Below are 57,671 nucleotides of genomic sequence, written 5' to 3'. Positions count from 1 at the left end.
AAGCGTCAGTTCCGTCAACTGTGGATTGCCCGTATCAACGCGGCTTCCCGTCAGAACGGTTTGTCTTACAGCCGTTTCATTGCAGGCCTGAAAAAAGCCTCTGTGGAAATCGACCGTAAGATCCTGGCGGACATCGCTGTGTATGACAAGGCGGCATTCACCGCTTTGGTCAACAAAGCAAAAGAAGGCCTGGCTGCGTAAGTTGCCAACCTCCTTTAAAAAAGCACCTTCGGGTGCTTTTTTTGTGCTTCTGAGCCTCGTCAAAGCACCGACATAACAAAAGGGCAGCTGAAGCTGCCCTTTGATGCATGAACCGGGTTTTGACCAGCCGGAAACGATGTTTCAGGATGGTCACTTGTTACTTACGCGCTGCGGCGCTGGCATCCCGAATAGCCCGGAATTCATTGCCCTGGTACCAGTTTGGCCATTGGCGGCTGTTGGCCAGCTCGTTGCCAACGCGGAAGTACAGGAACATGTCTTGCTGCGCGCCGCGCAGGTCAAAGTCATCGCTCCATTCATCTTGTACCTTGTGGTAGCAGCAGCGGTTGTATTCAGCGCGCTGGGCCGCACCCCATTCAGCACCATGCTGGTAGTGATCATTGCCGCCTTTGGCATACAAAATAGGCACGCCTTTCTTCGACAGACTGAAATGATCGGAGCGGTAGGCAATACCTGCTTCCGGGTTCGGCTCCGGCACGGCATAACGCCCTTGTTGCTCGGTGTGCTTCACCAGAATTTCTTCCAGATCGGTATTGCCCAAACCAACAATCACCATGTCTTTCATCGGGCCATACACATTCATCACATCCATATTGATGGCGGCAACGGTGGTTTCCAGTGGGAACACCGGGTGCTCGGCATACCAGGCAGAACCCAGCAAACCGCGCTCTTCTGCGGTGACCAGTACAAAAGCAATGCTGCGCTCTGGTTGTGGCTGCTGCACAAAGTACTCAGCCAGCGCCATTACAGCGCCGGTACCACTGGCGTTATCCTGGGCGCCATTAAACACTGGGTTACTAGGGTTGGAGAAATCCATGCCCAGGTGATCCCAGTGCGCCATGTAAATAATGGTCTCATCCGGGTAGGTGCTGCCTTCGATGTAACCAACCACATTACTTGAGGTCAGCTCACGGAAGTTATTTTTCACCGAAATGGACGCTGTGATATTCAGGGGTACCGGCGTAAATTCACCAGATAAAGCCTGAGCCCGCAAGGTCTCGATATCGGTGTCATTGGCAGCAAACAAACGGCCAGCTGTTTCCGCGGTGATCCAGCCTTCGATTTTGGAGCGGTCCATATTTTTATTTTCGCTGATCAAGTCAAATTTGATCGGGGAGCCATGTGCTACCACCCCCCAGCCGTAACTCGCAGGCTCAGTTTCATGGATGATCAAAGCAGCAGCTGCGCCCTGACGGGCCGCTTCTTCGAATTTGTAGGTCCAGCGGCCATAGTAAGTCATGGCATTGCCGTTAAACAGCTCCGGGTTCTGAGTGGCGTAGCCTGGATCATTGACAAACATCACTACGGTTTTGCCTTCGACATCCAGCCCTTCGTAGTCGTTCCAATTGTATTCCGGAGCGACAATGCCGTAACCGACAAACACCATCTCGCTGTCTTTAAGTTCGACACCATCCACCACCCGGGTGGTCCAGGCCATCACTTCATCACGGTAAGTGAGAGTAGTATCCAGGGCACCGCTTAAAGTCATACCGCTTACTTGCACCGGATCAATCTGTACCAGCGAGACTGGTTGCTTGTAACTGTCACCATCAATCGGCTTTAAGCCAATGCGGCGAAAATGTTCTTCCAGATAGGCAACGGTCCTGGTTTCGCCAGCCGTTGCCGGGGCCCGTCCCTGGAACTCATTGGACGATAATGTCTTAATGTATTCGGCCAGGCGTGGATTCATCTCAGTATCTTGCTGATACCAAGGGGTGGCAGCAGCGGTTGCTGCGACCTCTGATTGCTGTGCCGGTTGGCCACAGCCGCTCAGTGCAAGGCAGCAGCTGGCTGCCAGGGTTCCTGAAAACCAATGCAAAGGTTTCATAAATGGACTCCAGTGAAGTGCGTTGTAATTATAATGTTTAGTGCAAAGCTATACTAACCTGAACAGGCTAGGGGAGCCAACAACTCGGATTGAGTTGCTGGCTATGGGCATTGTGCTTACTGGTAGCCCCATGGGGTTGGTGGCAGATCGACCGGCTTGGTCAAATCAAAGTCGACCCGGAATTCACGACCTTCACGGAACAGGCGATAAGTAAATTGCTCCGGATAAATGTACATTTGCCAGGTATTGGTAGTGGATGCCGGAATGCCATCTTTCACAAATTCTTCAATCGAGTACTGGTCCACCGGGAAAGACTGTACCCGATCAAAGCCAGCATCGACGGTATGGCCACCGTACATGGTCATAGGATCATTGCTGCCATCTTCCAGCCGGTGATCGTGCTTTAGACTGATGCCAGAACCGGTTTTGGTTAAGATCCAGGTACGCGAGTGGTTGTCACCAACATGAAAAGGGATCTGCAATTGGTGATCTTCACACACTCGAACATGCATCACGAGGCGGCCTTCAAAACCAGAGACTGATGGGTTATTGACCGTTACTTTGCCTTCATAGGCTTTCCCACAGTGGGCACGCAGGTGATCAAAAAAAGCATCGTGCGTTGGAATGGAAACCAGCGGAGCTGGCGCAACAATGTTGGCCTGAGTAGCAAAAGATACGGCAAGGGCCGCGGCAGAAAGCAGCAAAGGCTTGGTTATTTTTTTTGTCATGGCTTTTTCCATTGAGTTTAAGGGTCCGCAGGCACTATACCCAGAACAGCCCTCAGGTTCAAATTCAAGGAAACTGGTTGAACGACGGGTGCGTATCCTTGTACTAAGCTGGTAGCACGAACCATTCAGTGTTAAATACACCGCAGCAATGAACGGAGCAGATTTATGGAACACAAAATAAACAGTAAATTTTTAATGGATGTTTACAGCAAAATCGAAAAGCATGGTGCTGTTACCAAGACAGAATGGGGGCAGGGCTACTTGCTGGATGGGGTGCAGGTATCTGCAGGCTTTGATGGCTACGAATTATTTTTTGACAACAGCCGGGTGCAACTAACCTTAGGTTTTCACAATACCTGGCACAGCAATGCCGACAGTGAAAAGCTGCTGGATGAATTTTTCCAGCAGCTGGAGCAAATACAAAAGCATTACGATTGAGTCAGGCCGGTTTCTTCCAGCGCATTACGCTGACTGAACTCCTGCGTTTCGGTATCGGTATTGACGGCATCTGCTTCGGTAGCTGTGGCCGTGGTTTCAGCGGCGGGTTCGTTTTCTACAGCAGGTGTTGTTTCAGTGTTATCCTGAATATCAAGGGTATCGGCCAAAGCAGCTTGCCGGTTGTCGTTTAGCCGTTCGGCCAGGCTGTTTAATTGCGCCAGGGCATCGGTCAGGGATTGATTGCCGCTGCCTGCAGCACCGTCAAAGAGGTTAGCCACGAGCTGGGCTGACTGTTGTGCATTCTGGCTACGAAAATCCTGCAGTGCTTGCTGAAAATCAGCACTGTCCTGCTCAAAGGCCGCACGTGCTTCCGGGCTGATATCCACCGAGGAAACATCGTTAGCTGTATTGGCACCACTATTGGACGAAGGTGCAGGCTGATCCGCTGGTTGTTCTACTGTAACCGAGCGCTCAGGTCGGGCGTTACCAGCTAATTGGTTGGCTTCAAAAGCGGCCGGGTTGGTGCTTTCTACCGATGCCATGATAAACCTCCTGCGACGATTTAGAGTGAACCTTTAGTATACTTTTTAACCAGGAAATTTCAAGCAAGCTGCTGATTTCAGCCCGCGCTTGCTGTATCTTCATGGGTGAAACCGTTATAATACAGGCCTGTTATTCACCAGGCCGTTTTCATGTCGCAGTCAGCACCTTCACTTCGTCCCCGCACTCAGGTAGCCCGCATGGCACCAGAGCGTGATTTGTTTTCCTACCCGAAATACTGGGCGGAGTGCTATGGCACAGCGCCTTTTTTGCCAATGTCTCGCCAAGAGATGGCACAACTAGGTTGGGACAGCTGCGATATTATTCTGGTGGTAGGCGATGCTTATGTCGATCATCCTAGTTTTGGTATGGCAGTGGTAGGACGGATGCTGGAGCAGCAAGGCTTTCGGGTGGGCATTATTGCTCAGCCAGACTGGCACAGCAAAGACGATTTTATGCGCCTTGGCAAACCCAATCTGTTTTTTGGCGTATCGGCCGGTAATATGGACTCGATGATCAATCGTTATACCGCCGATAAGAAATTGCGGCACGATGATGCCTATACGCCAGGGGATATCGGGGGTAAGCGACCAGACCGGGCGGTGTTGGTGTACTCCCAGCGTTGCAAAGAAGCTTACAAAGAAGTGCCTGTGATCATTGGGGGAATCGAAGCCAGTCTGCGCCGTATTGCGCATTATGACTATTGGTCGGAAAAAGTGCGTCGCTCGGTGTTGTTTGATGCCAAAGCAGACTTGCTGATCTACGGCAATGCCGAACGGCCACTAATTGAAGTGGCCAGTCGTATTGCTGCCGGCGAGCCAGTGAGCAGTATTCAGGATGTGCGGGGTACCGCGGTAATTCGTAAAGAGCCCCTACCTGGCTGGCGTGGCGTCGATTCCACCGCGCTGGATAAAATAGGCAAGATTGACCCGATTTCCAACCCCTATGGCGCCGATGATGTTGGTTGCAGCAGTTACTCCGAATTTGCCAAAGCGGGCATTGACTTAACCAAGCCGCAACCGGTTGAAGCTAAAGCCGTGGTGGTGCAACCCGCCAAGCAAAAGCCCTGGGAGCTTACTTACGTCAAACTGCCTGCTTTTGAACAAGTCTCGGTGAACAAGCCGCTTTATGCCCATGCGTCGCGTATTTTGCATCAGGAAACCAACCCGGGCTGTGCCCGTGCCATTATGCAGCGCCATGGCGATCGTCATCTCTGGGTTAATCCGCCGGCGTTTCCGCTGAGTACTGAAGAGATGGACCTGGTGTTTGGTTTGCCGTACCAGCGGGTGCCTCACCCCAGCTATGGTAAGGCCAAAATCCCGGCCTACGAGATGATCAAAACCTCGGTCAATATTATGCGCGGTTGTTTTGGTGGCTGCAGTTTTTGCTCTATCACCGAACACGAAGGCCGGGTGATTCAAAGCCGCTCAAAAGAATCCATTTTGCGTGAAGTTGAACAAATTCGTGACAAAGTACCTGGCTTTACCGGTGTGATTTCCGATCTGGGTGGCCCAACCGCCAATATGTATCGGCTACGCTGCAAAAATCCGCGTGCGGAGCAAACCTGCCGCCGGCCTTCCTGTGTCTACCCCAGCATTTGCGAGCACATGGATACCGATCAAAGCCCAACGGTAGAGCTGTACCGCGAAGCGCGCTCCTTACCGGGGATTAAAAAAGTGCTGGTGGCATCTGGCGTACGGTACGATTTAGCGGTGGAAGATCCCAATTACGTCAAAGAATTGGTGCAGCACCATGTCGGTGGTTATCTGAAAATTGCGCCGGAGCACACCGAAGAAGGGCCTTTGTCAAAAATGATGAAGCCGGGCATGGGGGCTTACGATAAGTTTAAAGCCATGTTCGAGCAGTACAGCAAAGAGGCCGGTAAAGAGCAGTACCTGATCCCGTATTTTATTTCGGCGCATCCGGGGACCACCGATCTGGATATGATCAATCTGGCGCTTTGGTTAAAACAGCGCGGCTTTAAGCTGGATCAGGTGCAGAACTTTTACCCCAGCCCGATGGCCAATGCCACCACCATTTACCATACCGGTTTAAACTCGCTGAAAAACATTCACAAGCACAGCGAAGCCGATGTGCCCGTACCGAAAGGCGAACGCAACCGGCGTTTGCACAAAGCGCTGCTGCGTTACCACGACCCGGCAGGTTGGGGGCAAATTCGTGAAGCGCTGATTGCACACAACATGGAGCACCTGATTGGCCGTGGCAAAGACTGCCTGGTACCGCCGGAGGACCGACCTTTAGCCAAACGCCCGATAAAGCCAAAACCAGGTCAACAGGCACTGACCCGGCATACCGGCTTAGATCCGGCGGCTAAAAAAGGTCATAAAGCGAAGCGACCCAAACGAAAAACCCATTAATCCAGATAGTGTTGGTACAGCTGCTGGTATCGGCCTGACGACTTCAGCTGTTTCAAACCAGCAGCAAAAATAGCAGCAAGTTCAGGATCACGGAAAGCGACTTTGGTGTATTGCCGCTCAGGGAACAAAGGGTGGATACTGACGTCCACTGAGGTATCTTTGCTGTCGGCAAGTAAGCGGCGGTACCAACTGAATATTGCCCGGTCTACCACAATCACATCGGTTCGTCCCAACCAAAACATAGCGTTCTGGCTGTATTGACTTAGCTCCTGATAGCCTCGGTGAGGTTGGCGGTCTGCGGCCCCATAGAGGTGATGAAACACCGGCCCGAGCGGGGTTGCCGGTTGGCTGGCCCCTTGCCAGGAGACCACCGAGTACTGTTGTAAATCCCGGATGGACTCCAGCTGGATCCCGGATGAAGCTCTACTGACAGCGACATTTTCGTAATAACTGAATTTATCCACATAATGCAATGTATCGAAAAACTCGGTGCCAACCCCTGCAGCAACATCCAGATCAGGAAAAAGCAACAAAGCACGGTTTAGTTGATGAAAGGGCAAGGCAACAAACTCCAGTTGGTAACCTGAACCAGCCATGGCTTCACGGAAAATATCCACTTCAAGCCCGGATATCGTTTCTTCATTGGAAAATACAAAAGGCGGTTTATCGGCTCCAACCCCAATCAGCAATGTGGTTTGCTCCACAGGTTGCAGAGCCTGAGCAGGTAAGCTCAAACTGAACAGCAAAAGAGACAACAGCTTTTTAACACCCATTACAGCTCGCGACCTTTTTAGCTCTCACTGTATTAGTATGGCATTGAAAATTGAAGTTTGGCAGCTGAATGCATTCAATTTCGAATTTCGGTATTCTAAACAAAAAATTGTCACAGTGAGCGGATATGAAGCAATACAATGCAGCGTGTTTGGATATTGGCTATGTTCCTGTTGCATCGCAACTAACTTTTACTACCGCGCACACCAGTGTGCGGCTGTTAACTGGCAAAGATCAAGCTTTGTATCTGCAGCTTTATACCGATGCCAATAGTATGCGTTACATTGGTAGATCTTTAACGGAGGGTGAGGCAGTAGCAAGCTTCTTTAAGGCTCTAAAACTCAATGTTTCACTTCAATGGCGGCGGTTATTTTTTGTGATTGAAAGCAAAAGCAGCCGGCGGAGTTTAGGTCTGATGGGATTAACCGACACGGGGGATGCAGGTATTGAGTTTGGTATTATCCTGAGCCAACAGGCTCAGGGGAAAGGAGTGGCCACTGAAGTTTTACAACAGTGCATAACCAGGTTGTTCGCTTTGGGTGTTTCAAAAGTCTGGCTTCAACTTCATCCTGATAATGCGGCTGCAATTGCTATGGCTCAAACGGCGGCAATGACAAAAGGAACAAGAGTGACAGCAAATAACCAGCAAACCTGGTTCATCGAACAACATTACAATAAAAATTGCCGGGGGCATTGATGCAGCATGGACGTCTTGTTTGTGTGGGGACAGGGATGACATTAGGGGCTCATATCAGTCCGCTAAGTCGTCGTTATATTGAACAGGCCGACGTGGTTTTTGTGCTGGTTGCCGATGGAATATCAGAGCAGTGGATTGAGAGTATGAATGCTGATGTTCGCAGTTTGCAGCCCTTTTATCAAGAGGGGAAGTCTCGTTTGCAAAGTTATAAAGAGATGGTGAAGGTTATGCTGGCTGAGGTTCAAGCGGGAAAAAATGTGGTGGGAGCTTTTTACGGTCACCCCGGTGTATTTGCCTGGGTTCCCCATAAAGCCATAGCTATAGCTCGTGAACAGGGCTACCAGGCACACATGGAGCCGGGGATCTCAGCTGAGGATTGCTTGTATGCTGATCTTGGTATCGATCCAGGTACTTATGGTTGTCAACATTACGAGGCCAGTCAATTCATGTTTTACCAGTGTACGATCAATCCATCTGCGTATCTGGTGCTTTGGCAGATAGGTGTTGCTGGGGATAAAAGCTTAACCCGGTTTTCAACAGGAATCAGCTACCGAAAGCTATTGTTAGAAGCCTTGCAGGTACATTACCCGCTTGATCATTCGGTCATTTTGTATGAAGCCATAGGCTTGCCACTGCAAAAAGCTCGGATAGACTGTGTATTACTCAAAGATTTACCGGTTTCTGAGTTCAGTCTGAAAACAACTTTGGTTATTCCTCCTGCCTTGTCAATGCAACCAAACAGGGAAATGCTTAAACGATTAGCTATGCTGAATGAGCAAAACTAATTTATGTAACATTTTGGCTTGTAGGCCATGAATGCGTGGTATCACTTGATTTAATTTAAGTTTAGATGGATATTAAGCCCTGTGTAGGCGGCTATGAATTCATCGTTAGCTTGAGAGAAGTGCAAGCACAAAAGTGTGGGCTAACTGCCATAATGAGGCAGAAATAAAAAGTGAGAATTTAATGACTAGTATTATTAATATTCTGGAAAAGATGGGGCAGACCACCGCCTTTGAAAAAGAAAGGAAGAAGCTAAGTCTTGATTCTGAAATGCTGGAGCTACCTTTGGAGGTTCAGCAAGCATTGAATCATGGCAATGTTGAGCAGTTAAACCAGATTTTGCAGGTACGTGCTCAAGTGGTATGTGGGCTTCATCCAGCCGAAGATCCTGATCAAGAGGATAAGGAAAAGGATGATGAAGAGGATGAGGATAATAAGCACCAAAAGCTGGCTCAGCTGAAAAGTGCTGGTGATAAACTTCGGCATGCCGGTTAAGTTTATACAGAGCTTTCTTGTTTTTCTTGTTTTGATGGTATGCCAGCAGCCTAGTGTGATGGCTGCCTCCAAGGACTTGTCAGAAATGCTCGTGTATGCAGATAGCATTAAAAGCTCTGATTTTTCTGAGTTTCAACGTTACCTGCATGATATTAAAGAACAATCAAATAGACTAACTGCTGAACAACAAGTCTACTTGAAGTACTTAACTGGCTATGAGCAAGGCTTTCTTGGTAATTTTGAGCAATCAATCCATATTCTTCAGTCTATTCCGCAAGCGACCGTAGATACTGAGTTAATGCTACGAGCCCAGTCCACCTTATTGAATATTTTAACAATTCAAGGCCGCTTTGCTGAGGCATTTGTTTTAGCCGATGAGATCACACAGCAAGTACCAAAATCGGAAAATACAACAGCACGTTTGCATGCGTTAAGGGTTGTGGCTTTGTTGTACAATCATGCGGGTCTGTATGAAGAGGCTCTGCATTACTCCATGCTAGCGCAACAACAGAGTAGCCAAGGTTGGGATTTATGTCCGGCCAAGCAGCTGATGATAGAGTCCTATTACCGGTTGAAGAAAGTTGAATACGTTGATGAAATGTATTCACGTGCAGTTGTCAGTTGTCAGCAGGCTGGTGATCAGGTTTTCGAGAGCCTAGTACATTACTATTATATTCGTTACTTGCTAGATATTGAGGATTTTCAGCGCGCGCTGCAAATGACGAATGAGTACTACAAAAATGTTCAACAGCTAAGCTATGAGCCTTTGCATGTTTATTATCAGGCATTAAAAGCGGAAGTGTACTATTTGGTCAGTGATTTTGACTCTGCAGAGCAGGCTGCTTTAGAAGTCATTTCAAGAATGGATACAAGCCAGTATTTTGAAGCTCATGTCATAGCCAACAATATTCTCTACCAGTTGTATGAGCGGCAAGACGATTACAAATCTGCATTGCACTATCACAAACTACTCCATCAGACACAATTACAATACCGTGATGCGCAATCTGAAAGAATTCGCAGTTTTCATGAAACGAAGGCTGTAATGCAGGCCAAAACTCAGCAGATAGAGTTCTTGAATATGGAAAATAGCCTTTTGAATTTGCAGCAGCAAGTGCTCAGCAAGGAAGCCCAAAATGCCCGCTTATTGCTAGGCCTCTTTGTACTGCTGCTGCTGGTGCTTGGTTTTTTAGCTTATCAAGGCCTGATGGGGCGCCACCGCTTTAAATTTATGGCTGAAAACGATGAGTTGACTGGCATTAGTAATCGCTATCACTTTAACAAGCTGGCGGAAAAGTCATTGCTGCACTGCAAAAAGCAGGGCCTGACCGTTGGCGTGATCCTGTTTGACCTCGATCATTTTAAGCAAATCAACGACAATTTTGGCCACGCTACCGGCGACTGGGTATTGCAACAAGTGGTGCAAAGCTGCCGTAACTTTATGCGATTGGATGATGTGTTTGGCCGCCTGGGAGGCGAAGAGTTTGCCATTCTGCTGCCTGGCTGCCACGCCGATAAAGCCCTGATGCTGGCAGAAATCTGCCGTGATTCGATAGAAGATATCGATACCAGACTGTCAGGTTACGAGTTTTTACTGACCGCCAGCTTTGGGGTGACCTCCAGCGATACCTCTGGCTTTGATTTAAAACAGCTGCTATCCGATGCCGATCAGGCCATGTACCGGGCCAAGCAAAGTGGCCGCAATCAGGTACACTTTTATACCGGCACAGCTTCCGCTAACCAGCCGTCGCAGTATTCCGGTTGAAACTGAGCCTGGTTGAACAAACAGCAATCGGTCGTGCAAGCCTGTTGTTTTTTTTACCGACTGGTATAGTAAGCACAGAGTGTTTAATCACAGAAACTTTAACTTGCAAGGAGCCTTTGGCATGAGCCAGCAGTGGATCCCAAACGATGATTTTCTTCGCCATACCCTGAACCACCCCGCAGGGCTTTCACCCTGTGAATTTCGTCTGGAGAATGGCGTCACCGTACAAGTATGGGATACCGGCGTGATTTGTTTTGAGCCAGCTGCAGCCGGTGACAAAGACATCGTGCTGTCTTGTGGTGTGCATGGCAATGAAACAGCGCCTATCGAGATTTGTGCCGAGTTGGTGCAAGACATGCTGCAGCAAAAACTTCTGCCGAAACAACGCACTCTGGTGCTGATTGGCAACCCGGCAGCCATTAATGCCGGCAAGCGTGAAGTCGAAGAAAACCTCAATCGTTTGTTCTCAGGCCACCACAGCAAGGGGGCCGGCCTGATTAACGATGAGCGTAAGCGTGCATTGACCCTGGAGCAGTATGTGACTCGTTTTTATCAGCAGGCACCGCAAGGGTCACGCAAGCGCTATCTGTACGATTTACACACTGCCATACGTGGTTCACGTTTTGAGAAATTTGCGGTCTATCCTTTCCTGCACGGCAAGCCATGGCAAAAAAATCAGCTGGAGTTTTTGCGGGCTTGTGGTGTCAGCACCGTGCTGCTGATGCAGACCGCGGCATCCACCTTCAGTTATTATGCTTCCAATACCCATGGTGCCGATGCCTTTACGGTGGAGCTTGGCAAAGTACGGCCTTTTGGCCAGAACGATATGAGTCGCTTTAGCGAAGTACGGGCCAGCTTGCGGGCACTGGTTGCTGATGCCCCCCTGGCAACCAAAGACTTTGCTGAAGCCGACTTTCAGCTGTACGAAGTGTATCGCTCCATTCACAAGCAAACTCAGGATTTTAAACTTCACTTTGCTGATGATGTGGAAAACTTTACCACCTATCCGGTTGGCACCTTGTTAGCGACCGATGGTGATACCGAATACCGGGTAGAAAAAGAAGGCGAAGCGCTGATTTTCCCCAATGCTAAGGTAGCCGTTGGTCAGCGCGCTATGCTGATGGTGGTCCCGCGCTCGGTCAAAGGACAACTGGCGTAAGCAAGCGCTTCCATTGGTATTTCAGCCACAATGCCCGGTTTTTTACCGGGCATTGTACTATCTGGTGACTAAACGAACAGAACCAGTCTGTACGTTCAGCAAACAGTACAGCAAAACTGACACTGTCAGCGCTGTTTGGTTTGGAAAAGGCGCTGGATGGAGTTGCAATGCAGTTTACGTAAAGGTAAAGTTGGCAGCGACAATAACAACCATAACAATGATCTGCTGCTTAAGTAGCAGACAAAATGGGGAAGAGCAGGCCACGGCAGCTATACTGTAGCCGTAATACGTTGGCTTGCTTAGCATGTTCAACCTCGGGCTTTGCTTTACGTGTAGGTAAAGCTAGCTGGAGTAAACAACCAAGAGAAACCCTATGACCAACCCAAATAACGCCACCAACACCACGGTGCATTCAGCAGAATTCATCAGCGGCCACGCGTTAAGTATCCCCACGCTTCGCTTACTCAAAGACGATGGCACCCTGTACGACGGTGCGCAAGAGCCAGAGCTGGATAAAGCCACCGCCTTAAAAATGTACGACACCATGGTGTTTACCCGGGTGTTGGACGAGCGGATGTTAGCCGCCCAGCGTCAGGGCCGTATCAGTTTTTACATGCAATGTCTGGGTGAAGAAGCTGCCATCGTTGGCAGCGCCGCTGCCCTGGACGACAAAGACATGATTATGGCGCAATACCGCGAGCAGGGCGCACTGCGCTACCGTGGTTTTAGCCTGGAACAGTTTATGAATCAGCTGTTCTCCAACGAAAAAGACTTGGGCAAAGGCCGTCAGATGCCGGTGCACTACGGCAGCAAAGACATTTATTACATGACGGTTTCATCCCCACTTGGTACCCAAATTCCACAGGCCAGTGGTTATGCCTATGCCCAGCGCCTGCGTGGCCTGAGCAATGTCACCCTGTGTTATTTTGGCGAAGGGGCCGCTTCGGAAGGCGATTTTCATGCCGGCCTGAATATGGCGGCGGTACACAAAGCGCCGGTGCTGTTTTTCTGCCGCAACAACGGCTACGCCATTTCCACCCCGGCCAACGAGCAGTTTGTCGGCGATGGCATTGCCTGCCGTGGTGTGGGCTATGGCATCAAAACCATGCGGGTTGACGGGGCTGATATCCTGGCCGTGTACCAGGCCACCAAGATGGCACGCGAGCAAGCGCTGGCCAGCAACGAGCCGATTTTGCTGGAATCCATGGCGTACCGTCTGGGTGCCCACTCGTCGTCGGACGATCCAAGCGGTTACCGCTCGAAAGAAGAAGAAGACGAGTGGCGCAAAAACGATCCCATCAGTCGTTTTCGTTTGTGGTTGATTAACAAAGGCTGGCTGGACGATGCCGCCGATACCGAACAAACCAGCCAGTTGCGTCAGGAGATCCTGGATGCATTGAAAGTGGCCGAGAAAGTGGCCAAGCCAGGGATCGAACACATGATCACCGATGTCTATGCCGAACCAACCCAGCAGTTGCAACAGCAACTTAACGAGTTAAAAGCGCATATCAAAAAATACCCGGACGCCTATCCGGTGACAGCGGGGAGAATCGACTGATGGCAAAAATGAATATGTTGCAAGCCATTAATAATGCGCTTGACCTGGCCATGGCAAAAGACGACAGCGTGCTGTGCTTTGGGGAAGACGTTGGCCATTTTGGTGGTGTGTTTCGCGCTACCAGCAAGCTGCAGGAAAAATACGGCCGTGAACGCTGTTTCAATACGCCTCTGACAGAGCAGGGCATTGCCGGTTTCGCCAACGGCATGGCAGCGCAAGGCATGAAACCGGTGGCTGAAATCCAGTTTGCCGATTACATCTTCCCGGCCTTTGATCAGATCGTCAACGAAACGGCCAAGTTCCGTTACCGCTCCGGCAATGAGTTCAATGTCGGTGGCTTGGTGTTCCGCACCCCCTATGGCGGTGGTATTGCTGGTGGTCATTACCACAGCCAGTCGCCGGAAGCCTATTTTGCCCATACGCCGGGTTTGCAGGTCATCGTGCCACGCGATCCCTATCAAGCCAAAGGCTTGCTGCTGGCGGCGATTAACAGCCCGGATCCGGTGATTTTCTTCGAGCCTAAACGTTTATACCGGGCTTCGGTCGGTGAGGTACCTGAAGCCTATTACGAGCTGCCGATTGGCAAAGCCGAAGTGGTGCAAGAAGGCAGCGACCTAACCCTGCTGGCCTGGGGCGCGCAGATGGAAATCGTGCAAAAGGCAGCCGATATGGCGAGCGAAAAAGACGGTATTTCCTGTGAGATCATCGATTTACGCAGCATTTTGCCCTGGGATGTCGATACAGTGGTCGAATCGGTGCTTAAAACCGGCCGCCTGGTGATCAACCACGAAGCGCCGTTAACCGGTGGTTTTGCCGGCGAAATCGCAGCCACCATCCAGCAACAGTGTTTCCTGCATCTGGAAAGCCCGATTGAGCGGGTCTGTGGTCTGGACGTGCCGTACCCGCTGGCGCTGGAAAAAGAGTACATCGCCGATCATCTGAAAACCTACGAAGCCATTGTGCGTTCAATGAACTTCTAAGTGAGGGCAGCATGAAAAAAGATTTTATTCTGCCAGATATTGGCGAAGGCATTGTCGAGTGTGAGATTGTTGAGTGGCTTGTGGCGGAAGGCGACACCATCAAAGAAGATCAACCAGTCTGCGATGTGATGACCGACAAAGCCCTGGTGCAAATTCCGGCAGTGCACGATGGCGTGGTATCTAAGCTGTACTACCAAAAAGGCGATATTGCCAAGGTGCATGGCCCTTTGTTTGAAATGGAACTGGCCAGTGATGGCACAGCTCCTGCTGATGCCAAAGTCAGTCAGCCAGCTAACAGCGCAACACCGGCCAGTAGCCAGGCGGAAGCCGAGGAAGACTTTATCCTGCCGGATATTGGCGAAGGCATTGTTGAGTGCGAGATTGTCGATTGGCTGGTGGCAGAAGGCGATAGCATCGAAGAAGATCAGCCGGTCTGCGATGTGATGACCGACAAAGCTCTGGTGCAAATACCGGCCAAGTACTCCGGTACCGTGACCAAGCTGTACTACCAGAAAGGCGATATCGCCAAGGTGCATCAGCCATTGTTTGGTATGCGTATCGCAGGGTCTTCGGCCGCGAGCAGCGCTAAACCAGCGACCAGCTCAAGCGCGAAAGCCAGTTGCAGTGTGGCGAACTCAGAGACTAAGCAAACCGAGCTTCGCCCTGGCAAGGCTGTGGCCAGCCCGGCAGTTCGGCGTTTAGCCCGAGAGCTGGATGTGGACATCAGCAAGGTGCCTGGTTCTGGCGATAAAGGCCGGGTGTTTAAGGACGACGTGCGCGCCTTTGCCGATGGCAAAACCAGCCCTACCAGCAGCAAGGCCGCCACGTCTGCGAAAGCCAGCAGCCCGGTTGTCGCTATGGCAGCGGCCGAAGACAGAGTCGAACCGATTAAAGGCGTGAAAGCGGCGATGGCACGGCAGATGATGGAGTCGGTGAGCAGCATCCCGCACTTTACCTACTGCGACGAGATTGATTTAACCGAACTGACGGCACTGCGCAATCAACTGAAAGATCAATACCGCGAGCAGGGCGTGAAGCTCACCATGATGCCATTCTTTATGAAAGCCCTGTCGATGGCCATCCGTGAATTTCCCATCCTGAACAGCCAGGTGAATGCCGATTGCAGCGAACTTATCTACAAAGCATCGCACAACATTGGTGTGGCGGTAGACTCCAAAGTGGGCCTGCTGGTGCCGAACATCAAGCACTGTGAGCAAAAATCCATTGTGGATATTGCCAAAGAGCTGACTGAGCTGACCGATCAGGCCAGAGCAGGGCGGGTTAGCCCGGATCAGCTAAAAGGCGGTACTATCAGTATCTCCAATATCGGCGCCATTGGCGGCACTGTCGCGACGCCTATTATCAATAAGCCGGAAGTGGCGATCGTGGCCCTTGGCAAGGTGCAAACCTTACCGCGCTTTAACGCCAAAGGCGAGGTGGAAGCACGGCAACTGATGCAAATCAGCTGGTCGGGCGATCACCGGGTCATTGACGGTGGCACCATCGCCCGTTTCTGCAATCTGTGGAAACAGTATCTGGAGCAACCAGCTGCCATGTTGGTGGCGATGAAGTAACCCACCGAGTTATTGTGACAGACAAACCCATGCCCCGGCATGGGTTTGTTGTTTCTGTGCTCTTTTCTGTATAAGTTAGCCTGAGCTGTTTATAACAATGGATGTCATACCGATATCATGATGAACCTGAGTAAGCGTATCGACAGGAGCCTGCATGGCACGCAAAGCGCAATTAATCAGCACGACTGGCCAGCCTGAATTTGGTTATTTCCCAGATGGTGTTGAGACCATCAACTACCTGGATTATGACTTGCGCAATGCCATGGACAAGCGCTTGGGGGCTTTTGCCAAACGCTTTAAATTCAATCAGTTTCAATTTATTGGCTTTACTAGCCCGGCCTTGCTGCTGGGGGTGGCCATCGTGGATTTGAAGTGGGTCAGCAATGCCTTTGTCTATTGTTACGATGTGCAGACCCAGCAATTTGAAGAATTCAGCTTTATACAGCCGCTGGCGCGTAACACCCGGATAGATACGCAGCCAGGCCAGGGCAAAGCCTTTTTTCGTAAAGGCGCCAACTACCTGAGTATTGATGCCTCGTCGCAGCCAGGCAGACGCCTTGTCGAGGTGCAATTAAAGCAGCTGCGGTTAACTGCCTGCATTGACGAGAACACCGCTTATCAGCCTTTGGCACTTTGTACCCGTGCCGGTTATCAGGGCTGGGTCTTTACGCAAAAAGCAGCCGCCCTAAACTGTAGCGGGCAGCTCAACTGGCGAAACCGGCCGTATGATTTGCAAGCACTTAAAACGCTTGCCTGTGTGGATTGGACGGCTGGTTACATGCGCCGTGAAACCTTTTGGAATTGGGGCAGCTTATCGTGTTTTTTACCCGATGGACGCCGTTTGGGCTTTAATTCAGCGGCCGGTGTCAACGAAACGGGCTTTACTGAAAATGTGCTCTGGCTGGATGGTCGTTTTATTAAGATTGATATGGTCGATTTTCAGTTTGATCGTTACGACCCCAATAAAGCCTGGTCGATGACATCAAACGACGGCATCATCCGGTTGCAGTTTGAGCCACAGGGCTTGCGCCAAGAAAAAATCAATGCAGGCTTGATTGCGTCTAACTTTACCCAGCACTTTGGTCGTTATTATGGTGAAGTGCATTTACCGGATGAAGTCATTCCGTTGGAAGGAGCATGGGGTTTTAGCGAGGATCACTATGCAAAGTGGTGAGCTAGATAAACGTCTATATGGCTTATAACGCAGTAATAAACACTGCAGAAGCCTTGGCAAGTTTCGATAGCTACGGCAGTATAAAACCATGTTACCTCCTGGTGAGTATATCGATGCACGAATTTGATGATTTAAAAGTGTTGTTGCAAGCACGAAGTCCGCTGATTGTGATCGAAAGCTATGAAGAGCTTCGTGCTTTGCAGCTGATCCGCCGACTGGCGGTGAATCTGTTTCGGCCGCTGTTTCAGTGGTCCTGCACCGAAGGATTGAGGCGGCTTGACGTGCCGTCCGATGCGCAGACCTTCAATACCGAGCCGCAGCAAGTCCTGGCTCAAATCAAAGGCACTAAAAACCCTGGCATTTATGTGCTGTGTGATTTCCATCCGTTTTTAACGGAGCCACGCCATATTCGTTTTCTTAAAGAAATCGCATTACTGCATGATACGGTGGGCCATACCGTGGTGCTGCTTAGTCATTCACTGGACATGCCTGCTGAGTTAGCCCGTCTTTGTTACCGGTTCGAACTGCATTTACCCAGCGATCAGCAGGTGCGCCAACTGGTGCTGGAAGCTGCAGAGCTGTATCAGAAAAAGACCGGCGAGCCCGCGGACTTAGAGCCGGAAGCAGTGCAACAACTGATGCAGAACTTACGTGGCCTCACCTTCGAGGAAGTAAAACGGCTGGCTTACAAAGCCATTGCCAATGATGGCGCCATTAGCGCGGCAGATGTTAACCGGGTGAACCAGGCTAAATTTCGTTTGCTGCAAACCGAAGGGGTACTGAGCCAGGTGTACGATACCAAGGCACTGGATGATGTTGTGGGGTTGGACAACCTTAAAAACTGGCTGCTGCAGCGCCGGCCTGCCTTTTTGCAGCAGCAACGCGATACACCAAAAGGCGTGCTGCTGACCGGGGTACAGGGTACCGGCAAAAGCCTGGCTGCCAAAGCCATTGCTGGCGCCTTTGGTGTGCCGCTACTGCTGCTGGATATGGCCAGCTTGTACAACAAGTACATTGGTGAAACGGAGAAAAATCTGCGCCAGGCGCTGCAACTGGCGGATGCCATGGCGCCTTGTGTGCTGTGGATCGATGAAATTGAAAAAGGCATCAGTTCTGGCCAGGGCGATCAGGGGGTAGGTCGACGTTTGCTTGGCACTTTGCTTACCTGGATGGCCGAACGTAAGGCTGCGGTGTTTCTGGTGGCCACCGCCAACAACATTCACGAGCTGGCCCCTGAGCTGCTCAGAAAAGGGCGATTTGATGAGCTGTTCTTTGTCGATTTACCTGGCGAAGCTGAGCGGTTGGCGTTGTTGCAATTGCATCTACAGCGCCGTGACATGGCGATCGCAACCGAGGATTTACAGCGCAGCCTACCGCTCACGGCAGGCTTTTCCGGAGCCGAGCTGGAGCAGGCTGTAGTAGGGGCTTCATTTCGCGCCCAGAGTGCTGGTGAGACGATAGCGGCCAGTCATTTGCAGGAAGAGCTTAGCCAGACCCAGCCGATCTCAGTGGTCATGGCCGAGTCGGTTGAGGCTTTGCGGCACTGGGCCAGCTCTCGCTGTGTGCGGGCTTGAGCATGCCAACATGATGTATAAACACCAACTGCGCAACTTTTATATTCCGGAAGAGCAGTCGTTTTACCTGCTCAATGCCAACGACGCCCGCAAATTAAAAGAATGGGTGGCGCTCTGTATTTCCGAGCTGGAAAAGCTTGGCTATCAGCAGATTGAGTTGATAGGCAAGGGAGCTTATGGTTTTGCTTTTGCCGGGGTCAGCCTGCAGGGCGAGCAGTGTGTATTTAAGTTTTCCCGCATTACTTTGCCACTGCATATTCAGGAGCGGTTGGCCGATGAGGCCTATATGTTGTCGCAAGTGCAACACCCGGCGATACCGCGCTACATTACTTACCAGCTGATTAAAAAGCAGGGTATTTTGATGATGGGCCGGGCCAAGGGCATCGATTTAGAACAGTTCAGCTTGCGGCATGGCCGTCTGTCAGCCCGTTTGCTGATCAAGCTAGCCGGACACTTAGCGGAGCTGTTGCAACTGCTGCGTCAGCATAAAAAAGATGGTTTACCGGCGCCTATCGTGCATGGCGATATCAAACCGTCCAATCTTGTATTCGACATGGAAACTGAGCAAATCAGTTTGGTCGATTGGGGGTCATCGGTGTTTGCACAAACCGACGAGCAGGGCCAGTTTATCAGCAACGATGTGATGGGACTGATGTCGGCCGATTTGCAGCACTCCAATGCCCGTTTAGGGGATGTCTATTTTATTGGCCCCGAGCAACGAAACGGTGCCTTATCCAGCCCGCGTTTTGACGAGCAGGGCGTGGCAAGCACTCTGTATGCACTTGCCTCGGGCCAGTCTTGTCGTTTTGGCTTTAAAGCCATACCGGCACGCAGCCTTGGGTTGCCGCAGGCCTTTGCGACCATGTTGGATTCTCTGTTATCCGAGGATGCCATGTTGCGTCGTCAGGCTGGTGATTATTTTTTGCAGCAGATGCCACGGCTGAAGCAACTGGTGTTGCCGGAGTTGCCACTGTTCGATGATCAGCCTTTGCTACCGGTTTGGGTAAGCCCTGTTCGTCATGACTTGGATACGGTGGTGTATTCATCGCGCAAGTCTTTTTTGCGTGAGCACAGTGTGGAAGATGGCATTGGCTTTGTCGATGATGCTCAGCTAGAACGTTATTACAAAAACTACTTAGAAGGCATGGGCGATACTGAAAAAGCCTTTATTGCCGCAGTCAGCCGGTTGGCGCGGTACCCGGTGGTTGGTGGCCTGGCCATTCACTGGCAGCCCAAAGGCGTCTACATCGACTCCAGTCTGAACTTGTACGACGATAGCTTGATACGCTCCTTTGCACTGGCGGTGAACAATGTCGTCCAGCTGGCGCAGGCCATTGGTCGGGTTGGTATTTTCAAAGCCTGCTTGTTCAACGCCCGCAATACCATCCATATCAGCCGGGATAGCCTGGACCAGCCTTTTGTACCGCCAGAAGATGCCATGATTCCTTATCGAATTGCACCGGTACTAAGCAGCGATGCGTCCAGTAAACAACATTCTTACTTTGAAGATGGCAAGGATCCGGATGAGCAGCTGATTCTGCCGGACAACATTATGGATGACATTGCACGCTTAAACCTTATTCGTCATACCGGCTGCCTGATTTTTGAGGTAACGCCGCTGTATATGAAAATTCACAGCTATTATCGCCTATTGGATGTAACCAAAGAGAATGAGTTTGCCGGCTTACTGGCCAGTATTTTGTGCAAGGTGCCACAAATCACTGGTGAGGGAGTAGGTGGCTTTATGAAGCTGCCGCACAAAGATACCCGCTTTTTTAAGCATCAGACCATGCAGCCGACCCGCTATTACCCGGCAAACCCGAAGCAGTGGCAAAAAGAGTAGCTGAGTGGATTTAGTGCCGGTCTGGTTGTTTTCTCTGCAGCAGAGGCGGCAATTCAGTCTTTTGGTAAAGAAATGGTTTAATTTTTCGTCCAAACCAAGTAATGTTAGGGCTTTGAAGCCTCTTAGAAACGAAGCATGAGTTCATTCGATACCGATCTTTACCCACTGCTGTTGCAGCAGGCCGCTGCCCTTGTCCAAGATGAACCTGATTTAATTGCCAAAATGGCAAACCTGAGCGCTTTGATTTATAACAGCGTGCCTGAGCTGAACTGGGCTGGCTTTTATATTATGCGTGAAGGCGAGCTGGTACTTGGGCCTTTTCAGGGACAGGTTGCCTGCGTCCGTATCCCAGTAGGTAAGGGCGTGTGTGGTACCGCAGTGGCGACGGGCGAAACCCAGTGTATTGCTGATGTGCATGCTTTCCCAGGCCATATCGCCTGCGATGCGGCCAGTGAGTCTGAGTTGGTTATACCGGTTCGTTCCGCTGACCGCATTATTGCGGTACTGGATATTGATAGCCCGGTGCTCAACCGTTTCGGAGCAGAGGACCAGTCCGCCCTGGAGCAACTCGTTCGGCTGCTTGAGCAAAGTCTGGTATGAAAGCCCTGATGGAAGTGCAGGACTATTTGTTTAGTTCTCGTGATGTGGGTGACTGGGATGGTGAAGAAGAACAGGTCGCAGATCAGATGAATGCTATCTATCATGCGGTCTGGTCGGTGATTCCGGACGATACGGCCACTAGCGAAGTGGAATTATTGTTAAGTCAGCTGTGGCAACAGTTATCTGCTGACTCTTTAGTGCTGGAGGCCAGCGAAGAGGAGCTGATTGACTGGTCCATAGCCTTTGTAGAAAATCAACTGGCAGCCGAACCTGAGCCGTCAGATGAAGATGAAGATGATGAATATGAATATGAATATGAAGAGTAATTGTGCATGACAACCCCGAATACTGAAGTAGCTGAAAAAGCGTCTGCAACTGTTGAGCCAGATACCAGCAACAATATGGCACCAGCAAGCAGCAATGAAACAGTGACAGATAGCGTTGCAGCGACCGCTGCGCCGAATAAACCAGCGTCGGTCAAAGAGGTGATTGCTTACCTGGCATCCGAATACCCTGACTGCTTTTCTTCTGCAGGTGCCGCCAAGCCACTAAAAATAGGTATTTTTCAGGATTTAGCAGCTGCAATCACTGAGCAAAGCCCGATCAGTAAAACTCAATTACGTCAGGCGTTGCGGGTCTATACCTCGAGTTGGCGCTATTTGGAGTCGATCAAACCAGATGCAATTCGTGTCGACTTAACCGGTAACGAGGTTGAGAAAATCGATCAGCAACAAGCGGACCATGCCGCCCAAACACTGGCCGAAAGTAAAGCTAAGGCAGCTGAACTGCGTAAACAACGTGCCAAAGCAGCGCAGGCAGACAAAGCAAACAAGGAAGGCCGCAAAGCTGGGCAAAAGGCGACGAATACCCCAAATAAAAAGGTTATGAACAAAAAGCCCTCTGGCCGTTCTAATCCCCAGGAACTAAAATCTAAAGTAAACCAAAATCCAGCCGCTGCGGTACAAAGTAAGGATCAGGCGCCACTTGCACCTGTCTCGGAAACCGCACTGAAAGTTGGTAGTAGTGTTTTAGTCCGGCTTGGTCAGGCACCGATGTCCGCTACTGTGGTTGAAGTCGCCCGCAACGAGGTGACGGTGCAGCTGCAATCCGGTATGGTTATAAAAACCAGTCGTGATAGTCTGTTTCAACAGGCTTAAGTTGTTAGCGATAAAAAGTTGTTAGCGATCACGGCTTAGCAGATGAGAGTATTATGAAACAATCCGTTGCTTTACTGTTGGCTTTCACCCTTTGTCTAGCTCCATTATGGGCCGGGGAACAAAGTGCTAAGGAGCCTACTGAGCTTCCTGTGCTTACTCAAGAGTCACAGCATGCGACTGCCAGTAAGCGTATTTCAGCTCTCTTTACCCGTGGTCATTATGCACCGGTACAACTGGATCAGGCTTTTTCGGAGCGCGTATTTGAACGTTTCTTAAAAAGTCTGGATTTCAATAAAACCATCTTGTTGCAATCCGACGTCGATCAGTTCGCCCGTCATCGTCACCAGTTCAGTGACGCCTTGAATCGGGGAAACTTGGCGTTCGCTTTTGATATGTTCAATACCAGCATGCAACGCCGATACGAGCGCTTTGGATTTGCCTTGCAATTGCTGGAAACCGAGTTTGATTTTGAACAGGAAGATCAGTATTTCTACGACAGGGAAGATGCTGACTGGCCAGCAACTCAGGCCGAGCTAGATGAGCTTTGGCGTCAGCGGGTTAAATTTGATACGCTGAACCTGAAGTTGACGGGCAAAACCCAGGAAGAAGCCAAAGAGTTGCTGCAACGGCGTTACAGCAATGCACGTAACCGTCTAAAGCAAACCAACAACGAAGATGTGTTTCAGCTCATCATGAATGCCTATGGTCGTAGCATAGAAGCTCATACCTCCTACTTGTCACCGCGCAATGCCGAGCGTTTCCAGCAGGATATGAATTTATCCTTGGAGGGCATTGGTGCCGTTTTGCGTGCTGAAGACGACTACACGGTGATTCAAAGCCTGGTTCCTGGTGGGCCGGCCGATTTAACCCAGCAGCTCAAGCCGAAAGATCGGGTTATTGGCGTTGCTCAGGACGATGAAGAGTTTGTCGATGTGGTGGGCTGGCGACTGGATGATGTGGTGGAACTGATTAAAGGCCCCAAAGGCAGTACTGTCCGTTTACAGGTGCAAACTGGCGGCTCCATGGTATCCGGTACTACCAATGTGGTCTCCATTGTGCGCGATAAAATCCGTTTGGAGGACCGTGCCGCTAAAGGTGAAGTCTTCGAGCCTATGCTATCGGAACTGGATAAGCGTATTGGTGTGATTACCATCCCGGGTTTTTACAACAACCTGTCTGAAGATGTGAAAAAAGAACTGGCGAAGCTGCAGGAAGAAAAGGTTGATGCGATCATCATCGACTTACGTGGTAATGGTGGCGGTTCGCTGCAAGAAGCTACCTTACTCACCGGTCTCTTTATAGATCGTGGCCCGGTGGTACAAATCCGTGAAGGCTCTGGCCGCATTTCAGTCAGTCAGGATCGCGATGGTGTTAGTTATTACGATGGTCCGCTCACCGTGCTGGTAGATCGCTTCAGTGCTTCGGCATCCGAAATTTTTGCGGCAGCGATGCAGGATTATGGCCGAGCTTTGGTGGTTGGTGAGCAGACTTTTGGTAAAGGTACCGTGCAGCAACATCGTGGCTTGGGGCGCATCTACGATATGTTTGAAAATAGTCTGGGTAGCGTGCAGTACACCATTGCTAAGTTCTACCGCATTGACGGCGGTAGCACCCAGCATCGCGGTGTAATCCCAGATATTTCTTTCCCATCACCGATTGATCCGGAAGACTGGGGTGAAAGCCGTGAAGAAAATGCGTTGCCATGGGACTCCATTCCAGCGGCGTCTTATCAGCGGTTGGATAGCCTGGAGCCACATATACCACTGTTGTTGCAGCGCCATCAAAATCGTGTGTCACAAAATCCAGAGTTCGCCTATCTGCAGGATGATATCGAAGAGTATCGCCGTCAGCGAGATGAAAAATTTGTCTCGCTGGTAAAAACCGAGCGACTGCAACAGCGTGAAGAGCGCGAACAGCGTCAATTGGCCCGTGCCAATGCGCGTTTGGCATTGCTGGGGAAAGAGGCTGTCGAGGATGCAGATGATTTGCCAGACATCCTCAGTGAGCTGGATCCCCTGTTGGAAGAAACCGTACTGATTACGGCTGACTTTCTTCAGTTGGGGCGTTACGCGAAACAATAACCAGGGCGTGACAGGCTGGCGATAAAAATCGCCAGCCTTTTCTATATAACGATTACAATAAATAATAATAGGGTTGGTTTTATGTCGGGAGCACGTGAATCCGTTCATGGCATGTGGTCCGGTCGATTTGCGTTTATTCTTGCAGCGACCGGGGCAGCTGTCGGTTTAGGTAATATCTGGAAGTTTCCTTATATCATGGGCGAGAATGGCGGTGGTGCCTTCGTCCTGGTTTATCTGTTGTGTATTGTACTGATCGGTATTCCAGTGATGATGTCGGAAGTGCTGATTGGTCGTCGCGGCCGGCAAAGCCCGGGTCTTTCCGTGAAAACCCTGGCACAGGAAGCCAGTGCCAGCCCTCGCTGGCAAATCGCCGGCTGGAGCGGTTTGGTCGCCAGTTATCTTATTTTATCCTTTTACGCGGTGGTTGCCGGTTGGGCGATGGCGTATGTCATTAAAACAGCGCGCGGGGACTTTCAGGGCGCTGGCGCTGAAGCCATCGGGGCTCAATTTGCTGCTCATTTAGCCAATCCCTGGATCTTAATGGCCTGGTCTGCAGTGATTTTGTTTGTTACCGTTTATGTTGTTGGCCGCGGCGTACACAAAGGGCTGGAAAAAGCCGTTAACTTCCTGATGCCAAGCTTGTTTGTGCTGTTGGGCATTATGGCGATTTATTCGGCTACCAATGGTGCTTTTGGCGAAGCTATCGCCTTTATGTTTACGCCAGATTTCTCTAAACTGACCATCAATGGGGTTTTGCTGGCATTGGGCCATGCTTTCTTTACCCTGAGCCTGGCTTCCGGCGCCATGATTATTTACGGCGCTTACCTGCCGTCCAATGTTTCCATTGCTAAAACCTCAATGCTGATAGCCTTGGTGGATACTGCGGTTGCTATGCTGGCAGGTTTGGCTATTTACCCCTTGGTATTCCAGTATGGTCTGACGCCTGCTGAAGGTCCTGGGCTGATTTTTGTTACCTTGCCGATTGCCTTTGGTTCCATGCCTTTTGGTACTTTCTTTGGCACTTTGTTTTTTGTCATGTTGGTGTTTGCTGCCTTTACCTCAGCCATTGCCATGATCGAGTCCACCGTAGCCTGGCTGGTCGAACGCAAAGGTTTGAGCCGTTTCACCGCAACCGCTGCGACTGGGGGCTCCCTGTGGCTGCTAGGTTTACTTACTGTTTTCTCGTTCTCAGGTGCCTCTTGGGCAACCTTTGAGCTCACTGTGTTTGGCAAATCAATTACCAGCTTCTTCGAAGCTGTCGACTACCTGACCTCCGCCATCATGTTGCCGCTTGGTGGCCTGGTCATCGCGGTCTTTACCGGCTGGGTAATGAAGAAAAAAAGCACCGAGGAAGAGCTGCAAACATCGGCTCTGATGTATGGCATTTGGCGTTTTGCTATTCGCTGGTTTACGCCGGTCGCTGTTGCCATTGTTTTTTTGCATTTGATAGGCGTACTTGATCGAATACTGCGCTTGCTTGGTTTATAGGATTTCGCATGACAACAAAAACAAAAGAACCTAGTTTTCTTGATGCACTGCTGCCGATCCTGGTACTGATTACGTTGCTGTCTAGTTCCGTCATCTTGTTTGGTGATGACTCGTCCTATGGGCCGAATCAAATTGCCTTGTTTATTGCCGCTGCCGTCGCTGTGGTTATAGGCCTGAAAAATGGGTTTCGCTGGCGGGACATTGAGCAGGCCATGATCAAAGGTATTTCGCTGTCACTTGGTGCAGTACTTATCTTATTGGCGGTCGGTGCTTTGATTGGCACCTGGTTATTGGCAGGGACAGTCCCCACGCTGATTTACTATGGCATGCAACTACTGAGCCCGAGCTGGTTTTATGCGGCGAGTTGTATCTTGTGTGGCATTGTCGCCATGAGCATCGGCAGCTCCTGGACGACGGCGGCCACCATAGGGGTTGCTTTGATTGGGGTTGCCGCCGGTTTAGGTTTGTCGCCAGCTATTACTGCAGGAGCTATTATTTCGGGGGCCTATTTTGGTGATAAAATTTCGCCGCTGAGCGAAACCACCAATCTGGCACCTGCGGTGGCTGGTGCCGAGTTATTTGCGCATATTCGCCATATGCTGTGGACGACAGTGCCAAGTATTTTGTTAGCTTTGGTACTCTTTACCATCATTGGTCTGAACAGCTCTGCCACGGCCGATGCGGTGCACATTGACTTAATCAGCAATACGCTGCAGCAGCATTTTGCCATCAGCTTCTGGACCTTGATCCCGCTGTTTGTGCTACTGGCCATGGCGATTAAAAAAGTACCTGCCTTTCCTACGGTCTTTATTGGTGCTCTGCTGGGTGGGGTCTGGGCTTTGTTGTTCCAGCGCGAGCTGATGCAACATTTGATGGAGCAAGATTTAGGCGCGACTATTGGCAGCTTTAAACTGGTATGGGCCACCTTGTTTGATGGTTTTGCTGTTGAAACCGGCTCCGATGATTTAAACAGTCTACTCAGCGGTGGCGGCATGTCCAGTATGTTGAATACGGTTTGGTTAATTTTTGCTGCGATGATGTTCGGTGCAGTGATAGAGAAAATTGGTCTGCTGCGTAAGTTTGTACAATCGATTTTAAAAGCAGCCCACAGTACCGGATCCCTTATTACCAGTACCATAGCGACCTGTATCGCCACCAATATTCTGACTGCCGATCAGTACATGGCAATTGTCATGCCTGGTCGCATGTATAAAGAAGAATACGAGCGTCGAGGTCTGGCACCAGTGAATTTATCCCGCACACTGGAGGATGGTGGTACCATCACCAGCCCACTCATTCCCTGGAACACTTGTGGTGCTTATATGCACGGCGTGCTGAATGTTAACCCGCTTGATTACTTTATCTATGCATTCTTTAACCTGATTAATCCAGTTCTGGCGGTAATTTATGCTTACTGTGGCATTAAAATCCTGAAGCTGACACCGCCAGACAGTGTGCAGCAAGAGTTGCATTTAAAGTCTTGACACCAACAGCCTGAGTCCTGCTCAGGCTGTTTCACGTTATACTCAGAAAAAGCTGTTGAAAACCTGCTACCGGAGTTGCTATGTCTGCAGAAACCCTGAATCGTTCTGTGAAACGTCTGTCTGATTATCAGCCACCCGACTTTGCTATTGACCGTACCGATCTCACTTTTGAACTGGATGTCGACAAGACAGTGGTTACTGCAGTGCTTGAACTGCGTCGATTAGACCCACAAGTCAGTGAGTTGTGTCTGGATGGTCAGCAGTTGCAGCTGTTGTCCTTGCACTACAACGATAGTCTGATGGCAGATGATCAATTCGACTGCCGTGGTCATCAGCTGCGCCTGAAAGTATCAGAGAATAACTTCCGTCTGACCATCAAGACACAGATTAACCCTCAGGCCAACACGGCTCTCGAAGGTTTGTATTTTGCCAATGGCAGCTTTTGCACACAGTGTGAAGCAGAGGGGTTCCGGCGCATTACCTATTACCTGGACAGGCCTGATGTGCTGTCAGTGTTTAGCACCACTATCATCGCGGATGCTGCCCATTTCCCCTATTTATTATCCAATGGTAATAAGGTGGAAGAGCGCCCCTTGTCAAATGGTCAGAAGCTGGTCTGCTGGCAGGATCCTTTTCCAAAGCCCAGCTATTTATTTGCTTTAGTGGCAGGTGATTTTGATCTGCTACGAGGAGAGTATCTAACCCGATCCGGTCGCCTTGTTGGGCTGGATTTTTTCGTAGAAAAAGGCCAGAGCGGCAAAGCGGCTTTTGCACTCGATGCATTAAAGCGCTCCATGCAATGGGATGAGCAACGCTTCGGACTGGAATACGATCTGGATAGATACATGGTGGTGGCGGTTGATTTCTTCAATATGGGCGCCATGGAAAACAAAGGCCTGAATGTATTTAACAGTAAGTATGTGCTGGTTAGTCAGGATACCGCCACCGATACCGACTTCTTTAATGTTGAGTCGATTATTGGCCATGAGTACTTTCACAACTGGACCGGCAACCGGGTTACTTGCCGTGATTGGTTTCAGCTAAGCTTAAAAGAAGGGCTTACGGTGTTTCGCGATCAAGAGTTTAGCCGCGATATGGGTTCGGCCACAGTCAATCGCATCCATGCGGTTCAGGTAATCCGCACCGCCCAGTTTGCCGAAGATGCCAGCCCGATGGCGCACCCGATCCGGCCACAGCAAGTGATGGAGATGAATAATTTCTACACTGTGACTGTGTACGATAAAGGTGCCGAAGTGATTCGTATGCTGCATACCCTTTTGGGGGAGGCAGGCTTTCAGGCTGGCATGCGTTTGTACTTTCAGCGTCATGACGGCCAGGCTGTGACCTGCGATGACTTCGTACAGGCGATGCAGGATGCTAATCACTACGATTTAACCGCCTTTCGGCTTTGGTATCAACAGTCGGGTACGCCAGAGCTTACTGTTCAGCGGCATTATGATGCCCCGAACCAACGGCTGACATTGCGACTGAGCCAGCAGACGCCGGCTACGGCCGATCAATCGGATAAAGCTGCTCTGGTCCTACCCGTCCGCTACCAGTTGCTGGATACAACTTGCAGCCCGTCAGGGCTCTTTGTGATGCAGAAATCCAGTGATACCTTGGTATTTGATGGTGTATCAGCCCAAGCTTTACCTGTACTTCTGGAAGACTTTTCTGCACCAGTACGTTTAAAGCATGATTATACTGAGCAGGAGCTACTGCGCATTGCAAAAGAGGCAGCCAATGGCTTTGCCCGTTGGGATGCTTTGCAATCCTGTTGGTTGCTTTGGTTGCAGCAAACGATGGAGCAAGCGAGTGATTTTGTGCTGCCTGATGCTCTATTCGAGCTTTATCAGCAGCTGTTAAGTCAACCTCTGGACGATAAAGCATTAACAGCAGAGCTGTTAAAAGTACCGGATTACGGCGTATTTGCTGAAAGTTTTCAGCAAATACCTGTTCATGCGATTCTGAGCGCAATTGATAGCTTCCGCCAACAAATCTGTCAACGCTTAGCGCCTGAGCTGCAGAGCTGCTATCAGCAGCACAGCGCAGCTGCTGTCGATTACAATGAAGCAAATGTGGGGCTGCGGGCGTTGAAAAACCGTTGCCTGGATTATTTGGCGGTCCAAGGCCAATCCAGTGAATCTTTGTTGCAGCAGCAATACGGTGCGGCAAACAACATGACAGATAAGCTGGCGGTACTCAAAGCCTGTCTAAATAGTTCACACCCGGCTTTCTTGAGCTTGATGCAGCAATTTGCCAATGAGTGGCAGCATGATGTATTGGTGTTGGATAAGTGGTTTAGTTTGCATGCAGCCAATCCAACCATTGCAGTATTCGAGCAAATCTCATTACTTTGTCAACACCCAAAGTTCAGCTGGCAGAACCCCAACCGGGTTCGGGCGGTATTTCATGCTTTTGCGATGCAAAACCCTGGACAGTTTCACCGGTTGGATGGTCGTGGTTATCAACTCCTGACTGACACCTTATTGAAACTGGACCCCATCAATCCTCAGGTTGCGGCTCGGTTAGTGACACCGTTGTTATCCTGGCAGCGTTTCGATTCAAAGCGCCAGGCATTAATGAAAGAAGCCCTGCATCGATTGTCTTCTCAGCAGGGCATCAGTGATGATCTCTATGAGAAAGTCAGCAAAGCCTTAGCAAACGAGTAAGGATCGCTCGGTGGCGCTGTATCAGTTCTTTTTGCACCTATCTGCGGAGGAGTGCCTTGGTTATTATCAGGGCCATTACCGCAATCTTATAGTCACTGCAAAAAGCGGTGAGCGTATCCAGATCCCAGCGAAACACTTTCATCGCTTTATTCAAAAGGACGGTATTCATGGCCTCTTTACCATCCTGCTGGATAAGGATGGTAAGTTGATAAAATTAATAAAAAATAGTTAGAGTTATTGCTTTAAACGCTAGCTTGAAACGACTGTTCATTCCCAGGTGTTATTTCAACTGAATTATCATTATCTTAGTTTCAGGATTTGGGTTTTTTCAAAAGCTGATTAAACTAATAAGGTATCTTTCCGGATGAAAATCGTTTGGTGATGCAAAAAACAAATACAAATCAACAGATTTAGCCGGTGAGAAGCCTTGCGAAGCTACCGAAATGATGTAATTATTTTATTCATGTGCGCTGAGCTCCGATGAGTGGCCAGTGTGTCGATACAAAAATAACAATGACCTGCAGGGACAGGGGGGGAGAAACTGAAATGAATAAAAGGCCAATTCTTTTCCATAAAAAGCCTTTGGCAATGGGTGTAGCTGCAGCATTGCTTGCAATGTCTGCCAGCTCCCAAGCTGCCAGCTTCCGGCTAGGGGATGTTGATATTCAGTTCGATTCGACGTTTTCCTATGGTGCCAGCTGGCGTACATCAGAGCGTGACTGGGACTCGATTAGCAAAGTAAACCATCCACGTTTTGATTGGACTGGCTACAATGCCGGCACCAACAACATCATCTACACTCCTCAGGATATCTGGGCTCAACCAGGCGCTTATTCCAGCAATGGTGATGCGGGTAACCTGAACTTTGACCGTGGTGATATGTTCAGTAATATGCTGAAAGGAACCCACGACTTATCCATTCGTAAAGACAACATCGGCTTCTTTGGCCGCTTTATGTATTTTTACGACTTTGCTCAGCGCGGCAGTAATTATGCCTACACCAACCCTCTTTCCGGGCAGCAGGTCAACCCTTGTGATGACAAACGGGCCCGTGAGCTGAGCTGTCGTGACTTTCGGCTGTTGGATGCCTACATCTACGGTAATTTTGCGCTGAATGACGGCATGAATCCGCTTACCGTGCGTTTGGGCCAGCAAGTGCTGAGCTGGGGCGAGAGCACCTTTATCCCGCATGGTATCAACATTACGCCAGTGGATGTCGGTATTTTACGCGCCCCGGGTGCTGACTTAAAAGAAGCCTTTATTCCTGTTGGTATGCTAACCATGGCGTTGGGTATTACTGACAACCTGTCCGCAGAAGTGTTTTATCAGTACGGCTGGGAAAGCAGTTACTTGCCAGCTCCTGGTACCTATTTCTCCACCAATGATTTTGCCGGTGCTGGTGGTCATAACCAGAATATTCAGCTCGGTTTTGCCGGTAACCCGGATATTGATTTATACCATGTTCTAGGTAACCTCAATAATATCAGTACTATGCTTGCCACTGGTGCAATAAGTGCTCAGACAGCTGTTGGTATGTACTTGCAGTATCCTACCAAGGTGGCACTACGTCCACATGGCAACAACGGTGAGTTAAAGCCGAAAAATGGCGGTCAGTATGGTGTAAAATTTGAATATTTTTCGCCTGAGTTGAATGATACTGAGTTTGCTGTCTACTACATGAACTACCACAGCCGGGTACCACTCATTTCGGGCAGGGCCTCCAACTTCAATCAAGCAGCAATTATGCAGGATATTGGCTATCTTGCTCAAAATGCAGGGCAAATAGATAAAGATACTATCTTGAACTTGCAAGCTTTTGCGCATGGTTTGCTGGAGTATCCTGAAGATATCAAGTTGTACGGCTTCAGTTTTAACACGACAGTGGGCACGACATCGGTTGCTGGTGAAATAGCGCACCGTCGAGGCGAACCATTGCAAATCGATGATGTCGAAATTCTATACGCTGGCATGCCTGAACAGCTTGCGAACTCTGATGGAGCCTGGAGGCGCCCTGAGTTGGCCGGGATTTCACAGATCGGCCGTTTTGATGGCAATAAAGTACAACCCGGTGCAATGGCTCAAGGTTATATCGAGCGTGATACTACGCAGATGCAAATGACGTTCACCCACTTGTTTGGTCCGGTACTTGGTACTGACAACTTCACCATGTTGGCTGAAGTTGGTGGCATTAAAATACACAGCATGCCGGATCAGCAGGTATTGCGTTTAAACGGCCCGAATACCGATCGTAGTGGTGCACCATTGATTGGTGCTAATGGCCCATCCGAAGGTCTGCATACTGCATTATCCGACGGCCCTGAGCCAAATCCGTTTCCAACGGCTTCAGCCTGGGGTTACCGCGTGTTCGCTCAGGCCCAGTACAACAACGTGTTTGCTGGTACCAACATGACGCATCGCGTGAACTTCGCGCATGATGTCAATGGCATTACCCCTGATCCACTCTTTATGTTTGTGCAGGGCCGTAAGTCGCTGGGCTATACCCTTGGCTTTGACTATTTGAATCGTTGGTCCGCAGAGTTGTCTTACAACTGGTTCTGGGGGGGCGTAGGCACCACCAACAACCTGGCAGACCGTGATTTCGTGTCATTTAACATTAAGTATTCCATTTAAGTAAGGGACGAGAACGATTATGAAAAAACTCACCCTCCTGGCTAGTGCAATAGCCATGGTTGTTAGCTGCAGTGCACTGGCTAAGATTACGCCGGAGCAAGCTGCTCGTCTTGGTCAGGATCTTACGCCTATTGGCGCTGAGCGCGCTGGTAATGCCGCAGGGACTATCCCTGAGTGGACGGGCGGTATTCTGACACCACCTGCTGGTTACACCCCAGGTGATCATCACCCGGATCCCTTTGCTGATGATCAGGTCAAGTTTGTCATCGACAGCAGTAATTTAAACCAGCACCGTGATAAATTGAGCCCGGGGCAGATCGCGCTGTTTGAACTGTATCCGGATACCTTCAAAATGCCGGTCTATCCAACGCGGCGTTCCGCTTCGTTTCCACAGTACTTTTACGATGCAACCAAAGCAATTGCCACCAAGGCCGAACTGATTGAAGGTGGTAATGGACTGGCCAATGCCGCCATTGGTATTCCATTCCCCATTCCCAGCAATGGTTTAGAGGCAATTTGGAACCACATTGTGCGTTACCGTGGTGTAGCAGCAACCCGTAACGGCGGTCAGGCTGCACCAACGGCTTCAGGTGCTTACACCTTTATCGGATTTGACGAGCAAATCATGTTCAAGTATTCGCACCCGGATGCGACGCCTGAGAACCTGATGGCGGAAAACATTTTGTTTAAATTCAAACAGAGTGTTACCTCGCCAGCTCGTTTAGCTGGTACCGCCTTGTTGGTGCATGAAACCATGGACCAGATTGCAACACCGCGTCAGGCCTGGACCTACAATACCGGGCAGCGCCGTGTGCGTCGTGCGCCAAATGTGGCTTACGATGCTCCAGGAACCGCCTCGGATGGTCTGCGTACCACAGATGACTTTGATATGTTCAACGGTTCACCGGATCGCTACAACTGGGAGCTCAAAGGCAAGAAAGAAATGTATATCCCGTACAACAGCTACAAGCTGCATAGCAAAGAGCTGAAATACAGCGACATTCTGATGCCTGGTCACATTAATCCTGAACACACGCGTTACGAGCTGCATCGGGTTTGGGTGGTGGAAGCTACACTGAAAGATGGTATGCGTCATGTGTATGGCAAGCGGGTGTTCTACATTGATGAAGACAGCTGGCAGATCCACGTGGCAGACTTGTACGACAACCGTGGTGATCTGTACCGTGTTGCCCAGGCGCATGGTCTGAACTACTACGAAGTTCCAACCCACTGGAGTACGCTGGAAGTCTATCACGATCTGAATTCACGCCGTTACATTGCGTTGGGCCTGGATAATGAAGACGTAATGTATGACTTCTCTGTCACTTTGAATGACAATGACTTTACCCCGGCAGCTTTGCGGCGCGAAGGCGTTCGTTAAGACCGGACCAAGCGTATCAAAACGGCTGAGTCTCTCAGCCGTTTTTCAATCTAACCGAGACGAATTCAGATGAAATTTGCCTGCAGTATCCCCAGCATGATTGGCATTTTATTGCTCGCCATCCCGGTAGCTTCAGCCATAGAGCAGCCGGAGCCAAAGCCTGCTGTGATTGCGCCTCTGGCGGCACAATCGCTGTTAACCGATATTACGGTGCTGCCTTCAAACCGCCTGATAGCCGTTGGTGAGCGCGGTCATATTTTGTGGAGTGATAATGGCTCTCAGTGGCAACAAGCCGAAGTGCCTGTGCGTGCTAACCTGAATGCTGTTTATTTTGTCGATGCGGATTATGGCTGGGCGGTAGGGCACGATGCCAGCATTGTACATAGCCAGGACGGTGGTATCAGTTGGCAGTTGCAGCAGTTTTTACCCGAGCTGGATAAGCCACTGCTGGACGTGGTGTTTGAGAACCGACAGCACGGTATTGCTGTTGGCGCCTATGGGCTAATGTATCGCACCCGTGATGGTGGTGACAGCTGGCAGGTAGAATTTCATCTGGAGTTGCTGGACGAAGAAGAGCAGGATTACCTGCTCGAATTAAAAGACGATGATCCGGAGCTCTACGCCATTGAGCTGACGGCTATTTTACCGCACTTCAATCGTATTTACCGGGCTGGAGAGCAGTTGTTGATGGTCGGCGAAGCTGGTTTTTTTGCCATCAGTGATGATTTTGGTCAGCACTGGGAGTTATTAGAACCTTTCTACCATGGATCCCTGTTTGATGTAGCGGTCACGACTGAAGGCCATTGGCTGGCCGTTGGTCTGCGTGGCCATGTGTTTTTGTCTGAGGATGAGGGTGAAAGCTGGCAGGAAATGGTGCTGGCGTCGCAAGCCACCATCAACAGTGTGATTGTCCGGCCTGAAGCTATTTATTTAACCGGTAACGCCGGCCTGTGGGCGGTGAGCACCGATCAGGGGCAGAACTTTACCTTCCGTACGGAAGCCGAAGGCCGTGCTATCGTCAATGCTGTACCTTATCAACAGCAGATGATTCTGGCTACCGAGCTTGGGATCCGTCAGTTAGTGCAACAGAAGCCAGAATAAGCCATGAGTTTAAATCGATTCGTTAATAAATTTGAGTACGCCTTGTTCCGCCACCGTATTGCGGTGTTGGCTGTGTTTGCCCTGGCAACGTGTTTTCTGTTGTTTAAAGCAACCCAGATCCAGCTGGATGCAGGCTTTAGTAAGAATATACCGCTCAAGCATGAGTACATGAAAACCTACATGCAGCATGAGCAAGATTTTGGGGGGGCCAATAACATTCTGGTCTCCATGTGTGATGCCAGCGGCAATATTTTTAATGCCGGTTTTTTTGAAACCTTACGGCAAGCACACGACCAGCTGTATTACATTCCGGGAGTGAACCGGGTTCAGGTACGTTCTTTGTTTAGCCCCAGCACCCGCTTTGTCGAGGTGGTGGAGGATGGTTTTGCTGGTGGCCCGGTCATTCCCGCCGACTTTGTTCCCGATCAGCGCGGCCTGGCCAGAGTCCGTGAAAATGTCGAGAAAGCCGGTATTGTGGGTCGTATGGTGGCAGATGATTTCAGTTGCGCCATGATCAATGCCCAGTTGCTGGAAATTGATCCATCCACCAACGAACGACTCGATACCATTCAGTTTGCCGCGACTTTGGAAGAGCAAATCCGCGGTCAGTTCGAAAGTGATGATATCAGTGTGCATATCATTGGCTTTGCCAAAATGGTTGGGGATGTTGCCGACGGCGCCAAAGGTGTGTTGGTGTTCTTTGCCATCGCCATTGCTATTACGTCCCTGATGGTATTCTTCTTCTCACGCTCGCTGATGCTGACAGTACTGCCGATTGCTTGTTCCTTAATTGCGGTGATTTGGCAAATGGGCTTGTTGTCGGTGATCGGCTTTGGCATCGATCCGATGTCTATTCTGGTACCGTTTTTGGTATTTGCCATCGGGGTTAGCCACGGTGTGCAGATGATCAACTCCACCGGCAAACGGGTGGCATCTGGAATGGATGCGAAAACCGCAGCTCAGGCCAGCTTTCGCAAGCTACTGGTGCCAGGTGGTGTGGCGCTGCTGTCCGATACGGTGGGCTTTTTAACCTTATTGATCATTGAGATTGGCGTGATCCGTGAATTAGCCATTACCGCCAGTTTGGGTGTGGCAGTGATTATCCTGACCAACCTGATCCTGTTGCCGGTGCTGATGTCGTATGTGCGTTTTAGTAAGGCTTACCAGCAGCGGGCTGCAGCGGGTAATCCAACGGCCGATCGCATGTGGTACAAGCTATCTGCCGTTGCCACCAAGCCTGTGGCTGCTGTAGTGCTGCTAATCACCACCGTGTTGTTTATTGCTGCCATGATTCAAAGTCAGCAGTTAAAAATTGGTGACTTGCATGCCGGCGCACCAGCCCTGCATGAGCATTCGCGCTACAATCAGGATACCTTCCTGATTACCGATCGCTTTGCCATATCGGTGGATTACATCAATGTCATGGTGGAAACCATCCCTAATGCTTGTACCCATCATGACATTATGGAGCGGATTGATCACTTCCAGTGGTTGATGCTGAATGTGCCGGGGGTGCAATCTGCTGTCTCGCTGTCTTCGGTGGCGAAAACCATCAATGCAGGTTACAACGAAGGCAATGTCAAATGGCGGGTGTTACCGCGAACGACCCAAAGCCTGGTACAAGCATCGGCGCAGGTTGAAACCAGCAGTGGTTTACTGAATCGGGATTGTTCGGTGATGCCGGTGATCTTATTTCTGGAAGATCATAAAGCGGAAACCCTGGCCCGTGTGGTGCAGGCAGCGAAAGATTATGGCTCTGAGCTGGGCGATGAGGATACCCGCTTTTTGCTGGCATCAGGCCCTGCCGGGGTGATGGCAGCGACCAATGAAGCAGTGTCTGCTGCCCAGCGGCCAATGATGTTCTATGTGTACGGTGCTGTGATTATTCTGTGTTTGCTCAGCTTCCGCTCTGCCCGGGCGACAGCGGCAGTAGTGGTGCCACTCTTTGTGGTGTCGACCATGGCGATGGCCTTGATGACCTTGCTACAGATTGGTCTGACGGTATCAACCTTGCCGGTGATTGCATTGGGTGTCGGTATCGGGGTGGATTACGGCATCTACATTGTCTCCAGTATGAGTCAGATGCTCAAAGATCGGGTACCAATGCGTGAAGCCTATTACGAAGCGCTGAAAGAGCGGGGCAGTGCGGTGCTCTTTACTGGGATTACCCTGGCCATTGGTGTCAGTACCTGGGTATTCTCGGCGCTGAAGTTCCAGGTCGATATGGGGATCCTGCTAACCTTTATGTTCCTGGTTAATATGTTGGGTGCTATTTTGGTTCTACCAGCATTGGCGGCATTTTTCTGGCCAAAGAATAAATAATGCAAAAAAACTTTATGCATGACTAAACATGAAAATGGCCGAAAGGCCATTTTCTATTTATGGGAATTGCATAAGTTGTCATCAGCACTTGCAATCACTGGTTGCACCAGTCTAAAACACTGAAATAAAGCTCGAAAATGGCTACAATAGTGACTACACTTCGCAGCTAACTCGTACAATCGTGCGAAGTTGAATCATGCCCTTGGCGTCATGACGTAAATAAAGGATATGAAAATGGCACTGATAGATGGTCAACCCTCTGTACTACTACAAAACGTAAAAAAACTCATTCAACAGAAAGTGAAAGAGCAGCCAGCTCTGGTCGAAAAGTTTGCCTCCATTCTCTACGGCAGTATCGCTGCTGAAGACTTAATTGGCCGCAATGACAGCGATCTCTATGGAGCCGCTTTAAGTCTGTGGAAAACCTTTAACAATCACCATCAGGATGGTGCCGTGATTCGGGTGTTTAACCCGGAGATCAGCCGTCATGGCTGGGAATCCAAACACACCATTGTAGAAATCGTGGTACACGATATGCCATTTTTGGTGGACTCCGTGCGGATGGCGCTTAGTCGGCAAAATATCTCTGCACATTTCTTTGTGCATATGCCATTGCAAGCAAAACGTACAGAGCAGGGTGTCATCGAAGACTTTGATAAACTAGGTGCCAAAAACAAAGCCGATACCCGACAGACGGTGTTTCATATCGAGATTGATCGTCAGACCGATAAAGCTGCCGTTGATAATTTAACCGCAGAGCTTCACTCGGTGATGGAAGATGTCACTCTGTCGGTGCAAGACTGGCAGATCGTTCGTGAAAAGCTCAAAACGGTGATCAGCGAGCTGCCGACTTCACTCGCTGGTAAAGAGCTGAGCAAAGAGCGCAAAGAACACATTGAGTTCCTAAACTGGCTGGTAAAAGACAACTTTACCTTCCTCGGCTATCGCGAGTACAAGATAAAGCCAGTGAAAGGGGATTACCGCATTGAAGGCGTTGCCAATACGGCGCTTGGTCTAATGCGCCGTGCTGATGCAAAAGATCTGATGTTATCTGAACTGCCAGAGAATGCTCGCCATCAGGCGCTGGATGACGCTTTGTTGATCCTGACTAAAACCAATCATAAGTCACGGGTTCATCGGCCGGCCTACATCGACTATGTCGGTGTCAAACAGTTTAACGACAAAGGTGAAGTGACCGGTGAACATCGCTTCATCGGTTTGTATTCAGCCACCTTGTATAACAACAGCGCTGGTGATATTCCACTGTTGAAGTCCAAGCTGGCCCAGGTGATGGCGATGTCCGAGTTTACCCCGGGTACCCATGCTTACAAAGCCATGCTGAATATTCTGGAGACCTATCCACGGGATGAGCTGATCCAGGCCAGACCAGCTGACTTACTGGATGTGGCCACCGGCGTGCTGCAAATGCAGGAACGCGATATGACCCGGGTCTTTATGCGTAAAGATACCTTTGGTCGGTTTGTGTCGGCCATGGTGTATGTACCGCGAGAGCGTTACAACACTCAGTTGCGTAAAGAAACGCAGCACATCTTCCAGCAGTTCCTGAAAACTGATGAGCCGGTTGAGTTCACCACCTTCTTCTCTGAGTCGGTGCTGGCCCGTACCCACTACATCATTCGTATCCACGATAGTCATGTCGAGTTGAATGTGAAAGAAATCGAACGCAATCTGATTGAAGCCGCCCGTACCTGGGAAGATAAGCTGGAATCGGCGCTGGTTGGCGTCTATGGCGAAGCAAAAGGCCGTGAGCTGGCTCGAAAATATGTCAATGCTTTCCCACGCGGCTACAAAGAAGAAATGTTGCCAAACGATGCTTTGGTCGATATTGGCAAACTGGAATCGCTCAATGAAGAACACACCTTAGAGATGTTGTTCTATCAGCCACAGGAAGAAAAAACCAACAGCAAGGCGGTGCGGCTAAATCTGTTCCACAAAGACAAACCTATTCATTTGTCTGATGTGTTACCGATGCTGGAAAACTTTGGCTTGCGGGTCATTGGTGAAACACCTTATCCGGTGCGTACTCCGGATGGCTCCGTCAGCTGGATCCTGAATTTCACCATGGAGCTAAACTGTGAACTGCTGAATGAGTTTGAGCAGGCCCAGCAAGATTTCCAAAGCTCCTTTGCCAAAGTATGGGCTGGTGCTCTGGAGGACGATGGCTTTAACCGCCTGATCCTGGCTGCCGGCTTATCTGGTCGTGAAGCGGCTTTGCTGCGGGCAATTGCCAAGTACAAACGCCAAATCGGCGGTACTTTTAGTCAGAGTTACATTGAGAGCACCTTTAGCCGTTATCCTCAGTTGGCAAGATTGATTGTGGAACTCTTTAACAGCAAGTTCTCGCCGGCAACCAAGGTAACAGCCAAAGCGATTGAGAAGCTGGAACAGCAAATTATCGATCAGCTGGAGCATGTAGCGAACCTGGATGACGATCGCATCATTCGCCGTTTCGTTGATATTGTGCATGCGGTGCTTCGTACCAACTATTTCCAGCCAGATGCGCTTGGTAACGAGAAACCGTACATTTCGATGAAGATTAAACCGGATCTGATCCCGGAAATTCCATTACCGGTGCCGGCATTCGAGATTTTTGTTTACTCCCCGCGGGTAGAAGGTGTGCATCTGCGGTTTGGTAAGGTTGCCCGTGGCGGTTTACGCTGGTCTGATCGTCGTGAAGATTTCCGTACCGAAGTATTGGGCCTGGTGAAAGCGCAGCAGGTGAAAAACACCGTGATTGTGCCGGTGGGTGCCAAAGGTGGCTTTGTTTGTAAGCAGCTGCCTGAAACGGGTGGCCGTGAAGCTTTCATCAATGAAGGCAAGGCCTGCTACCGTACCTTTATCCGTGGTTTGTTGGACGTGACCGACAACATCGTCAAAGGTGACATCGTACCACCGAAGGATGTGGTGCGGTTGGACGAAGACGATCCCTATCTGGTGGTCGCAGCCGACAAAGGCACTGCGACTTTCTCGGATATTTCCAACGGTATCTCGGAAGAGTATGGCTTCTGGATGGGCGATGCGTTCGCTTCCGGCGGTTCCAATGGGTACGATCACAAAGGCATGGGCATCACAGCGCGCGGTGCCTGGGAGTCGGTAAAACGCCATTTCCGCGAAATTGGCATCGATTGTCAAACCACTGATTTTACCTGTGTGGCCATCGGTGATATGGCGGGTGATGTGTTTGGTAATGGCATGCTGCTGTCGAAGCACATTCGCTTGCAGGCAGCTTTCAACCACATGCATATCTTTATTGATCCGACACCGGATGCGGCCAGCTCCTATAAAGAGCGTGACCGTATGTTTAAACTGCCTTCTTCTACCTGGGATGATTACGATAAATCTTTGATCTCTGAAGGTGGTGGTGTCTTCCTACGCAGCGCCAAATCGATCAAGCTCACGCCGCAGATGAAAAAAATGCTGGGCACCAGTAAAGCCACTATGACGCCAACGGAACTGATCCGGGCTTGTCTGGCGATGCCGGTCGATCTGATTTGGAACGGTGGTATTGGCACTTACATGAAAGCCAGCGATGAAAGCCATGCCGAAGTGGGTGATCGCGGTACCGAAGCACTGCGCTTAAATGGCAGTGAGTTTAAAGCCAAGATCTTTGGTGAAGGCGGAAACCTGGGAGCAACCCAACGTGGCCGCATTGAGTTTGCTGCCCACGGTGGTCGCATCAATACCGACTTTATCGATAACGTCGGTGGTGTGGACTGCTCGGATAACGAGGTCAACATCAAGATCCTGTTGAACGCTCTGGTGGCTGCGGGTGACTTAACCCTGAAACAACGCAACAAGCTGCTGGTCGATATGACCGATGATGTCGCGCGTCTGGTGATTGAAGACTGTTACCAGCAAACCGAAAGCATCTCGATTTCAGGTCTGTTAGGTGCCGATCAGTTAAAAGAATACACCCGCTTTATCCATACCCTGGAAAAAGAAGGCAAGTTGAACCGCGAGCTGGAGTTCCTGCCATCCGATGACGAGCTATCCGATCGCATGGCGCGTGGCATGGGATTAACCAGGCCAGAACTTGCGATCCTGACTGCCTACGGCAAGATGGTCCTGAAAGAGCAATTAGTACTGCCGGAAATTTATGAAAACCCTTACTTTAAGCAAGAGTTGTTTGCGGCTTTCCCACTGGTCCTGCAGAAAAAGTACAGCGTCGAGATGGAGCAGCACCCGCTGAAAGGCGAGATCATTGCCACCAAGCTGGCTAATCAGCTGGTCAATGAGATGGGACCGAACTTTGCCCAGCGTATGAGTGAGGAAACCGGTAGTAGCGTCGCTGAGTTGTTGCTCTGTTATGCCATGGCGCGCGACTTGCTGGATGTGTCCACGCACTGGGATGCACTTCGGGCCCTGGATAATAAAATTCCGGCCAGTTTGCAGACTAAGCTATTGCATCAGCTACGCCGCACCATGCGGCGGGCAACCCGGTGGTTCTTGCGTCACCGTAACAAGGCACTGGATATTCAGCAGACCCTGGCGTTCTTTAAACCGGCCTTTAAAGAGGTGTCGGACAATCTGCCACGCTTTATGGCAGAAAAAGAAATGGCTGAGCTGGATATGCAGTTTAAAACCTATCAGGATAAAGGGATCCCGACAGAAACTGCTCGCTACCTGGCTTACTTGAGCACCGTATTCTCGGTGATGGATATTGCCCAGGTGGCTGATGCGGAACAAACATCAGTACCTCTGACGGCTGAAATCTACTTCAAGCTGGGGGATCGTCTGGATCTGCACTGGTTCCTGGAGCAAATTACCCAGCAACCGGTGGCCAACCATTGGCAAGCACTGGCGCGCGCAAGTTACCGCGAAGAGTTGGATTGGCAACAACGCTCGCTGGCAGCTGTGGTGGTTCGTAGTTGTGGCGGAGCCTGCGATGCTGAGTCTGTGATTGAAAGCTGGCTTAACGAGCACGATGCGTTGCTGGAGCGCTGGCGCATGATGCTGGCCGAGTTTAAAACTACCAAGAGCCATGAGTTTGCTAAATTCTCTGTTGCTTTGCGTGAGTTGATGTTGCTCAGCCATCACTGTGAGCCTGTTAAATCCTAAACCAACAGGGTAAAATACCCAATAGGTTAATCCAGATAACCCCGGTCCTGCTGGTACCACTACCAAGGCAACCGGGGTTTCTTTTGCTGACAAACTATGCGGAGCCTTGTCATGTTCTATCCCTTTGCCAGAAGCTTGATGTTTGCCTGCGATGCCGAGTGGTCACATAACTTTGCCCTTGGCAGCCTGAAGCGGCTGGCACACACACCATTGGCAATAGCCTGGCGCCAGCAATTGCCAGCCAAACCCGTCACTGTTGCTGGCATTGCGTTTGATAATCCGATAGGTCTGGCCGCTGGGCTGGATAAAAACGCCGATTGCATCGATGCTTTTGGTCAGATGGGATTTGGCTTTATTGAAGTGGGTACTGTGACACCGCGTCCTCAGGCCGGCAATGATAAACCACGCATCTTTCGGTTACCGCAGGCCCAGGCGATTATCAATCGCATGGGATTTAACAACAAAGGTGTGGATTACCTGGTCGAGAATGTGAAAAAAGCACAGTACCAGGGGGTGCTCGGCATCAATATTGGCAAGAATAAAGACACTCCAAATGAGCAGGGCAAGGATGACTACGTGCACTGCATGCGCAAAGTCTATGCCCATGCCAGTTACATTACCGTCAATATCTCTTCGCCCAATACGCCGGGACTGCGTGAGCTGCAGTATGGTGAAGCGCTGGATGATTTGCTGCAGACGGTGCGTAATGAGCAATTGGATCTGCAGGCTCAGTTTGATAAGTACGTGCCTATCTTTGTCAAAATTGCGCCAGATATGGATGAAGCTGAAGTACAGCAAGTTGCACTGGCTTTGTTGCGCAATAAGATGGATGGAGCAATTGCCACCAATACCACCCTGGATCGCACTATGGTGCAGGGGTTAAAGCATGCCGATGAAGCGGGGGGCTTGAGTGGTTTGCCGGTACAGCAAAAAAGCACCCAGGTGCTGCAGCAGTTACGGCATGCGGTTGGCAAAGATTTCCCGTTGATTGGAGTAGGAGGCATTGTAGACGACGCATCCGCTCAGGCCAAACTGGCCGCTGGCGCTGATTTGCTGCAGTGTTATACGGGCTTTATCTATCGTGGACCGCGCTTAATTGCCGAGATCATCGACAGTTTGTGATGGATCCTGCTGCCTTATAAGGATCCTGATCGGATCCTTTTTTGTTAGAAGAAATTCGAATTTCACTTTGATCATAAGTTGTTATACTTGCACCAAATGATCAATAATTCTAACAGCTTAGGGATGCACCATGTTGTCACCAACTGAACGCTGGAGCTGGTACCACTGCGCAGAGCGCAATCAACTGGTGCTGGACATCAATGCAGAGCTGGCATTCCCGGTCCCTTTTGCTGCGCATCAGCTTCATCTACCCAAGGCGGCTCAAGCTTTTACCATGCAAGACGCAGAACACTACTGGTTGGCTTTGGAAAGCTTGGCTGATACGTGCCTACATCATGAGCAGCAGCTGTACTTTGCCCTTACCGCTGTGGCTGCGCTAAACTTTATGCGCCCTCAAGGTCATAAGAGCTGGTATTTTGCCGATATAGCCAACAGCAAACCGCTGCATGCTTTACAAACTGCCGAGTTGGTTGGCCAGCAATTGATTAAAGTATTGATTTTACAAACTGATACCGACTGTGCTGAGTGTATGTTGCTGTCGGACGTTACCAGTTTAACGGGTAAGCAACTTGCTGCTGGTACCGTATTACGTTTGCTCAATTCACGTTTACGACCATCGATCCAACCTCTGCTGCGTAAATCTGCCTAGATACCAGCCGCTTGCCTTGCTGCAGAGCTTAGCTTGCTGCTATAGTATCGCTTCGCTTGAACCCAGCAGGACACTTCATCCGCAGTTATGTTTAAAAAAATCTCAGCCTTGATCCGCCAGGTGGCGGGAAAGCCTTTACCTGCCATTCCGGGTGTGCCAGCGCTGAGCAAACGACGACGAGCTGCGGTCGCTATTCTCTTGATGTTTCACCTGATGGGAGCCTTATCCTCGCTGGATGCATTGATGTCATCCCGTACTTCGCAAGGCAGCATCGCCTGGATTATTTCGCTCAATACCTTTCCTTACGTCACAGTGCCCGTGTACTGGATTTTTGGTCGGCCTAAATTTCAGGGTTATGTGATCTCCCGCCGTGAGACCGACTCGGATCTTTGGCTAAAACATCAACTGAAAATGTCGAGCGTCGACCGCTTTCAACTGCAGAACAGCCGTATTCGTGGCAATATGCAGGCGGTTGAATACCTCGCAAAAATGCCGTTTGTAACCGGCAATGCCATTGAATACCTGGTCGATGGCCAACAAAAGTTTGACAGTATTTTTGCCGGTATTCGTGAGGCCGAAGACTATGTACTGGCACAGTATTACATTATTCGCAACGACGACATCGGTCGGCGGTTTCAGCATGCCTTGATTGAAAAAGCACAGCAAGGGGTGCCGGTTTATCTGTTGTACGATGAGATTGGCAGTTACCGCTTGGGGCGGCCTTATCTGCGTGAGTTGGAGCGAGCTGGAGTGCAGGTACGTCCGTTTCACTCCACCAAGGGGCCGGGCAATCGCTTTCAGCTTAATTTTCGCAATCATCGTAAACTGGTCATTACCGATGGCAAGCATGCCTGGCTGGGGGGGGCCAATATTGGTGATGAGTACCTGGGCAAAAGCCCGCGTTATGGCAATTGGCGTGACACCCACCTGAAAATTACCGGCCCAGCCGTGATGAGTGTGCAGCTGTCCTTTGTCGAAGATTGGTATTGGTCCAGCGACATGATCCCAGAGCTAAACTGGGAGCCAGCCGTAGCAGAACGGGGCGACTTGCCCATTTTGATCCTGCCTTCGGGCCCGGCCGATCGGCACGAAACCGCTAGTTTGATGATGCAGCATATGATCCACAGTGCTGTGGAGCGGTTTTGGATTTCCAGTCCCTACTTTGTACCCGATGAAGGGGTGCTATCCGCCCTGAAACTGGCAGCACTGCGTGGGGTGGATGTGCGTATTCTGATCCCGGAACGGACCGACAATTACCTGGTCTACCTGGCAGCTTATGCTTTTGTCGCCCCGCTGATTGAACTTGGCATCGAAATTCACCGCTACCAGGATGGGGTGCTGCACTCCAAAAGCTTTCTGGTTGATCATCAGGTAAGCAGTGTTGGTACCGTCAATCTGGACAATCGCTCCTTCCGGCTGAACTTTGAAATCACCGCACTGATAGGTGGCGAAGAACCCAATCAGCGGTTGGAGCAGATTTTCCGGCGCGACTTTGATCGCTCGCGCATTATGACGGTCGAAGAAATTGAAAATAAATCCTTGTTCTTCAGAGCCCTGTCACGAGCTGCTTATCTGATGGCACCTGTACTCTAGTTGGAGTTTGCTGGGCCGACATTCACTAAAAACAGGTTTCCATCGCTTCCAGCAGCTGATAATCATCATCCACCAGCCAGATACTGCGCCACTTATCAAAGGTCAGACAAGGATGAGAGCTACCCAGGATCGCAATGTCGCCGATCTGCAATTCAAGCTGCGGCGGATAATGCCAAAAGGTATGCTGATCCATGATTTTTCTGCTTTCACAGCCAGTGAAATCCAGTGGTAAAGCTTTGCCAGCACGATAGAGCTTCAGTACCTTGGGCATGCCAGCATCAAAGGCTATGTCGCGCTTGCCCAATCCAAGTACTGCCAGGCCAGGTTCTGGCAAGGACTGCACATAAGCAGCTACTTCCAAAGCCGGCTGTAAATCTCCCTGTACCTGTTGTGCCAGTTGGCTGCGCTGTTGAATGTGTTGCTGCGCACAGGCATAGAGTTGATGATCGTGTGTAATGTAACAGCCTGGCCGAAGGACTACCTCAATGGGGTTGTCTGCGCTAAAGGCCCGCAGCTCTTCTGCCACCACATCGTACCAAACAGAGCCAGCACCGCTCAGAATGGCAGATTGCCCGGTAAGATAGCGCTGCTGCAGCTGCTGGCAGAGCCTGGCTGCCTGTTGGATCCAGTGCCGGACACTTTGCTCATCTTTAGCAATGCCCTCGTAAAACTCAACACCAGCCAGCGTAAGTCCATTCAACTGAGAAATAACATCGGCCAGTCGCAGGCTGCTATCCAAATCGCGTAAACCGCAGCGACCTGCTGCGGTGCCAAGCTCAACCAGGCAAGGCAGCTGCAGCTTGAGCTTATCGAAATAGGCCGATAACTGCTTGGCGTTGTGACTGTCATCAACGCAGGCGTACAGTTGAATGCCTTGCTGCAGCAGCTGTGCTACCACCGCCATATTGGCTTTTCCAACCAGTTGATTAGCCAGAATAATGCGTTTGGCACCGGCCTGTGCCGCAATCAGTGCCTGATAGGGCGTGGCAACGGTCAGCCCCCAGGCACCTGCGGCTAATTGCCGCCTGAAAATAGCGGGTGTCATGCTGGTTTTGCCATGGGGCGCCAGGGCAACACCGGCGGTATTGGCAAAGGCTTGCATCCAACCGATATTGTTCGCTAGTGCCGATGCTTTAATCACAGCCGCAGGCAAGGGCACGGTTTCATTCAGCAGGCAAGGCTGTGTTTCGATGCTGGCCGTAACATCTGCTTTGTGTTTCATAACAACTCCGGATTTTGCCGAACCCATCCAGATTCTGACAAATTTCTGTGACTTCTCTGTTTACTTTTCCAGTGCAATGGTACAAAGTATCTAATTAAATATCTATGAAATACGTAGATTTAATTGTAATTATGATTGAGTTTTTTACTGTATGACATTTGAGATTGATATTTTATCACGCATTTCAGAGCGCTTTGTTGAACTCAGTGACTCTGAACAAAAAGTAGCTCAATTGATTCTGGCCGATGTACGGGCAGCGACCGAGCTGAATATTGCGGCCTTGGCGCGTGAGGCCGGCGTCAGCCAGGCCACAGTGACCCGTTTTGCCCGCAGTGTCGACTGCAAAGATGTGCGACAGTTGAAAGTGAAGTTAGCCCAATCCTTGGCAGTAGGCCAGCGCTTTATTGAGGAAACGCCGGATCTGGATGGGATCCACGGTGTGTACGAGGCCATTAAGAACACCTTGGATCTAAGCCGTAAACTGCTTAAAGAACCCGACGTACACCAGGCGGTGCAATGGTTGCTGCAAGCGAGAATGGTGTTATGCCTGGGGATGGGGGGTGGTTCATCCATCGGCTCACTGGAAATGCAGAATCGGTTGTTCCGCTTTGGCGTACCCGTCAGTAGTTATCAGGATGGCTTGCTCTGTCGGATGGTGGCCGCTGCGGTCGAACCAAACGATGTGGTAGTGGTGATTTCACTGACCGGCAATACCCCGGAGATCATCGATGCCGCTGCTATTGCGCGCCAGTACGATGCCAAAGTGATTGCTATTACCAAGCCAGGTTCGCTGTTGGCTGCCGAGGCAGACTTGCTGCTGGCCATCCAGGCGCCGGAAACGGATTTTATCTACAAGCCGTCCGCATCACGTTATGCCATGTTGGCTGTGATCGATGTGTTGGCAACTGAACTGGCAAAGCAAAATAAACGTCGCTCCCGTGATAAGTTACGGCGGGTGAAGCTATCACTTGATAGCCACCGCGGCGGGGATGAGCGTCAACCGCTCGGAGACTAACAGGAGAACACCATGGCAATTATTCGATATGGCACTGAAGGCAATACCGGCACCGGCGGTCAGGCATTGCCTTTTGCCAAAGCGGTGGCCGCGGGGGGCTGGCTCTATATCTCTGGCCAAACACCAATGCGTGATGGCGAAGTGGTGGAGGGGGGAATTGTCGAGCAGTCCAGGCTGGCGATTGAAAACTGTCTGGCTATCATGCAGCAGGCAGGCTTTCGCAAAGAGCATATTGTGCATGTGAAGGTGTTTCTGACCGATGCGCGTTACTTTAGCTCGTTCAACAAAGTGTTTGCCGATTACTTTACCGATGCGCCGCCCGCCCGGATTTGTGCGGTTGCCGATTTAGTGGTTGACTGTAAAGTAGAAGTTGATTTGACCTGCTTCAACCCTGAAAATATGGCTGGCAAATGACAGCGATGTCATTGTGCGGCTGGAGAGAAGAGAAATGAACATCACCGCCTTCTACTTGCTGTTTAGCCTTTATATCACTGCCTTGATTGGCCTGAGTCTCTGGTTAAGCCGCCGTCAGAAAAGCGGGGAGGATTTTTTACTGGCGGGTCGCAATGTGTCAACCCGGCTTAGCCTGGGTACCACAGTGGCTACCATGATAGGCACAGGCACCAGCATGGGCGCTGTTGGTTTTGCCTACACCAACAGCTGGGCTGGCATGCTGTATGGCATCGGCGGAGCCTGCGGGATTTTGCTGGCTGCCTGGCTATTTGCCCCGGTGCGCCGCTACGGTTTTATGACCATGAGTGAAGAGCTGTCCTTTTATGTCGGTGCTCAGCCTAAAATGCGCTTGCTGTTTGCCTTGCTGATTTTCATAGCTTCGCTCGGTTGGTTGGGCGCCCATCTGATAGGTGGAGCTTTGTATTTATCCTGGGCCACGGGCCTGGATTTAGATCTTGCTAAACTGGTGATTGCTGTTGCTTTTACCGTCTACATTGTGATTGGTGGCTATACGGCTGTGGTGTGGACTGACTCCATCATGGCCATTATTTTGTTTATCGGTTTTGTGCTGATGGCGGTTCTTATCAGTGTGCAAGCCGGGGGTATTGTTGCGCTGACACACCAAGTGCCAGCTTCACAGTCGGGTTGGCAGGCGCTTAGCCATATTGGCCTGATCCCCGCCATCTCGCTGGCGGTGGTAATTGCGCTGGGGGTGCTGGCAACCCCTTCGTTTCGGCAACGCATTTACTCTGCCCGCTCCGTCAGCACGGTGCGACGTGCTTTCACGTTAGCAGGTTTACTTTATCTGGCTTTTGCCGCTTTGCCTGCCATGATTGGCATTGCTGCCCGTCAGACGGCTCCGGATTTGGCCGATCATCAATTTGCGTTTGCCACAATGGCGGTCACGGTATTACCGGCTGTGGTTGCGATGGTGGTGCTGTTAGCGGGGGTGTCTGCCACCTTATCCTCTGCCAGCTCAGATGCCATTGCCGGGGTAAGTATTCTGATCCGCGATATGGTGCAGCAGTGTTATCCGGCAGGGTTCAACCAGCAGCGCCTGTTATTGCTAAGCCGGCTATCCTTAGTGCTGGTCGCACTGCTCGCCTTGGCCATGGCACTGATGTCCAATGACATCATTCGTTACATCACCTCTTTAATCGCAACCGTAATGTCTGGCCTGGCCGTTACTGCCTTACTGGGGCGCTTCTGGCCGGGGTTTCGCTGGCAGGGCGCTTTGGCCGCAGTGCTTCTGGCTATGACCATCTCCTTGAGTATCTTGCTGCAACCGGATTGGCTTAGGTTTTGGGGCAATCCAGTGCTGCCTGCCTTTGCCGGGGCCATGCTGGGGGCTGTGTTGGTTAGTTTGCGCTATCAACATCAAGTCATTACGCCTTTAAGCAGCATGCGTCGGTTACGACAGGAGCGGCAACGCTTTTTACAGCAGGGTAGCTTTGTCGCTGAATCCGATGGTGCACACCTTAAGAATAACAGCTTATCGGCTGCTGACAGTCGGAGAGAGAGCTCTGTATGATGCGTATTTTTACCGCTTCGCTGGCCACCGAAACCAATACGTTTTCGCCAATGTTCACCGATCTGACCAGCTTTAAAAGCAGCTTTTACGCGGCCCCAGGTGAGCATCCCGATACCCCGACTTTGTGCAGCGCCCCTTTAATTGCTTGCCGTGAACTGTCCCGGGAGCAGGACATTACCCTTATCGAGGGTAGCTGCAGCTGGGCCGAGCCTGGCGGTCTGGTAAATCGTGCGACTTACGAGTTTCTGCGCAATGAAATCTTGCAGCAACTGGAAGCTGCTTTGCCGGTGGATGCGGTGGTGCTCGGTTTGCATGGGGCCATGGTGGCACAGGGCTACGATGATTGTGAAGGCGATTTACTGAGCCGGGTGCGGGCTCTGACCGGACCTGATACCGTGATCGCCGCTGAACTGGACCCGCACAGCCATTTAACCAAACAAAGGGTTGCCATGGCCGATCTGTTGATTGCATTTAAAGAATTTCCTCATCTGGATTTTATGGATCGGGCCCGTGAGCTGGTACAACTGACACTGGCAACGGTGCGGCGCCAAGTCACCCCGTGCATGGCCAGCTTTGATTGCCGGATGATTGATGTGCTTCCAACCAGCAACGAGCCGATGAAGTCATTTCTTGGCAGGATCCGCCAGTTGGAGCAGCAGCCGGGTGTGCTGTCTATTTCGGTGATCCATGGTTTCATGGCCGGCGATGTGCCGGAGATGGGCACCCAGCTGCTGGTGATCACCGACAATCAGCCAGAGCTGAGCCAGCAACTGGCTGCGCAGCTTGGTATGGAGCTGTTTGCCTTGCGTGGCCAAAGCATGCCTGACATGCTATCGGTAGAACAGGGGGTTGCTGAGCTACGAGCAAGCGCGCATGGACCAGTGGTGCTGGCTGATGTCTGGGATAATCCGGGCGGCGGCGTTGCCGGCGACGGTACTCTGATTCTGCATGAAGTGATAAGGCAGCAACTGACAGGAGTGGCCTTTGGCACCATTTGGGATCCAATGGCGGTGCAGCTGTGTTTTGCCGCCGGGGAAGGCGCGGTGATACCGCTGCGGTTTGGCGGCAAAAGCTGCGCCACCGCCGGTGAGCCAGTGGACAAAATGATTGAGGTCAAAGCACTGCGGGCATCAGCCTGGCAAGAATTTGCGGGTAGCAAAGTGCCTATGGGCGCCTGTGCCTGGATCCACTTTGATGGCATTGATGTGATTTTAAACTCGAATCGTTGTCAGTCGTTTGATCCCAGTTTGTTCCGCGCGGTCGGCATCGCACCCGAGCAATGCCATGGGCTGGTGGTGAAGTCCACCAACCATTTCTATCAGGGCTTTGCTGCCATCGCTGCCAGGGTGTTGTATCTGGACGCAAAAGCGCCGTACCCAAGCGATCCAAAGCAGAACAACTACCAGAAGCTGACACGGGCTATCTGGCCTATTGTGGAGCAACCTCATCTAACAGCAGATGAGAGCAAGCCCGGTTGCGCTTAGTGAGTGGGCACCGGGCTTGGTATAGTGAGTCGCTCGATGCAGCCACAATCTTGCAGCGTGATGTACAACTGATCGGAGCGGGCAGCCAGGTTGGTTGGGTTCTGGTGCTTAAGTGGCAGCTCTGCCAGCAATTGCCCATCGGTATTTAGCAAAATAACACTGGCATTGCCAAAACGGGTTACCGCCAGTACGCCTGGTTGCACCATGCGCATACCATCCAGCCCGGCGGAGGAAAAGGCGGCAATCAGGGTCTTGTCGGTCAGCTCTTGTTGTTCAAGTCGGTAACGCCAAATGCGTCGCTGCACACTCTCGTTGACAAACAAATACTGCTGATCGTCGGACACTTCGATGCCATTGGTAGTGCCCATATTGGCTTCCAGCAACTGGCTATGGCCATCGGCTGTAATGCGCCATAACTGGCCGGTAGCTGTTGACCAATCAGGGTCGCTGGCAAACAATGTATCTGGTGAGAGTAAAGCCAGATCATTGGGTTGATGCATGGCTGGTTGATGCACCAATTCAGTTAATTGCTGGCTGTCCGTTTGGTATTGCCAGATCCGGTTACGGCTATAGTCCGCGATAAACATCCGGCTACCATCCGCGCTAAAGCGGATGCCATTGCCAATACTACCCTCTGGTAAATGCAACACTAAGCTGGTCTTGCCTTGTGGATCGACCCGGCCAATACTGCCTTGCTGCTGATAATTGACCAGATACAAGTGCTGATCCGGCCCAAAGGCCGGTCCTTCAATCCCAGCAGTAAAGGTGTTGGCGGCTACCCAGACCGTGCTGGATGATTGTTTGAGCAAAGGCCGGATCAGCCGATGCGCCGCCAGTACCAACTCAGCCTGAATAGCGCGACTTTCCTGCCAGAGCTGGCGGGCTGCGTCCAACTGCTGCGGATGGGGCGCTGGCTGTTGCAGCAGCTCCAGCCCCAAGGATGCCAGGGTGCTGAGCTGTGTGATGACAGGTTTCAGCTCTTTGGCATGAGCTGTATCGGTTAAGTAAGGCAACAAGGTGTCTGGTAACTGTTGCCAGAGGCGAAACTGGTGCTCTAGTGGCTCAAGGGAGGTGCTGTTGTCGTGCTGCCAACGGCTCAGTAACTGCTCGAGCTGGCGCAGCTGATGGTGTTCTGGTGGCAGAAAATCTACCAGTCGGTCCAGTGGCGCCTGATTATGATACTGCTGGCGCACCGAGCGCTCATGCAGCCGGTGGTAGTAGTGCGCCGGCTCAAGGCCAACCATGAATTGCTGCATCGCAGTCATGCCATCTGGCTGCACCAGCGTGGTCAGCCCTTTATCCTGCTGCTGTCGATGTTGCAAGCCAAGTGAGTGCTCAAGCCAGGGTTCCAGCTCTGCCAGGCGTTGATAGAGGAAGTCTTCATCGGTAAGTTCAGCCACAGACCAGAGCCGCTCTGCCACCACCAGGGCCTGAGGCCACAGCCGACGATCAATCACATCGGCATTGACTAACTCCCCCCAGAGTGCGATTTCGCCCCCTAGCACTCTGCTGGCTTCTTGCTTGTTTAGCGCTGGCCTGGCTAACCCTGTTGGTAACGGCTGACTGCTGTTGTACCAGGCCAATTGACTGCCATGCACTGTATAGGGCGCATTGCCAACGACCAGTTCACCGGTTAGGTCCGTGCCAAGTGACCACTCTGCCTGTATTGGCCCCATCCAGGTATCCAGCTGAAAGCGTAAACGATTGGCTTCCAGCTCCAGTTGCTGCAGCTGTTGTCTGCTGCGACCAGCAAAGTCGATAAATCCCTGGACTTCATGATTGTCCAGAAACACCAAGTAGAGCTCACCACGAATCGGAGCACCGCGTAAGCGAGGTATGTTAAATTGCCAACCAGACCAGGCCTGATAGTTGGCGGGCAGCTCCGGGCTGGCACCAGGTAAAGGATCCATCCGGTAGTGAAAACTGGCGAACTGTGGTTGATCCAGGTAGTAGCCGGTAGAAAGAATCACATCATGCCCGGCCTGAGCGGCTTCGACCACAGAGTCCAGCCCACGCCAGGATTGCACCAGGCTGGAAGCTGGCAAGTCAGGGGTTAAAATCTCATCCCAACCAATCATGCGGCGATCCAACGCAGTCAAGATAGCAAGTAGCTGTTGATTGAACCAGCTTTGCAGGGCCAGATGATCCGCGAAGCCATGTTGCTGCTTGAATGCCCGGATCGCCGGATTTTGTTGCCAATGATCAGGCAAAACTTCATCACCACCAATATGCAGATAAGCATCCGGAAAAAGGGTGGTGACTTCTTCCAGTAATTGCCGCAGAAATACAAAGACCTCGTCATTGGTTGGATCCAGCACGGCCGGGTGGATGCCCCAGTGTGTTTCGGGCGTCGCCGGGCCAGGCATCGCCATCAACTCCGGATAGGCTGCGCCTAAGGCGGTGGTATGACCGGGTACATCAATTTCCGGTACTACCCTAATGCCCCGCTTGGCGGCGTAGTGCACGATACTGCGGATCTCATCCTGAGTGTAGTAACCATCGGTGCCAGCCACCTGATGCAACTTCGGAAAACGCTTGGATTCCAGGCGCCAGCCCTGATCATCGGTTAAGTGCCAGTGCAGCACATTCAATTTGGCCGCCGCCATCGCATCCAGTTGCCGCTTGATGGTCTCGACCGGTAAAAAGTGCCGAGCCGGATCGAGGAGCAAGCCGCGCCAGGCAAAGCGTGGGCTATCCTTGATCAGCACCGCCGGTAGATAATTGTTCATAGCCGCCAGTTGCAGCACGGTCTCCAGGCCATGCAGTATGCCAAGGTGCGTGTTTGCATTCAGTTGGATGCCGCTGCCATCCACCCTAAGCAGGTAGGACTCGTCCTGGTGCAATTGTGGCCAGAAAAATGGCTGCTGGTCGGCAATGGTGATACGAATAATCGCGGGGGCATCGGCGGCAAAGTGCAGCTTTGGATTCGTTTGTTGCAAACGTCCCAGCATGCGTTTTAACGCCGGTTGCACCATGGCGCTATGCTGCTCGGGAAAGGTCCAGTTTAGTGCTTCAGGGAGTGGCAGGGGGGCGCTGTCTAACCACTCAAGCTGCTGCGGGTATGGCATCAGGCAAGCGTTGTATTGGCATGGCTGAGCGGACAGTGGGTAGGCAGGTACCAGTAGTAGCATCAGGATAATCAGGCCTAGGTGTTTACATCGCATCTTGGATCTCATTTCTGAAGTATCTTTGTTACTTGGTAACATTAAAAATGCTGGTTTTCAAGTGCTTTAGATAGAGCTTATGGAATTTATCGCATAAAAAAGCAAAAATAACTGTTTACTTTTTACTCTTCTTGGTACAAAGTAACAATGAGCTTGGGTATATAGCAGTTAGCAAGCAGGGCTGATCAACGCAATCAGTACAGAACATCGAAAGGCCTGCGTCGGCCTGTACTCGGTGTAGACAACGAGACAATAACGAGAAGAGAGCAACGCCATGCCTGGAACAAAATTTAATGGTAACAAGTTAACGTTAGCCGTTTCGGCTGCAATTTTTGGGCTTCAGCCTGTAATTGCCTTGGCTGGAAATGACAGCGATGTCATTGATGAGGCGGCCGACGAGCAGGTTGAAGTGATCGAGGTCAGGGGTATCCGAGGAAGTTTACTCAGTGCTCAGAACCTGAAGCGCTTTGCTGATACCGTCAAAGATGTGATTACCGCATCCGACATTGGGGCTCTGCCGGATAAGTCAGTCACCGAAGCTTTACAGCGAGTTCCAGGGGTCACCATAGAGCGTTTTGCCTCGTCGGACGATCCCAAGCATTATGCCGATGAAGGCACCGGGGTCTTGGTCCGCGGTCTTGACCGGGTTCGCTCCGAAGTGAATGGTCGGGATGCGTTCAGTGCCAACCCATGGGGTGGTTTAAGTTACGAAGACTTTCCGGCCGAGTTGCTCGGCTCGGTCGAGGTGGTTAAAAATCAGACGGCAGATTTAATTTCCGGCGGCATTGCTGGCACTGTCAACCTGGTAACCCGAAAGCCATTTGATACCGACCAGCGCTTGCTTGCTGTGAATGTGAAGGCCAATTATGGCGATTACCGTAAAGAATGGACTCCGTCGGTATCAGCGCTGTTCTCGGATAGCTGGGAAACCAATGCGGGCCGTTTTGGTTTTCTGATTGCAGCCTCGCAATCCGAATTTAAAACCCGTGGAGACGGCATTGGTCTGGGCAATTTCCACTCACGGGGCGACTCCTTCGTACCGACTTTGGATCAGTGGGGGGGAATTGTTGGGGTTGATCCGGACTCTCCGGTAGATGGCCCTGCATTACCTGGACAGCCGGCCGGTAGCGTCTGGCATGTGCCAGTCGCCATTCATATGAGCACCGCCGATAATGATCGTAAACGTACCGGCTTTACCTCGTCGTTGCAGTGGGCCAATACCAGCAACACCCTGGTCGCCACCTTAGAGCATATTAACTCCCGTGCCTCACTGGAGTGGAATGAACGCCAAATTGGCCAGGCAGCTCAGGGGTTTAGAAGTTTTATGGGATCCTCGCAGAACTGGCGGGACGATGCTGCCAATGGCTACCCGCTCACCACTAACAACGGTTTTGTCACCTCGGGTATTGCGCTCGGTGTCAGCCCGGAAACGCCATTCTTTTATCGCAGCCGTTGGAACTACAATGAAAATACGGTGCAGGATACCTCGCTCAACCTGGTTTACCGGCCCACCGATCGCCTGAGCATGGTGTTTGATTATCAGCACATCGATTCAGAAAAAGTAGTGCATAACTACAGCATGTCTGGCCAAACCCGTGGCAACCATGTGCATGTGGTGTCGCCGTATTTCCTGGATATGCGTGGTACGCGCCCCACAGTGGAGTTTCTAAGTGACAATATTATGACCGCTGGCTGGTCGCCAAATCAGGATTGGGATGGTCCGGTACCGAATGTATTTCTGGGTAGCGGCATGGAGCAAGAAGAGCACAACAGCGCCCGTGCCGATAGCTTTAAGTTTGATCTGACCTACGAGCTGGATGGTCTGTTCACCGCGGTGAGAACCGGCTTCTTCTATTCGGATAAAGATTTGACGGTACGCGATACCGCCTACGAAGGTTGGTCGGCCATCGGTACGCCTTGGATCCAGGCCGATCGTAATGCCGCTGCCGCGGTAAATCTCCCTGAACTGTTTGAGCGAGTCGATTTCTCCAATTTTTACCATGGCAATGTGTTGCAGGGCAATGTGAATAACTTCCTGTTCCCACGGATGGACCTGGTGCGTAATTATGCCGAGTCACTGCGTCAGGGCTGTCAGCAAGGCTGGCACAATGCCACCTTAAGTGCGGCCAACAATGGCGTTTGTACCGGAACCTATGTGCCCTACACCGACAAACCAGGCCGGGTGGATGGTCCTTTTGCAGCCCATAACATCAGTTCATCCAATGAAAAGCGCACCGAGCTCTATGTGCGCGGTGATTTTGATTTCATTGATTTGACGATGCCGGTTAAGGGGAACCTTGGTCTGCGTTATGTGAACTACCAACTGCAGTCCACCGGTGCTTTTGTACAGCCGATAGAAGCAAGGCGCGGTGAAGTTGGTACCTCACTGTACAATGTGATGCAGCAACCGCAATACCAGCGCTACTTTAATCTGGCTGGTGGCCAGTCGCAGTTAACTACCGTCAAAGGCACCGACTACACCACCGTGTTGCCTAGCCTGAACTTTAATGTAGGGGTGACCGACGATGTAGTGGTGCGTTTTGGTGCGTCCAAAGGGCTGTATTACCCAAGCCTGCTGGATACCCGCAACATCAGCTTGCTGGATCTGGATTATGATCGCCGGTTGCAAACCCCTGGCATGGATTACGACGAAGAAAACAACCCGGTGGTGGGGCTGGATAATATCGCGGTCACTGCGCTTGCCGGCAATCCGTACCTGAAACCAGAGAGTTCCATCAACCTGGATTTATCAACCGAATGGTACTTTGCTCCGGCAGGTTATATGGCCGTGGCCTTGTTCCACAAGCGGCTGGATAACATCATTCGCAGCCGCTCGTTCGAGCTGCCTTTGGAGTTTGAAGGTGAAAACTACAATGTGTCTGCTTATGGCCCGGCCAACACTGGCTCCGGCACCATTCGTGGTGTAGAGCTGTCGTAC

At 50.9% G+C, this 57,671-nt stretch carries 41 protein-coding genes (2 of these 41 cut by a window edge); 35 read left to right on the top strand and 6 right to left on the bottom strand.

The features are described from left to right. Positions 1–201: the 3' portion of a 50S ribosomal protein L20 gene (gene rplT, locus BLW37_RS04225; RefSeq protein ID WP_091340064.1), read on the top strand. It extends 159 nt beyond the left edge of the window; only the last 201 of its 360 coding nucleotides appear in the window; its start codon lies off the left edge, out of view; the stop codon is at positions 199–201. Positions 202–358: 157 nt separating this feature from the next. On the opposite strand, the gene BLW37_RS04220 is transcribed toward rplT, so the two are convergent. Beyond that, the gene (locus tag BLW37_RS04220; protein WP_091340059.1) at positions 359–2,047 is read right to left on the bottom strand and encodes a M28 family metallopeptidase; all 1,689 of its coding nucleotides are present in this window, start codon (positions 2,045–2,047) and stop codon (positions 359–361) included. A gap of 116 nt (positions 2,048–2,163) precedes the next feature. Continuing rightward, positions 2,164–2,775, bottom strand: coding sequence for a hypothetical protein (locus BLW37_RS04215; protein ID WP_171907540.1), 612 nt, complete (start codon positions 2,773–2,775; stop codon positions 2,164–2,166). Between the two features lie 165 nt (positions 2,776–2,940). Here BLW37_RS04215 and BLW37_RS04210 point away from each other — a divergent pair, with 165 nt between their 5' ends. Beyond that, positions 2,941–3,213: a DUF3081 family protein gene (locus tag BLW37_RS04210; RefSeq protein ID WP_091340055.1), complete on the top strand. Its 273-nt coding sequence runs from the start codon at positions 2,941–2,943 to the stop codon at positions 3,211–3,213. On the opposite strand, the gene BLW37_RS04205 is transcribed toward BLW37_RS04210, so the two are convergent. Continuing rightward, complete coding sequence (locus tag BLW37_RS04205; RefSeq protein ID WP_091340049.1) at positions 3,204–3,755, bottom strand: hypothetical protein; 552 nt, start codon at positions 3,753–3,755, stop codon at positions 3,204–3,206. The two genes, BLW37_RS04210 and BLW37_RS04205, sit on opposite strands and share 10 nt — an antisense overlap. Before the next feature lie 198 nt (positions 3,756–3,953). On the opposite strand from BLW37_RS04205, the gene BLW37_RS04200 reads away from it, so the two are divergent. Next, positions 3,954–6,131, top strand: coding sequence for a YgiQ family radical SAM protein (locus BLW37_RS04200; protein WP_091340044.1), 2,178 nt, complete (start codon positions 3,954–3,956; stop codon positions 6,129–6,131). Here BLW37_RS04200 and BLW37_RS04195 read toward each other — a convergent pair. Further along, a complete protein-coding gene (locus tag BLW37_RS04195) occupies positions 6,128–6,904 on the bottom strand; it encodes a substrate-binding periplasmic protein (protein WP_091340040.1) in 777 nt (258 codons plus the stop codon). The two genes, BLW37_RS04200 and BLW37_RS04195, sit on opposite strands and share 4 nt — an antisense overlap. Positions 6,905–7,029: 125 nt before the next feature. Between BLW37_RS04195 and BLW37_RS04190 the strand changes: the two genes are divergently transcribed. From BLW37_RS04190 to cls, 27 genes are all read left to right on the top strand, one after another. Beyond that, positions 7,030–7,599 carry a GNAT family N-acetyltransferase gene (locus BLW37_RS04190; RefSeq protein WP_091340036.1) on the top strand — a complete coding sequence of 190 codons (570 nt, stop codon included), beginning with the start codon at positions 7,030–7,032 and terminating at the stop codon, positions 7,597–7,599. Continuing rightward, positions 7,599–8,384 (top strand): SAM-dependent methyltransferase, encoded by a 786-nt coding sequence (locus BLW37_RS04185; RefSeq protein WP_091340033.1) that lies wholly within the window; start codon positions 7,599–7,601, stop codon positions 8,382–8,384. The genes BLW37_RS04190 and BLW37_RS04185 overlap by 1 nt, the downstream gene beginning before the upstream one ends. Positions 8,385–8,565: 181 nt before the next feature. Beyond that, a complete protein-coding gene (locus tag BLW37_RS04180) occupies positions 8,566–8,877 on the top strand; it encodes a hypothetical protein (RefSeq protein WP_139243657.1) in 312 nt (103 codons plus the stop codon). A gap of 85 nt (positions 8,878–8,962) precedes the next feature. After that, entirely contained in the window at positions 8,963–10,642 is a 1,680-nt protein-coding gene (locus BLW37_RS04175) for a tetratricopeptide repeat-containing diguanylate cyclase (RefSeq protein ID WP_171907539.1), read from the top strand. A gap of 121 nt (positions 10,643–10,763) precedes the next feature. Then, positions 10,764–11,801: a succinylglutamate desuccinylase gene (gene astE, locus BLW37_RS04170; protein WP_091340017.1), complete on the top strand. Its 1,038-nt coding sequence runs from the start codon at positions 10,764–10,766 to the stop codon at positions 11,799–11,801. 373 nt (positions 11,802–12,174) lie between these two features. After that, complete coding sequence (locus BLW37_RS04165; RefSeq protein ID WP_091340012.1) at positions 12,175–13,359, top strand: thiamine pyrophosphate-dependent dehydrogenase E1 component subunit alpha; 1,185 nt, start codon at positions 12,175–12,177, stop codon at positions 13,357–13,359. After that, positions 13,359–14,339, top strand: coding sequence for an alpha-ketoacid dehydrogenase subunit beta (locus tag BLW37_RS04160; protein WP_091340007.1), 981 nt, complete (start codon positions 13,359–13,361; stop codon positions 14,337–14,339). Before BLW37_RS04165 ends, BLW37_RS04160 begins: the two co-directional genes overlap by 1 nt. Positions 14,340–14,350: 11 nt before the next feature. Beyond that, a complete protein-coding gene (locus BLW37_RS04155) occupies positions 14,351–15,913 on the top strand; it encodes a dihydrolipoyllysine-residue acetyltransferase (RefSeq protein WP_091340004.1) in 1,563 nt (520 codons plus the stop codon). A 154-nt stretch (positions 15,914–16,067) separates the two neighbouring features. Further along, a complete protein-coding gene (locus BLW37_RS04150) occupies positions 16,068–17,087 on the top strand; it encodes a DUF2804 domain-containing protein (protein ID WP_091340001.1) in 1,020 nt (339 codons plus the stop codon). Between the two features lie 113 nt (positions 17,088–17,200). After that, positions 17,201–18,661: an AAA family ATPase gene (locus tag BLW37_RS04145; RefSeq protein ID WP_091339998.1), complete on the top strand. Its 1,461-nt coding sequence runs from the start codon at positions 17,201–17,203 to the stop codon at positions 18,659–18,661. A gap of 10 nt (positions 18,662–18,671) precedes the next feature. Next, the gene (locus tag BLW37_RS04140) at positions 18,672–20,504 is read left to right on the top strand and encodes a protein kinase domain-containing protein (protein ID WP_425426599.1); all 1,833 of its coding nucleotides are present in this window, start codon (positions 18,672–18,674) and stop codon (positions 20,502–20,504) included. Positions 20,505–20,639: 135 nt separating this feature from the next. Beyond that, positions 20,640–21,104, top strand: coding sequence for a GAF domain-containing protein (locus BLW37_RS04135; protein ID WP_091339995.1), 465 nt, complete (start codon positions 20,640–20,642; stop codon positions 21,102–21,104). Continuing rightward, positions 21,101–21,430: a hypothetical protein gene (locus tag BLW37_RS04130; RefSeq protein ID WP_091339993.1), complete on the top strand. Its 330-nt coding sequence runs from the start codon at positions 21,101–21,103 to the stop codon at positions 21,428–21,430. The genes BLW37_RS04135 and BLW37_RS04130 overlap by 4 nt, the downstream gene beginning before the upstream one ends. A 6-nt stretch (positions 21,431–21,436) precedes the next feature. Beyond that, a complete protein-coding gene (gene proQ, locus BLW37_RS04125; protein ID WP_245785609.1) occupies positions 21,437–22,261 on the top strand; it encodes an RNA chaperone ProQ in 825 nt (274 codons plus the stop codon). 53 nt (positions 22,262–22,314) lie between these two features. Then, positions 22,315–24,342 (top strand): carboxy terminal-processing peptidase, encoded by a 2,028-nt coding sequence (prc, locus tag BLW37_RS04120; RefSeq protein ID WP_091339991.1) that lies wholly within the window; start codon positions 22,315–22,317, stop codon positions 24,340–24,342. An 81-nt stretch (positions 24,343–24,423) separates the two neighbouring features. Further along, positions 24,424–25,830 carry a sodium-dependent transporter gene (locus tag BLW37_RS04115; protein WP_091339988.1) on the top strand — a complete coding sequence of 469 codons (1,407 nt, stop codon included), beginning with the start codon at positions 24,424–24,426 and terminating at the stop codon, positions 25,828–25,830. A gap of 8 nt (positions 25,831–25,838) precedes the next feature. Then, the gene (gene nhaC / locus BLW37_RS04110) at positions 25,839–27,314 is read left to right on the top strand and encodes a Na+/H+ antiporter NhaC (protein WP_091339985.1); all 1,476 of its coding nucleotides are present in this window, start codon (positions 25,839–25,841) and stop codon (positions 27,312–27,314) included. An 80-nt stretch (positions 27,315–27,394) separates the two neighbouring features. Continuing rightward, on the top strand, positions 27,395–29,986 hold the full coding sequence (gene pepN / locus BLW37_RS04105) for an aminopeptidase N (protein WP_091339982.1): 2,592 nt from the start codon (positions 27,395–27,397) through the stop codon (positions 29,984–29,986). Positions 29,987–29,996: 10 nt separating this feature from the next. Beyond that, the gene (locus tag BLW37_RS04100) at positions 29,997–30,218 is read left to right on the top strand and encodes a DUF2835 family protein (RefSeq protein ID WP_091339979.1); all 222 of its coding nucleotides are present in this window, start codon (positions 29,997–29,999) and stop codon (positions 30,216–30,218) included. A gap of 314 nt (positions 30,219–30,532) precedes the next feature. After that, complete coding sequence (locus tag BLW37_RS04095; protein WP_091339976.1) at positions 30,533–32,617, top strand: DUF1302 domain-containing protein; 2,085 nt, start codon at positions 30,533–30,535, stop codon at positions 32,615–32,617. Positions 32,618–32,636: 19 nt separating this feature from the next. Next, positions 32,637–33,998 (top strand): DUF1329 domain-containing protein, encoded by a 1,362-nt coding sequence (locus tag BLW37_RS04090; protein ID WP_091339973.1) that lies wholly within the window; start codon positions 32,637–32,639, stop codon positions 33,996–33,998. 69 nt (positions 33,999–34,067) lie between these two features. Then, the gene (locus tag BLW37_RS04085; RefSeq protein ID WP_091339969.1) at positions 34,068–35,099 is read left to right on the top strand and encodes a WD40/YVTN/BNR-like repeat-containing protein; all 1,032 of its coding nucleotides are present in this window, start codon (positions 34,068–34,070) and stop codon (positions 35,097–35,099) included. Between the two features lie 3 nt (positions 35,100–35,102). Continuing rightward, positions 35,103–37,421 (top strand): efflux RND transporter permease subunit, encoded by a 2,319-nt coding sequence (locus BLW37_RS04080; RefSeq protein ID WP_091339965.1) that lies wholly within the window; start codon positions 35,103–35,105, stop codon positions 37,419–37,421. A gap of 234 nt (positions 37,422–37,655) precedes the next feature. Beyond that, positions 37,656–42,500: an NAD-glutamate dehydrogenase gene (locus BLW37_RS04075; protein ID WP_091339960.1), complete on the top strand. Its 4,845-nt coding sequence runs from the start codon at positions 37,656–37,658 to the stop codon at positions 42,498–42,500. 111 nt (positions 42,501–42,611) lie between these two features. Continuing rightward, positions 42,612–43,622 (top strand): quinone-dependent dihydroorotate dehydrogenase, encoded by a 1,011-nt coding sequence (pyrD, locus tag BLW37_RS04070; RefSeq protein ID WP_091339957.1) that lies wholly within the window; start codon positions 42,612–42,614, stop codon positions 43,620–43,622. Between the two features lie 130 nt (positions 43,623–43,752). Beyond that, positions 43,753–44,271 (top strand): cell division protein ZapC domain-containing protein, encoded by a 519-nt coding sequence (locus BLW37_RS04065; protein WP_091339953.1) that lies wholly within the window; start codon positions 43,753–43,755, stop codon positions 44,269–44,271. Between the two features lie 201 nt (positions 44,272–44,472). Continuing rightward, positions 44,473–45,864 (top strand): cardiolipin synthase, encoded by a 1,392-nt coding sequence (cls, locus tag BLW37_RS04060; RefSeq protein ID WP_425426603.1) that lies wholly within the window; start codon positions 44,473–44,475, stop codon positions 45,862–45,864. A gap of 25 nt (positions 45,865–45,889) precedes the next feature. Here the strand turns inward: cls and BLW37_RS04055 are convergent, their stop codons facing one another. Continuing rightward, positions 45,890–47,086 carry an amino acid deaminase gene (locus tag BLW37_RS04055; protein ID WP_171907538.1) on the bottom strand — a complete coding sequence of 399 codons (1,197 nt, stop codon included), beginning with the start codon at positions 47,084–47,086 and terminating at the stop codon, positions 45,890–45,892. A gap of 151 nt (positions 47,087–47,237) precedes the next feature. On the opposite strand from BLW37_RS04055, the gene BLW37_RS04050 reads away from it, so the two are divergent. The 4 genes from BLW37_RS04050 to BLW37_RS04035 are packed head-to-tail and all read left to right on the top strand — an operon-like array spanning position 47,238 to position 51,569. Next, on the top strand, positions 47,238–48,101 hold the full coding sequence (locus tag BLW37_RS04050) for an SIS domain-containing protein (RefSeq protein WP_091339942.1): 864 nt from the start codon (positions 47,238–47,240) through the stop codon (positions 48,099–48,101). A 12-nt stretch (positions 48,102–48,113) separates the two neighbouring features. After that, positions 48,114–48,515, top strand: a complete 402-nt coding sequence (locus tag BLW37_RS04045; RefSeq protein ID WP_091339939.1) for a RidA family protein — start codon at positions 48,114–48,116, stop codon at positions 48,513–48,515. Between the two features lie 34 nt (positions 48,516–48,549). Beyond that, the gene (locus BLW37_RS04040) at positions 48,550–50,085 is read left to right on the top strand and encodes a sodium:solute symporter family protein (protein ID WP_091339936.1); all 1,536 of its coding nucleotides are present in this window, start codon (positions 48,550–48,552) and stop codon (positions 50,083–50,085) included. Then, a complete protein-coding gene (locus BLW37_RS04035) occupies positions 50,085–51,569 on the top strand; it encodes a M81 family metallopeptidase (protein ID WP_091341046.1) in 1,485 nt (494 codons plus the stop codon). The genes BLW37_RS04040 and BLW37_RS04035 overlap by 1 nt, the downstream gene beginning before the upstream one ends. On the opposite strand, the gene BLW37_RS04030 is transcribed toward BLW37_RS04035, so the two are convergent. Further along, the gene (locus BLW37_RS04030) at positions 51,566–54,733 is read right to left on the bottom strand and encodes a family 20 glycosylhydrolase (protein ID WP_171907537.1); all 3,168 of its coding nucleotides are present in this window, start codon (positions 54,731–54,733) and stop codon (positions 51,566–51,568) included. The two genes, BLW37_RS04035 and BLW37_RS04030, sit on opposite strands and share 4 nt — an antisense overlap. 274 nt (positions 54,734–55,007) lie before the next feature. Here BLW37_RS04030 and BLW37_RS04025 point away from each other — a divergent pair, with 274 nt between their 5' ends. Next, positions 55,008–57,671, top strand: partial view of a TonB-dependent receptor gene (locus tag BLW37_RS04025; RefSeq protein WP_091339928.1) — the 5' portion only. 522 nt of this gene lie beyond the right edge of the window; the window shows 2,664 of its 3,186 coding nt (coding positions 1–2,664); the start codon lies at positions 55,008–55,010; its stop codon lies off the right edge, out of view.

This window comes from Alkalimonas amylolytica (assembly GCF_900107845.1).
GTDB classification, from domain to species: Bacteria; Pseudomonadota; Gammaproteobacteria; order Enterobacterales; family Alteromonadaceae; genus Alkalimonas; species Alkalimonas amylolytica.
The sequence above is the reverse complement of the archived record's forward strand: the minus strand, read 5'-3'. Positions and strand labels throughout refer to the sequence as shown.

Coding starts and splice junctions, on each gene's coding strand:
- BLW37_RS04215 (WP_171907540.1), bottom strand. CDS start 2,775: ATGACAAAAAAAATAACCAAGCCTTTGCTGCTTTCTGCCGCGGCCCTT.
- BLW37_RS04210 (WP_091340055.1), top strand. CDS start 2,941: ATGGAACACAAAATAAACAGTAAATTTTTAATGGATGTTTACAGCAAA.
- BLW37_RS04175 (WP_171907539.1), top strand. CDS start 8,963: ATGCTCGTGTATGCAGATAGCATTAAAAGCTCTGATTTTTCTGAGTTT.
- BLW37_RS04200 (WP_091340044.1), top strand. CDS start 3,954: ATGGCACCAGAGCGTGATTTGTTTTCCTACCCGAAATACTGGGCGGAG.
- BLW37_RS04145 (WP_091339998.1), top strand. CDS start 17,201: ATGCACGAATTTGATGATTTAAAAGTGTTGTTGCAAGCACGAAGTCCG.
- BLW37_RS04190 (WP_091340036.1), top strand. CDS start 7,030: ATGAAGCAATACAATGCAGCGTGTTTGGATATTGGCTATGTTCCTGTT.
- BLW37_RS04205 (WP_091340049.1), bottom strand. CDS start 3,755: ATGGCATCGGTAGAAAGCACCAACCCGGCCGCTTTTGAAGCCAACCAA.
- pepN (WP_091339982.1), top strand. CDS start 27,395: ATGTCTGCAGAAACCCTGAATCGTTCTGTGAAACGTCTGTCTGATTAT.
- BLW37_RS04135 (WP_091339995.1), top strand. CDS start 20,640: ATGAGTTCATTCGATACCGATCTTTACCCACTGCTGTTGCAGCAGGCC.
- nhaC (WP_091339985.1), top strand. CDS start 25,839: ATGACAACAAAAACAAAAGAACCTAGTTTTCTTGATGCACTGCTGCCG.
- BLW37_RS04080 (WP_091339965.1), top strand. CDS start 35,103: ATGAGTTTAAATCGATTCGTTAATAAATTTGAGTACGCCTTGTTCCGC.
- BLW37_RS04030 (WP_171907537.1), bottom strand. CDS start 54,733: ATGCGATGTAAACACCTAGGCCTGATTATCCTGATGCTACTACTGGTA.
- BLW37_RS04115 (WP_091339988.1), top strand. CDS start 24,424: ATGTCGGGAGCACGTGAATCCGTTCATGGCATGTGGTCCGGTCGATTT.
- BLW37_RS04075 (WP_091339960.1), top strand. CDS start 37,656: ATGGCACTGATAGATGGTCAACCCTCTGTACTACTACAAAACGTAAAA.
- BLW37_RS04130 (WP_091339993.1), top strand. CDS start 21,101: ATGAAAGCCCTGATGGAAGTGCAGGACTATTTGTTTAGTTCTCGTGAT.
- proQ (WP_245785609.1), top strand. CDS start 21,437: ATGACAACCCCGAATACTGAAGTAGCTGAAAAAGCGTCTGCAACTGTT.
- BLW37_RS04085 (WP_091339969.1), top strand. CDS start 34,068: ATGAAATTTGCCTGCAGTATCCCCAGCATGATTGGCATTTTATTGCTC.
- BLW37_RS04065 (WP_091339953.1), top strand. CDS start 43,753: ATGTTGTCACCAACTGAACGCTGGAGCTGGTACCACTGCGCAGAGCGC.
- BLW37_RS04095 (WP_091339976.1), top strand. CDS start 30,533: ATGAATAAAAGGCCAATTCTTTTCCATAAAAAGCCTTTGGCAATGGGT.
- BLW37_RS04185 (WP_091340033.1), top strand. CDS start 7,599: ATGCAGCATGGACGTCTTGTTTGTGTGGGGACAGGGATGACATTAGGG.
- BLW37_RS04165 (WP_091340012.1), top strand. CDS start 12,175: ATGACCAACCCAAATAACGCCACCAACACCACGGTGCATTCAGCAGAA.
- BLW37_RS04055 (WP_171907538.1), bottom strand. CDS start 47,086: ATGAAACACAAAGCAGATGTTACGGCCAGCATCGAAACACAGCCTTGC.
- pyrD (WP_091339957.1), top strand. CDS start 42,612: ATGTTCTATCCCTTTGCCAGAAGCTTGATGTTTGCCTGCGATGCCGAG.
- BLW37_RS04160 (WP_091340007.1), top strand. CDS start 13,359: ATGGCAAAAATGAATATGTTGCAAGCCATTAATAATGCGCTTGACCTG.
- BLW37_RS04155 (WP_091340004.1), top strand. CDS start 14,351: ATGAAAAAAGATTTTATTCTGCCAGATATTGGCGAAGGCATTGTCGAG.
- BLW37_RS04150 (WP_091340001.1), top strand. CDS start 16,068: ATGGCACGCAAAGCGCAATTAATCAGCACGACTGGCCAGCCTGAATTT.
- BLW37_RS04090 (WP_091339973.1), top strand. CDS start 32,637: ATGAAAAAACTCACCCTCCTGGCTAGTGCAATAGCCATGGTTGTTAGC.
- BLW37_RS04045 (WP_091339939.1), top strand. CDS start 48,114: ATGGCAATTATTCGATATGGCACTGAAGGCAATACCGGCACCGGCGGT.
- prc (WP_091339991.1), top strand. CDS start 22,315: ATGAAACAATCCGTTGCTTTACTGTTGGCTTTCACCCTTTGTCTAGCT.
- BLW37_RS04040 (WP_091339936.1), top strand. CDS start 48,550: ATGAACATCACCGCCTTCTACTTGCTGTTTAGCCTTTATATCACTGCC.
- astE (WP_091340017.1), top strand. CDS start 10,764: ATGAGCCAGCAGTGGATCCCAAACGATGATTTTCTTCGCCATACCCTG.
- BLW37_RS04220 (WP_091340059.1), bottom strand. CDS start 2,047: ATGAAACCTTTGCATTGGTTTTCAGGAACCCTGGCAGCCAGCTGCTGC.
- cls (WP_425426603.1), top strand. CDS start 44,473: ATGTTTCACCTGATGGGAGCCTTATCCTCGCTGGATGCATTGATGTCA.
- BLW37_RS04140 (WP_425426599.1), top strand. CDS start 18,672: ATGATGTATAAACACCAACTGCGCAACTTTTATATTCCGGAAGAGCAG.
- BLW37_RS04180 (WP_139243657.1), top strand. CDS start 8,566: ATGACTAGTATTATTAATATTCTGGAAAAGATGGGGCAGACCACCGCC.
- BLW37_RS04035 (WP_091341046.1), top strand. CDS start 50,085: ATGCGTATTTTTACCGCTTCGCTGGCCACCGAAACCAATACGTTTTCG.
- BLW37_RS04050 (WP_091339942.1), top strand. CDS start 47,238: ATGACATTTGAGATTGATATTTTATCACGCATTTCAGAGCGCTTTGTT.
- BLW37_RS04195 (WP_091340040.1), bottom strand. CDS start 6,904: ATGGGTGTTAAAAAGCTGTTGTCTCTTTTGCTGTTCAGTTTGAGCTTA.